The sequence below is a fragment of the Streptomyces sp. NPDC030143 genome (genome assembly GCF_055573695.1).
Genome location: NZ_JBVIAY010000024.1, coordinates 1 through 56,811, shown reverse-complemented (window position 1 = coordinate 56,811; position 56,811 = coordinate 1). Strand labels below are relative to the sequence as shown.

General features: G+C 71.6%; 51 protein-coding genes and 1 pseudogene (1 of these 52 only partly in view). 37 read left to right on the top strand and 15 right to left on the bottom strand.

Features of this window, described 5'->3' with window-relative positions; all coding sequences use genetic code 11:
* Positions 1–262, bottom strand: the beginning of a protein-coding gene (locus tag ACZ4YY_RS31055; RefSeq protein WP_468297908.1) for an acetylxylan esterase. The gene continues 794 nt to the left of window position 1, outside the view; 262 of the gene's 1,056 nt are visible here — the first part of the coding sequence; its start codon is at positions 260–262; its stop codon lies off the left edge, out of view.
* 226 nt (positions 263–488) lie between these two features.
* Between ACZ4YY_RS31055 and ACZ4YY_RS31050 the strand changes: the two genes are divergently transcribed.
* The 6 genes and pseudogenes from ACZ4YY_RS31050 to ACZ4YY_RS31025 form a co-directional block, all read left to right on the top strand.
* Entirely contained in the window at positions 489–1,481 is a 993-nt protein-coding gene (locus ACZ4YY_RS31050) for an ABC transporter permease (RefSeq protein ID WP_468297905.1), read from the top strand.
* Complete coding sequence (locus tag ACZ4YY_RS31045) at positions 1,478–2,392, top strand: carbohydrate ABC transporter permease (RefSeq protein ID WP_468297903.1); 915 nt, start codon at positions 1,478–1,480, stop codon at positions 2,390–2,392. Before ACZ4YY_RS31050 ends, ACZ4YY_RS31045 begins: the two co-directional genes overlap by 4 nt.
* Before the next feature lie 44 nt (positions 2,393–2,436).
* Positions 2,437–4,089, top strand: a complete 1,653-nt coding sequence (locus tag ACZ4YY_RS31040) for an ABC transporter substrate-binding protein (protein WP_468297900.1) — start codon at positions 2,437–2,439, stop codon at positions 4,087–4,089.
* Positions 4,086–5,597 (top strand): GH39 family glycosyl hydrolase, encoded by a 1,512-nt coding sequence (locus ACZ4YY_RS31035; protein WP_468297897.1) that lies wholly within the window; start codon positions 4,086–4,088, stop codon positions 5,595–5,597. Before ACZ4YY_RS31040 ends, ACZ4YY_RS31035 begins: the two co-directional genes overlap by 4 nt.
* Entirely contained in the window at positions 5,594–6,277 is a 684-nt protein-coding gene (locus ACZ4YY_RS31030) for a hypothetical protein (protein ID WP_468297894.1), read from the top strand. The genes ACZ4YY_RS31035 and ACZ4YY_RS31030 overlap by 4 nt, the downstream gene beginning before the upstream one ends.
* Positions 6,274–7,470 (top strand): annotated as a pseudogene (locus ACZ4YY_RS31025) (beta-galactosidase); the annotation flags it as partial. The gene ACZ4YY_RS31030 and the pseudogene ACZ4YY_RS31025, both read left to right, overlap by 4 nt.
* A 134-nt stretch (positions 7,471–7,604) precedes the next feature.
* Here ACZ4YY_RS31025 and ACZ4YY_RS31020 read toward each other — a convergent pair.
* Entirely contained in the window at positions 7,605–9,581 is a 1,977-nt protein-coding gene (locus ACZ4YY_RS31020; RefSeq protein WP_468297891.1) for an alpha-glucuronidase, read from the bottom strand.
* Positions 9,582–10,416: 835 nt separating this feature from the next.
* On the opposite strand from ACZ4YY_RS31020, the gene ngcE reads away from it, so the two are divergent.
* From ngcE to ACZ4YY_RS30975, 9 genes are all read left to right on the top strand, one after another.
* Positions 10,417–11,868, top strand: coding sequence for an N-acetylglucosamine/diacetylchitobiose ABC transporter substrate-binding protein (gene ngcE / locus ACZ4YY_RS31015; protein WP_468297888.1), 1,452 nt, complete (start codon positions 10,417–10,419; stop codon positions 11,866–11,868).
* Between the two features lie 28 nt (positions 11,869–11,896).
* On the top strand, positions 11,897–12,823 hold the full coding sequence (locus ACZ4YY_RS31010; RefSeq protein ID WP_468298004.1) for a carbohydrate ABC transporter permease: 927 nt from the start codon (positions 11,897–11,899) through the stop codon (positions 12,821–12,823).
* A 1-nt stretch (position 12,824) separates the two neighbouring features.
* Positions 12,825–13,754, top strand: a complete 930-nt coding sequence (locus ACZ4YY_RS31005) for a carbohydrate ABC transporter permease (RefSeq protein WP_468297885.1) — start codon at positions 12,825–12,827, stop codon at positions 13,752–13,754.
* 183 nt (positions 13,755–13,937) lie between these two features.
* Positions 13,938–15,137 (top strand): ROK family transcriptional regulator, encoded by a 1,200-nt coding sequence (locus ACZ4YY_RS31000; protein WP_468297882.1) that lies wholly within the window; start codon positions 13,938–13,940, stop codon positions 15,135–15,137.
* Positions 15,138–15,272: 135 nt separating this feature from the next.
* Positions 15,273–16,352 carry a sugar ABC transporter substrate-binding protein gene (locus tag ACZ4YY_RS30995; RefSeq protein WP_468297879.1) on the top strand — a complete coding sequence of 360 codons (1,080 nt, stop codon included), beginning with the start codon at positions 15,273–15,275 and terminating at the stop codon, positions 16,350–16,352.
* 272 nt (positions 16,353–16,624) lie between these two features.
* Positions 16,625–17,416, top strand: coding sequence for an ATP-binding cassette domain-containing protein (locus ACZ4YY_RS30990; protein ID WP_109001197.1), 792 nt, complete (start codon positions 16,625–16,627; stop codon positions 17,414–17,416).
* Positions 17,413–18,768 (top strand): sugar ABC transporter permease, encoded by a 1,356-nt coding sequence (locus tag ACZ4YY_RS30985; RefSeq protein WP_468297876.1) that lies wholly within the window; start codon positions 17,413–17,415, stop codon positions 18,766–18,768. Before ACZ4YY_RS30990 ends, ACZ4YY_RS30985 begins: the two co-directional genes overlap by 4 nt.
* Before the next feature lie 302 nt (positions 18,769–19,070).
* Positions 19,071–20,999 carry a 1-deoxy-D-xylulose-5-phosphate synthase gene (dxs, locus tag ACZ4YY_RS30980; protein WP_468297873.1) on the top strand — a complete coding sequence of 643 codons (1,929 nt, stop codon included), beginning with the start codon at positions 19,071–19,073 and terminating at the stop codon, positions 20,997–20,999.
* Between the two features lie 138 nt (positions 21,000–21,137).
* The gene (locus tag ACZ4YY_RS30975; protein WP_468297871.1) at positions 21,138–22,661 is read left to right on the top strand and encodes an amino acid permease; all 1,524 of its coding nucleotides are present in this window, start codon (positions 21,138–21,140) and stop codon (positions 22,659–22,661) included.
* Positions 22,662–22,673: 12 nt separating this feature from the next.
* On the opposite strand, the gene ACZ4YY_RS30970 is transcribed toward ACZ4YY_RS30975, so the two are convergent.
* On the bottom strand, positions 22,674–23,048 hold the full coding sequence (locus tag ACZ4YY_RS30970; protein WP_468297868.1) for an NTP pyrophosphohydrolase: 375 nt from the start codon (positions 23,046–23,048) through the stop codon (positions 22,674–22,676).
* Between the two features lie 266 nt (positions 23,049–23,314).
* Between ACZ4YY_RS30970 and ACZ4YY_RS30965 the strand changes: the two genes are divergently transcribed.
* Entirely contained in the window at positions 23,315–24,001 is a 687-nt protein-coding gene (locus ACZ4YY_RS30965; RefSeq protein WP_468297865.1) for a hyaluronoglucosaminidase, read from the top strand.
* Between the two features lie 11 nt (positions 24,002–24,012).
* Positions 24,013–24,174 carry a hypothetical protein gene (locus ACZ4YY_RS30960; protein WP_468297862.1) on the top strand — a complete coding sequence of 54 codons (162 nt, stop codon included), beginning with the start codon at positions 24,013–24,015 and terminating at the stop codon, positions 24,172–24,174.
* Positions 24,175–24,225: 51 nt separating this feature from the next.
* Here ACZ4YY_RS30960 and ACZ4YY_RS30955 read toward each other — a convergent pair whose 3' ends face one another.
* From ACZ4YY_RS30955 to ACZ4YY_RS30940, 4 genes are all read right to left on the bottom strand, one after another.
* The gene (locus ACZ4YY_RS30955) at positions 24,226–26,355 is read right to left on the bottom strand and encodes a 3-hydroxyacyl-CoA dehydrogenase NAD-binding domain-containing protein (protein ID WP_468297859.1); all 2,130 of its coding nucleotides are present in this window, start codon (positions 26,353–26,355) and stop codon (positions 24,226–24,228) included.
* Complete coding sequence (locus tag ACZ4YY_RS30950; protein WP_468297856.1) at positions 26,352–27,569, bottom strand: thiolase family protein; 1,218 nt, start codon at positions 27,567–27,569, stop codon at positions 26,352–26,354. The genes ACZ4YY_RS30955 and ACZ4YY_RS30950 overlap by 4 nt, the downstream gene beginning before the upstream one ends.
* Positions 27,570–27,687: 118 nt before the next feature.
* Entirely contained in the window at positions 27,688–28,716 is a 1,029-nt protein-coding gene (locus ACZ4YY_RS30945) for a LacI family DNA-binding transcriptional regulator (RefSeq protein WP_468297853.1), read from the bottom strand.
* Positions 28,713–31,175, bottom strand: coding sequence for a glycoside hydrolase family 2 protein (locus ACZ4YY_RS30940; protein ID WP_468297850.1), 2,463 nt, complete (start codon positions 31,173–31,175; stop codon positions 28,713–28,715). Before ACZ4YY_RS30940 ends, ACZ4YY_RS30945 begins: the two co-directional genes overlap by 4 nt.
* A gap of 164 nt (positions 31,176–31,339) precedes the next feature.
* On the opposite strand from ACZ4YY_RS30940, the gene ACZ4YY_RS30935 reads away from it, so the two are divergent.
* Genes ACZ4YY_RS30935 through ACZ4YY_RS30925 form a run of 3 tightly spaced genes read left to right on the top strand, consistent with a single transcriptional unit; the run spans position 31,340 to position 34,436 of the window.
* Positions 31,340–32,659 carry an ABC transporter substrate-binding protein gene (locus tag ACZ4YY_RS30935; RefSeq protein WP_468297847.1) on the top strand — a complete coding sequence of 440 codons (1,320 nt, stop codon included), beginning with the start codon at positions 31,340–31,342 and terminating at the stop codon, positions 32,657–32,659.
* Positions 32,659–33,609 carry a carbohydrate ABC transporter permease gene (locus ACZ4YY_RS30930; protein WP_468297844.1) on the top strand — a complete coding sequence of 317 codons (951 nt, stop codon included), beginning with the start codon at positions 32,659–32,661 and terminating at the stop codon, positions 33,607–33,609. Before ACZ4YY_RS30935 ends, ACZ4YY_RS30930 begins: the two co-directional genes overlap by 1 nt.
* Positions 33,606–34,436, top strand: coding sequence for a carbohydrate ABC transporter permease (locus ACZ4YY_RS30925; protein WP_468297841.1), 831 nt, complete (start codon positions 33,606–33,608; stop codon positions 34,434–34,436). Before ACZ4YY_RS30930 ends, ACZ4YY_RS30925 begins: the two co-directional genes overlap by 4 nt.
* Positions 34,437–34,461: 25 nt before the next feature.
* Here the strand turns inward: ACZ4YY_RS30925 and ACZ4YY_RS30920 are convergent, their stop codons facing one another.
* The 3 genes from ACZ4YY_RS30920 to ACZ4YY_RS30910 form a co-directional block, all read right to left on the bottom strand.
* The gene (locus ACZ4YY_RS30920) at positions 34,462–35,751 is read right to left on the bottom strand and encodes an HRDC domain-containing protein (protein ID WP_468297838.1); all 1,290 of its coding nucleotides are present in this window, start codon (positions 35,749–35,751) and stop codon (positions 34,462–34,464) included.
* A 157-nt stretch (positions 35,752–35,908) separates the two neighbouring features.
* Complete coding sequence (locus ACZ4YY_RS30915; protein WP_003993737.1) at positions 35,909–36,571, bottom strand: response regulator transcription factor; 663 nt, start codon at positions 36,569–36,571, stop codon at positions 35,909–35,911.
* A 279-nt stretch (positions 36,572–36,850) separates the two neighbouring features.
* The gene (locus ACZ4YY_RS30910) at positions 36,851–37,528 is read right to left on the bottom strand and encodes a DUF3000 domain-containing protein (protein ID WP_468297835.1); all 678 of its coding nucleotides are present in this window, start codon (positions 37,526–37,528) and stop codon (positions 36,851–36,853) included.
* A 96-nt stretch (positions 37,529–37,624) separates the two neighbouring features.
* Between ACZ4YY_RS30910 and hemE the strand changes: the two genes are divergently transcribed.
* Complete coding sequence (hemE, locus tag ACZ4YY_RS30905; protein WP_468297832.1) at positions 37,625–38,692, top strand: uroporphyrinogen decarboxylase; 1,068 nt, start codon at positions 37,625–37,627, stop codon at positions 38,690–38,692.
* A 136-nt stretch (positions 38,693–38,828) separates the two neighbouring features.
* Here hemE and ACZ4YY_RS30900 read toward each other — a convergent pair whose 3' ends face one another.
* Together ACZ4YY_RS30900 and ACZ4YY_RS30895 are read right to left on the bottom strand one after the other, a co-directional pair.
* Positions 38,829–39,047 carry an acyl-CoA carboxylase epsilon subunit gene (locus tag ACZ4YY_RS30900; RefSeq protein WP_468297829.1) on the bottom strand — a complete coding sequence of 73 codons (219 nt, stop codon included), beginning with the start codon at positions 39,045–39,047 and terminating at the stop codon, positions 38,829–38,831.
* On the bottom strand, positions 39,044–40,765 hold the full coding sequence (locus ACZ4YY_RS30895; protein ID WP_468297826.1) for an acyl-CoA carboxylase subunit beta: 1,722 nt from the start codon (positions 40,763–40,765) through the stop codon (positions 39,044–39,046). The genes ACZ4YY_RS30900 and ACZ4YY_RS30895 overlap by 4 nt, the downstream gene beginning before the upstream one ends.
* Positions 40,766–40,861: 96 nt before the next feature.
* Between ACZ4YY_RS30895 and ACZ4YY_RS30890 the strand changes: the two genes are divergently transcribed.
* Entirely contained in the window at positions 40,862–41,914 is a 1,053-nt protein-coding gene (locus ACZ4YY_RS30890) for an acyltransferase domain-containing protein (protein WP_468297823.1), read from the top strand.
* Here ACZ4YY_RS30890 and ACZ4YY_RS30885 read toward each other — a convergent pair.
* Positions 41,875–44,403 carry a multicopper oxidase domain-containing protein gene (locus ACZ4YY_RS30885; protein ID WP_468297820.1) on the bottom strand — a complete coding sequence of 843 codons (2,529 nt, stop codon included), beginning with the start codon at positions 44,401–44,403 and terminating at the stop codon, positions 41,875–41,877. The genes ACZ4YY_RS30890 and ACZ4YY_RS30885 overlap by 40 nt on opposite strands.
* A gap of 119 nt (positions 44,404–44,522) precedes the next feature.
* Between ACZ4YY_RS30885 and fabG the strand changes: the two genes are divergently transcribed.
* The 10 genes from fabG to ACZ4YY_RS30835 all read left to right on the top strand — a co-directional run bounded on the left by fabG (position 44,523) and on the right by ACZ4YY_RS30835 (position 51,734).
* Entirely contained in the window at positions 44,523–45,266 is a 744-nt protein-coding gene (gene fabG / locus ACZ4YY_RS30880; RefSeq protein WP_468297817.1) for a 3-oxoacyl-ACP reductase FabG, read from the top strand.
* A gap of 10 nt (positions 45,267–45,276) precedes the next feature.
* Positions 45,277–46,755 carry a peptide MFS transporter gene (locus ACZ4YY_RS30875; protein ID WP_468297815.1) on the top strand — a complete coding sequence of 493 codons (1,479 nt, stop codon included), beginning with the start codon at positions 45,277–45,279 and terminating at the stop codon, positions 46,753–46,755.
* A gap of 128 nt (positions 46,756–46,883) precedes the next feature.
* The gene (locus tag ACZ4YY_RS30870) at positions 46,884–47,204 is read left to right on the top strand and encodes a TcmI family type II polyketide cyclase (RefSeq protein ID WP_468297812.1); all 321 of its coding nucleotides are present in this window, start codon (positions 46,884–46,886) and stop codon (positions 47,202–47,204) included.
* 74 nt (positions 47,205–47,278) lie between these two features.
* Entirely contained in the window at positions 47,279–47,704 is a 426-nt protein-coding gene (locus ACZ4YY_RS30865) for a cupin domain-containing protein (protein ID WP_468297809.1), read from the top strand.
* Positions 47,701–48,966, top strand: coding sequence for a beta-ketoacyl-[acyl-carrier-protein] synthase family protein (locus ACZ4YY_RS30860; protein ID WP_468297807.1), 1,266 nt, complete (start codon positions 47,701–47,703; stop codon positions 48,964–48,966). The genes ACZ4YY_RS30865 and ACZ4YY_RS30860 overlap by 4 nt, the downstream gene beginning before the upstream one ends.
* Positions 48,963–50,174 (top strand): ketosynthase chain-length factor, encoded by a 1,212-nt coding sequence (locus ACZ4YY_RS30855; RefSeq protein WP_468297804.1) that lies wholly within the window; start codon positions 48,963–48,965, stop codon positions 50,172–50,174. The genes ACZ4YY_RS30860 and ACZ4YY_RS30855 overlap by 4 nt, the downstream gene beginning before the upstream one ends.
* A gap of 56 nt (positions 50,175–50,230) precedes the next feature.
* Positions 50,231–50,482 (top strand): acyl carrier protein, encoded by a 252-nt coding sequence (locus tag ACZ4YY_RS30850; RefSeq protein ID WP_468297800.1) that lies wholly within the window; start codon positions 50,231–50,233, stop codon positions 50,480–50,482.
* Between the two features lies 1 nt (position 50,483).
* Complete coding sequence (locus ACZ4YY_RS30845) at positions 50,484–50,954, top strand: SRPBCC family protein (RefSeq protein WP_468297797.1); 471 nt, start codon at positions 50,484–50,486, stop codon at positions 50,952–50,954.
* Positions 50,951–51,283, top strand: coding sequence for an antibiotic biosynthesis monooxygenase family protein (locus ACZ4YY_RS30840; RefSeq protein WP_468297794.1), 333 nt, complete (start codon positions 50,951–50,953; stop codon positions 51,281–51,283). The genes ACZ4YY_RS30845 and ACZ4YY_RS30840 overlap by 4 nt, the downstream gene beginning before the upstream one ends.
* A 16-nt stretch (positions 51,284–51,299) precedes the next feature.
* A complete protein-coding gene (locus tag ACZ4YY_RS30835) occupies positions 51,300–51,734 on the top strand; it encodes an SCP2 sterol-binding domain-containing protein (RefSeq protein WP_468297791.1) in 435 nt (144 codons plus the stop codon).
* A gap of 82 nt (positions 51,735–51,816) precedes the next feature.
* Here ACZ4YY_RS30835 and ACZ4YY_RS30830 read toward each other — a convergent pair whose 3' ends face one another.
* Both ACZ4YY_RS30830 and ACZ4YY_RS30825 read right to left on the bottom strand, forming a co-directional pair.
* Positions 51,817–52,557, bottom strand: coding sequence for a SchA/CurD-like domain-containing protein (locus tag ACZ4YY_RS30830; RefSeq protein WP_468297789.1), 741 nt, complete (start codon positions 52,555–52,557; stop codon positions 51,817–51,819).
* Positions 52,558–52,645: 88 nt separating this feature from the next.
* Entirely contained in the window at positions 52,646–53,092 is a 447-nt protein-coding gene (locus tag ACZ4YY_RS30825) for an anthrone oxygenase family protein (RefSeq protein WP_468297787.1), read from the bottom strand.
* Positions 53,093–53,295: 203 nt separating this feature from the next.
* On the opposite strand from ACZ4YY_RS30825, the gene ACZ4YY_RS30820 reads away from it, so the two are divergent.
* The 5 genes from ACZ4YY_RS30820 to ACZ4YY_RS30800 all read left to right on the top strand — a co-directional run bounded on the left by ACZ4YY_RS30820 (position 53,296) and on the right by ACZ4YY_RS30800 (position 56,353).
* The gene (locus tag ACZ4YY_RS30820) at positions 53,296–53,760 is read left to right on the top strand and encodes an anthrone oxygenase family protein (protein WP_468297784.1); all 465 of its coding nucleotides are present in this window, start codon (positions 53,296–53,298) and stop codon (positions 53,758–53,760) included.
* An 83-nt stretch (positions 53,761–53,843) separates the two neighbouring features.
* Complete coding sequence (locus ACZ4YY_RS30815) at positions 53,844–54,896, top strand: methyltransferase (RefSeq protein ID WP_468297781.1); 1,053 nt, start codon at positions 53,844–53,846, stop codon at positions 54,894–54,896.
* An 80-nt stretch (positions 54,897–54,976) separates the two neighbouring features.
* Entirely contained in the window at positions 54,977–55,726 is a 750-nt protein-coding gene (locus ACZ4YY_RS30810; protein ID WP_468297778.1) for an SDR family NAD(P)-dependent oxidoreductase, read from the top strand.
* A 1-nt stretch (position 55,727) separates the two neighbouring features.
* On the top strand, positions 55,728–56,039 hold the full coding sequence (locus ACZ4YY_RS30805) for an antibiotic biosynthesis monooxygenase family protein (protein ID WP_468297775.1): 312 nt from the start codon (positions 55,728–55,730) through the stop codon (positions 56,037–56,039).
* Positions 56,036–56,353: an antibiotic biosynthesis monooxygenase family protein gene (locus ACZ4YY_RS30800; protein WP_468297772.1), complete on the top strand. Its 318-nt coding sequence runs from the start codon at positions 56,036–56,038 to the stop codon at positions 56,351–56,353. The genes ACZ4YY_RS30805 and ACZ4YY_RS30800 overlap by 4 nt, the downstream gene beginning before the upstream one ends.
* The last annotated feature ends 458 nt before the right edge of the window (positions 56,354–56,811 follow it).

Sequence of the window (56,811 nt, the reverse complement as noted above, 5' to 3'; positions counted from 1 at the left end):
CGGGAGCGTGGGGGCCGGAGCCGTCCGGGTCGGCCGGTCGGCTGAACCAGGCGCGCACCGGCTCGCCGCCGAAGCCGCGGAAGGTCACGTCCCAGGTCCGCGTCAGACGCAGACCGGTGTCCACGGGCTCCACGCGGACCAAGGGGTCGAACGCGTCGGCCTCCTCGAGCGTGTCGTGCCAGAACGCGTCGAAGTCGACGGGCTCGTCGAGCACCGGACGGTACTGCTCCAGTTCGGTGGGCGGCAGGTCGAACGCGGGCACGGCGGGCACCTCGCAGGAGTCGGGCGGAACATGGAAACTTGCGGGCGTGGCGGGTGCGGACTCCGAGGTTCTACCCCACTCGTCGCGTGTCCAACGCCGCACATGCGTCTCGGCCGTCTCCCGCGCACCCCATTGACAGCGCTTTCTGAGTGCCTCTAAGTTGCCGCGAAGTTACCGGTAAGAGCTCGAAAGTTTCGGTTCCGCGTCCCCTACGGGAGGCCCGAGCATGAGCACCTCCACACCACCGGCACCACCCCCCGGCACCCAGAACCCCCGGGCCGTGCGGCGGGCACCCCGCCCGGCGCGGCCCGCCGCACGGCCCGGCCGTCGGCGAGCGCTGCGCCGGGACTGGCAGTTGTACTCGCTGGCCGTCCTGCCCCTGCTGTTCTTCCTCGTCTTCCGCTACCTGCCGATGATCGGCAACGTGATCGCCTTCCGCCGCTTCGAGCCCGGTGGGTCGATCCTCGGCGAGCAGTGGGTGGGCCTGCGCTATGTGGAGATGTTCCTGTCGGACCCCACCTTCTGGCAGGTCTTCCGCAACACCCTGTGGCTCGGCGCGCTCACCCTGGTGTTCTGCTTCCCGATCCCGATCGTGCTGGCGCTGCTGCTCAACGAGGTGCGCCGCACGGCGCTCAAACGGTTCGTGCAGTCGGTGTCGTACCTGCCGCACTTCCTGTCGATCGTGATCGTCGCCGGCATCACCCTGCAGATGCTCGCCACCGACGGACCCGTCAACCACGCCCTGGGCTGGTTCGGCCACGAGCCGGTCCGGTTCATCCAGGAACCCGAGTGGTTCCGCACGGTCTACGTGGGCTCGGAGATCTGGCAGACCGCCGGCTGGGGCACGATCCTCTACCTCGCCGCGCTCACCACGATCGACGACGACCTCTACGAGGCCGCCCGCATCGACGGCGCCAACCGCTGGCAGCAGATCCTGCACGTCACCCTGCCCGGCATCCGCCCCACCATGATCACGCTGTTGATCCTCAACATCGGGACGTTCCTGGCGGTCGGCTTCGAGAAGATCCTGCTGCTGTACAACCCGCTGACGTATCCGACCGCCGACGTGGTCTCCACGTACCTGTACCGCACCGGCGTCGAGTCCAACAGCTTCAGCTACGCCGCCGCGATCGGACTGTTCGAGGCGGTCATCGGGCTGGTGCTGATCACCTCCGCGAACCTGCTCTCGCGCCGCACCGTGGGGACGAGCCTGTGGTGAACCTCCCGTCCTCCCGGGCCCGGCGCCCGCGGACGTCCGTCGACCAGCCGACGCGCGGCTACCGCGTCTTCCAGGGCGTCAACGGCGTCGTCCTGACCGGCGTGGTCGTCGTGACCCTCTACCCCTTCGTCAACATCATCGCCCGCTCCTTCAGCGGGGAACGGCAGATCCGCGCCGGTGAGGTGACGCTGTGGCCCAAGGGCTTCGACCTCACCACCTACCGGATCGTGTTCACGGACGACACGTTCTGGCGCGGCTACGGCAACACGGTCTTCTACACCGTCGTGTCGACCGCCGTCGCCATGGTCCTGACGACCTGTTACGCCTACGTCCTGTCCAAGAAGCACCTCAAGGGACGCGGCGCGCTCGTCGGCGTCGCCGTGTTCACCATGTTCTTCTCCGGCGGTCTCATCCCCCAGTACGTGCTGATCACCAGCCTCGGCCTGAAGAACTCGGTGTGGGCGATCGCCCTGCCCAACGCGATCAGCGTCTTCAACCTGCTGGTCATGAAGGCGTTCTTCGAGAGCCTGCCCACCGAACTGGAGGAGGCCGCCGAGATCGACGGGCTGAGCACCTACGGCATCCTGGTGCGGATCGTGCTGCCGCTGTCCAAGGCGGTCATCGCCACGATGGTCCTCTTCTACTCGGTGTCCTTCTGGAACTCCTGGTTCCAGGCCTTCCTCTACATGGACCGGGCCGATCTGATGCCGGTCACCGTCTACCTGCGCAATCTCATCGCGGGCGCCACCGGCGCCACCAACGCCGGCGCCACCACCGAACAGGGCAGCCAGGTCGCGGCGAACATCCAGGCGGTCACGATCGTGCTGACCTCGCTGCCGATCCTGTGCGTGTACCCGTTCGTCCAGCGCTACTTCGTCTCGGGCGTGATGCTCGGCGCGGTCAAGGGCTGAGCGCCACCGAAGGCTCCAACGGCTTACGGAACAAAGGAGTGTCCGTGAAGAACCAAGGAAACCTGTCGCGGCGTCAGATTCTGGCCGCCGCCGGCTCCCTCGGCCTCGTCACCCTCACCGGCTGCGGCAGCGGCGACGACGGCGGGGACACCAAGGACCTGTCGAAGAAACAGAACGGCGCGATGAAGGAGTACCGCGTCGGACAGCAGTTCACGGCGAGCAAGGCGCTGAGCTTCTCCCTCCTGCACAACAACATGCCCAACTACCCGCTCGAGCGCGGCTGGCTGTTCTGGAAGGAGCTCACCCGGCGCACCGGCATCACCCTCGACCCCACCACCGTCCCCTCCAGCGACTACGACAAGAAGCGCAGCCTGCTCATCGGCGCCGGTGACGCCCCGCTGCTGATCCCCAAGACCTACCCCGGCCAGGAGACCCCGTTCGTCTCCTCCGGGTCGGTCCTCGCGGTCAGCGACTACGTGCACCTCATGCCGAACTTCCAGGACAAGGTCAGGAAGTGGGGCCTCCAGCCCGAGATCGACTCGCTGCGCCAGTCGGACGGCAAGTACTACCTGCTGCCCGGCCTGCACGAGAAGGTCAGGTCCGCCTACTCGCTGGCGCTGCGCACCGACGTCCTCGACCGCCTCGGCCTGAGACCGCCGAACACCTGGGACGAGGTCCACGACGTCCTCAGGGCGCTCAAGGCCGAGTACCCCGACCGCTACCCGTTCTCCGACCGCTGGAGCAACCCGCCCAACTCCGCCGGCGCCCTGCTCGGCTACCTCGGCCAGGCGTACGGCGTGCGGGCCGGCTGGTCGTACCTCAACACCACCTGGGACCAGCGCAAGGGCGCGTACGTCTTCACCGGTGCCACCGACGCCTACCGCCAGGTCCTGGAGTTCCTGCACGGACTCGTCTCCGAGAAGCTGCTGGACCCCGAGAGCTTCACCCAGACCGACGACGACGCGGTGAAGAAGCTGCTCGCGCAGAAGTCCTTCGTGATCAGCGCCAACCCCCAGGAGCTGGTGCAGAACTACCGCTACAACCTCCAGCGCCAGGTGCGGGGGGCCGCGATCGACATGGTGCCGGTCCCGCTCGGACCGGCCGGGCCGGTGGTGCTGGGCGGAGCCCGCCTGGAGAACGGCCTGATGATCTCCAGCAAGGCCCTCGAGAGCGACAGCTTCGTCGCCCTGATGCAGTTCGTGGACTGGCTGTGGTACTCCGACGAGGGTCAGCGGTTCTCCAAGTGGGGTGTGCGGGACGTCACCTACACCGACTCCGGCGGCCAGTACCGGGTCAAGGACGGCATCACTCTCATGGGCTCCGACCCGGACGCCCCCAAGGACCTCCAGAAGGACTACGGCTTCTCCAACGGCGTCTTCGCCTACGGGGGCAGCTGGGCCCTGGTCTCCTCCTCCTTCGGCCCCGACGAGAAGAGGTTCCAGGACGCGATGACCCGGCGCGGGCAGCTCCCCGTCGACCCCGCCCACCCCCTGCAGTCGGTGGAGCAGGAGCAGGCCACCCTGTGGGAGACCCCGCTGCGCGACCACGTCTTCCAGAACACCCTCCGGTTCGCCCTCGGCAAGCGCCCGCTGAGCGAATGGGACGACTACGTCGCCGAGCTGCGGGCGAAGAACATGGACCGGTTCATCGACCTGCACAACAAGGCGTACGAACGGTTCAAGAAGGAGCACGGGTGATCCGCGTCCCCGCGGAGCCGGCCGGCCGACTCTCCGACGCCTGGCGGACCTGCGTCGGCACCGGCCGGACCGAACTCGCCCTGCGCCGCGATTACCAGGACTCCCTCGCCCTCCTCCAGCGCGACATCGGCTTCCGCCACATCCGCGGCCACGGCCTGTTCAGCGACGGCATGGGCGTGTACCGCCCGTACGACCACGAGGGCACCCGTCGAATCCACCACTGCTTCACCTACGTCGACCAGGTCGTCGACGCCTACCTCGCGCACGGCATCCGCCCGTTCCTCGAACTCGGGTTCATGCCCGCCGAGCTGGCCTCGGGCGGGCAGACGGTCTTCTGGTGGCGCGGCAACGTCACCCCGCCCCGCTCGCACCGGGAGTGGGCCGACCTGGTCCGCGCCACCCTCACCCACCTCGTCGACCGCCACGGCCTCGACGAGGTGCGTACCTGGCCGATCGAGGTGTGGAACGAACCCAACCTGCCCGACTTCTGGCAGGGCGCCGACGAGAAGGCCTACCACCGGCTCTACGAGGTGACCGCGCACGCCGTGAAGGAGGTGGACGCCTCCCTCCAGGTCGGCGGCCCCGCGATCTCCCCGGGCGCCGACGACTGGCTCACCCGGTTCGTGGAGTTCACCGACCGCCACGACGTACCCGTCGACTTCGTCTCCCGGCACGCCTACACCTCCGGGCCCGCCCAGCACGTCCCCTTCGGCGTCCACCAGACCCTCGCCCCCGCCGACCGCCTCCTCGAGCAGTTCGCCACCCCGGGGCGCCGGCTGCGCGACACCCGCTACGCCGGACTCCCCGTACACATCACGGAGTTCAACTCCTCGTACCGGCCCGACAACCCCGTCCACGACACGGCCTTCCACGCCGCCTACCTGGCCCCGGTGGTCGTCGCGGGCGGCGACCACGCCGACTCCTTCTCCTACTGGACGTTCAGCGACATGTTCGAGGAGGCCGGCGTCCCCACCGCCCTCTTCCACGGCGGCTTCGGCCTGCTCACCCACCGGCAGGTGCGCAAACCCACCTACCACCTGTACGCGTTCATGGCGCGGATGGGCCCGCTGCTGCTGGCGCGCGGCGACGACCACCTCGTCACCCGCCACACCGACGGCCGGGTCACCGTCCTGGCCTGGGCGCCCGTCGACCCCACCGGCATCACACCCGGCCCCGACCGGCACGTACTGCGCCTGTCCGTCCCCGTCGCCGACCGCGGCGAGGCCTTCGTCCGCCGCTCCACCGTGGACGAGGAGCACGGCAACGCCCACACCGCCTGGCGGCGCATGGGCAGCCCGCGCTCACCGGGGCGCGGACAGCTCGACGTCCTGCACGACGCCGCCGAGCCCGCCCGCAGCCACACCCGGCTGCCGCTGACCGAGGGCCGCGCCGACCTGCGCCTGACCCTGACCCGCCACGAGGTGACCCTCGTCGAACTGACCCCGCTCACCGACGAGACCCCGCCCTGGTGGGACGAGCGGCGCCTGCTCGGCCGGGAGGCGGCATGAGCACCGCACGCACCGCCGACTTCGGCACCGGCGTCCTCTCCCGCGCCGCCGCCCTCCTGCACACCCTGCTCACCGTCGAGGCCCTGCTGCTCGCCACCGCCTCACCCGGCCTCGCCGGGCTGCTGCTCCTCGGCCCCGACCCCGCCAACCTGCCCCTCGCCGCCGTCTGCCTGCTGCCGCTCGGCCCGGCCGCCTCCGCCGCCGTCCACGCCCTGCACCACCGCAGCCGCGACCTGACCGACCTGCACCCGGCCCGCGCGTACCTGCGCGGCCTGCGCCTCAACACCCGGCCCGCGCTGACGCTTTGGGCACCGCTGCTGGCCTGGCTGACCGTGATCGCGTTCACCCTCACCCACTTCTCCGTCACCGGCCTGCCCGGCTGGTGGGCCGCCCTGCTCGGCGTGATCGCGGTGACCTGCCTCCTGTGGGCCGCGCACGCCCTCGTCCTCACCTCGCTCTTCGAATTCCGCGCCCGCGACACCGCCCGTCTCGCCGCCTACTTCCTGGTCCGGCACGCCCGCGCCACCCTCGCCGCCGCCTCCCTGCTGGTGCTGACCGCGGCGTCGACGGCCCTGCTGACCGAGGCGCTGCCCGCCCTGCTCGCCGCCCCGCTGCTGCTCTCCCTGCTGCACGCCGCCCGCCCGGTGATCGCCGAGACCGAGGAGGACTTCACCGTATGAGCCACCACATCCCCTGCGGTGGCGACCACAACCCCGAGCAGTGGCCGGAGGAGGACCGGGACGACGACCACCGCCTGTTCACCCGGGCCGGCATCGACACCCTCACCGTCGGGGTCTTCTCCCGGCCCCTCACTTAACCCGCCGAGGAGAGCCACGACTTCACCGTCCTGGACCGCGTCGTCGACCGCACCGCCGCCGAGGGGCGCCGGGTCTGCCTGGCCACCGGCACGGCAGCCCTGCCGCCCTGGCCGGCCCGGAAGTACCCCGAGGTCAACCGCACCGACTTCGAGGGCCGCCGGCACCGCTACGGCCGGCGCCACAACTTCTGCCCCAGCTCCCCGGTCTGCCGCCGCCTCGCCACCGCGCTGGCCGGCCGGCTCGCCGAACGGTACGCCGGACACCCGGCGCTGCTCGCCTGACACGTCAACAGCGAGTACGGCGGCGCCTGCCACTGCGCGCTGTGCGCCGAGGCCTTCCGGGGCCGGCTGCGCGAGCGGCACGGCACCCTCGAGGCCCTGACGACGCCTGGTGGACCACCTTCCGGTCGCACCGCTGCACCGACTGGGCGCAGATCGAGCCGCCGAGCGCCCTCACCAAGCACTGGCGCGGCCCCGACCACACGGCCTTCCAGGGCCTCACCCGCGACTACCAGCGGTTCATGACCGACGCGCCGCTCGGCTGCTTCACCGCCGAGAAGGAGGCCGTCCGCGCCCACGACCCCGACACCCCGGTCACCACCAACCTCATGGGCCTGTACCGCCCGCTCGACCACCACCGCCGGGCGCCCCACCTCGACTTCGCCTCCTGGGACAGCTACCCGCCCCTCGACGCCCGTGGCCGACCCGCGCCGCGCTCGGCCACGAGCTGATGCGCGGGCTGAAGGACAGGACGGAGCCCCGTTCTGACTGATGGAGCAGACCCCGTCCACCACCGCCTGCCGCGACGTCAACCCGCTGCGCCGCCCCGGCGAACTGCGGCTCTCCACCTGGCAGGCGATCGCCCACGGCGCCGACGCCGCCCTCTGCTTCCAGACGCGCGCCTCACGCGGCGCCTGCGAGAAGTACCACGGCGCCGCCATCGGCCACGCCGGCCGCGACGACACCCGCGTCTTCCGGGAGGCCGCCGCCGTCGGCGCCGAACCGGCCGACGTCGGGGCCGTCTCCCTCGGCGCCCGCACCCCCGCGCGCACCGCCCCCTCTTCGACACGCCGCCGAACCGGTGCGTCCGACCCCCCCCACGCCACGGCCACCGACCTCCTCACCGGCAAGCGCGTCGACCGGGGCGAGCCCTTCACCCTCGACCCGCTGGGCGTGGCCGTCCCGCGCCTTCAGTAGACGGTCCGCCCGTGCGCGTCGGGCACCCCCGACTTGCGCAGGAAGTAGCTGTTGACCTGGTCGCGCCACTCCCGCGCCCCCCGGAGCTGCTCCTCGTAACGCTCCGCGACCCGAGCGTGGCGCGCCGGGTCGACGACGTCCACGAGCGAGGCCCACACCTCCCGTGCCTCCTCCACCTCCGCCGCACCCTCGAAGTGCGTGTCGTAGATGTGCTGGATCACGGTCTTCCCGCTGTGCAGGACGTGCCCGTACGGCACGTGGTGGAAGAACAGCAGCAGCTCGTCGGGGCAGGTCCGCGGCGACTCGTAGACCTGCGCCCACGGTTCGGCGTACTGCCCCGCGTAGCCCGTTCCGCTCGCCACGCTCCGGTCCACGCCGATCCCGTCCCGGTCGGCGAAGTGGTACGTCCCCCACGGGCTGTACTCGTAGCCGTCCACGCTCGGCCCGTAGTGGTGTCCCGGCTGCACCATGAAGCCCACCCCCAGCGGCGCCGTGTACTTCTCGTACGTACGCCAGGAGCCGTGCAGCAGCGAACGCACCCCGGTGACCAGCCGCCGTGGCGCGGAGGGGAAGGTGAGGGCGATCCACTCGTCGAGAACCCGGTGCGGGTCGTCGTCCGGCCGCCAGGCGAGCCGCCCGAAGGTGTACAGGTTCGCCTGGGCCAGCGGGTGGCCCGTCCAGAACGGGTCGTCGCCCACGTTGGACACCGCCACCAGCCCGCCCCGCGCCACCTCTCCCACCGACGGGCCCGCTGCGCCCCGGGGCCGGAACCGCAGCACCTCGCTCCACATCGGCCCCAGCCAGCACACGTGCCGCTGCTGACCGGTGTACTCCTGCGTCGCCTGCACCTCCACCGCCAGCCGGGTGCGGGGCATCGCCCCGAGCACCGGCGAGACCGGCTCGCGCACCTGGAAGTCCATCGGCCCGTGCTTGACCTGGAGCACCGCGTTGTCGGCGAACTCCCCGTCCAGCGGGGCGAAGTGGTCGTGGGCGGCCCTGGCCCGGTCGGTCGAGCGGTCCCGCCAGTCCTGCCGGTGGTCGTAGACGAACGCCCGCCAGTGGACCGTGCCGCCGTGCGGGGCGAGCGCCGCGGCGAGCGTGTTCGCCCCCTCCGCGTGCGAGCGGCCGTAGGCGAACGGCCCGGGCCGGCCCTCCGAGTCCGCCTTCACCACGAACCCGCCGAAGTCCGGTATCACCGCGTACACCCGGTCCGCCGCCTCCGCCCACCACCTGCGCACGCCCTCGTCCAGGGGGTCCGCCGTGGTCAGCCCGCCGAGGACGACCGGCGCGGCGAACGTGACGGACAGGTGCGTGCGGACGCCGTAGGGCCGCAACGCGTCGGCGACGGCGGCGACCTCGCCGATCCGGTCGGTCAGCAGCCGCGCCTCCGTCTCGTGCACGTTGACGTTGTTGACGGCCACGGCGTTGATCCCGCACGCCGCGAGCAGCCGTCCGTAGGCCCGCACGCGCTCCATCTCGCCGCGGGCCCGCCCCTCGCGCCAGAACAGCGACCCGCCGGCGTAACCGCGCTCCACCTGCCCCATGACCGGGTGCACGTCCACGTTGTCCCAGTGGTCGAGCATCCGCAGCGCCACCGCCGGCCGGTGCACCTCGCGCCGCCGCTCGCCGTGGAAGGCGTCCTCGCCGAGTCGCACGACGTGGAAGAGGCCGTGCAGCAGCCCGTGCGGGTTTGCCGCGCCGACGGTCGTCGTCCCGTCGCGGCGCGCGAGGACGAACCCCTCGTCGCCGAGGTCCTCCTCCCGCGTCACCTCCAGCACGAGGTCGGCCGCCTCCCGCACCACCGCCCCGCCGAACCGTCCGCAGGCCTCGGTCACCTCCGCGCGCACCGTCTCCACCAGCGGGCCCGCCCCGCGGACCGCCACCCGCCGGCTGCCGAGCGGACGGAAGGCGGCGGCCGGCAGCCAGGCGGGATCGACACCCTCGGGCAGGACGGGCACGGGCAGCGTCACGGAGTCTCCCGGGTGAGCAACTCGACTTCGACGGACGGCACTCGGTCGTGGACCAGCAGGCGGTTCCTGGCGAACGTACCCGGTGATCCCACGGTGAACGCCCGGGTCCGCCGCTCACCGGGGGAAGGCTTCCCCCGCGCGCCGGTCCCCGATCCTCCGGCCGGCGCCGTCGGAAGACCCCGGGGAGCCCCGGCCGGTCGGTGCGCGGCCGCGGGCGGCGGGGCTCGGCGGGGGCGGGACGCCCCGCACGGGCCCGGAGCACGGGCAGCTCGGCCTCGAAGGCCGCGGCGTCCGTCGCGCACGTGTCGTCGAACGGCGGCCCCCGGTGTTCGGCCGCAGGGCGACGACGGCCGGCCGTGACGCCGCCCCCGGTGTTCGGCCGCAGGGCGACGACGGCCGGCCGTGACGCCTTGCCCCCGGTGTTCCGGCCGCAGGCCGAAAGACGGTCGCCGTGACGACCGCCCGAACCCGCCGGACCGTTGCCCGCGTGCGCACCCTGACCGCGCCGGACAACGCCTCCCCGCCGCCGCGCGGCAATCGGCGGGCGGCCGGGGGACGGGGAGCGTCAAGGGCGGTGAATTGCGCCGAGCGAGGCCCATGTGACGCGTTTTCACGCCGGAAGTCCGCGGGGAACTCGCGGTGATCTCGTATTCTCGCCAGGTCTCGACTCGGACAATCCCGTGGCGAACCCTGTATTCGACCTTGCCCCCTTGTCGAGAAGTGGACTATACCTGTCGGCGATTCACGCGACCCGTACGACCCTGCTTGACCTGACCGTGGTGCCGGGGAGGATTCCGGAGCACCGCCCAGTCCTGGAGAAGGCGAGTACCTGAGCATGGGATCCACCTCCGACAACAACGGCTCCGCGGGTGTCGGCCGCCGCGATCTGATCAAACGCTCCGCAGCACTCGGCCTGACCGCGCTCCCCGCGGCGGGATTTCTGTCCGCCTGCGCCAGCAGCGGAGGCGGAGACGGCCAGGACAAGGCCGAGAGCGGTGAGAAAACCGCGAAGAACCCGCTCGGCGTCAACGACTCCGTCCCGATGGAATTCGTCCTGTTCGACGGCGGATTCGGCAAGGAGTACGCCGAGGACGCGGTGAAGGTCTACGAGAGGAACTTCCCCGAGGCCACGGTGGAGTTCTCGGCCACCCAGAAGATCCAATCGACGCTCCAGCCCCGATTCAACCAGGGCACCCCGCCCGACCTCATCGACAACTCCGGCGCCGAACAGATGGACATGGGCGTCCTCGTCGGCAAGGACCAGCTCGCCGACCTCACCCCGCTGCTGGACGCCCCCTCCTACGACGACCCGGCCAGGAAGGTCCGCGACACCCTGCGCCCCGGCATCGTCGAGATGGGCCAGTTCGACGGCGACCCGGTCTGGGTCCTGTACTACGCCTACACCGTCTACGGCGTCTGGTACTCCCGCAAGGCCCTGGACTCGCTCGACGCCGCGTATCCCGAGACCTGGGACGAGATGCTCGCCGTCTGCGAGAAGGCCAGGAAGAAGGGCATCGCGGGCTGGACGTACGCGGGCAAGTACCCGTACTACCTCCCCTTCTCCCTCTACCCCATGATCGGCAAGGTCGGCGGGCGCGAAGTCCTCGACGCCATCGACAACCTGGAGCCGAACGCCTGGAAACACCCGGCGGTGAAGACGTGTTTCGAGGCCTACTACGAGCTCTACAAGAAGGGCTACGTCCTGCGGGGCACCCCGGGCCTGGACCACATCCAGTCACAGACCGCGTGGGCCCGGGGCAAGGCCCTGTTCCTCCCCAACGGCAGCTGGGTGGAGAACGAGTCGGCGAACGTCATCCCGGAGGACTTCGGCCTCGCCGTCTCGGCGCCCACCGGCATCGACGCCTCCGACAAGCTGCCGTTCGGCACCCTCTGGGCCAGCGGCGGCGAGCCGTTCGTCGTGCCGGCCAAGGCGAAGAACGCCGCCGGGGGCATGGAGCAGCTGCGCATCATGCTCGGCGAGGCGTCCTCGAGGAACTTCACCGCCAAGGTGAAGTCGCTGACCGCGTACGACGGCGCCACCGACGGCATCACCCTGACCCCCGGCCTCGAGTCGGGTGTCGCCGCGCTGGAGAAGGCCGGCGAGAACGTGCTGAACCCCCGGCTCCAGGACTGGTACGTGCAGTTGCAGAAGGAGAAGATCGGCGTGTCCGGGCTCGGCGAGATGATGGCCGGACGCCTCACCCCGGCAGAAGCCGTCAAGAAGATCCAGGGATTCGCCGACGAGGCCGCCAAGGACACGTCGATCAAACACTACAAGCACCAGTGACCGGCGTTCCCACGGCACCGGAGTGACGATGCAGCACGGCAAGTACCGGTTCATCGCGGGGTTCCTGGCACCGCCCCTCGGACTCTACGTCCTCTTCGTGGTCTGGCCGTTCGTCCAGTCCGTCTACTACTCGTTCACCGACTGGACCGGCCTGAGTCCCGAATTCGAGATGGTCGGCCTCGACAATTACCGCAGGATGCTGGACGACGAGATCTTCTGGAAGTCCTTGCAGCACAGTCTTGCATTCGCGGTCCTGCTGCCCGTGGTGACGATCGGGCTGGCGTTGTTCCTCGCCTTCATGATCAATGCCGGTGGGCGCGGACGGAAGGGCGGACCGGTGGTTTCCGGCGTCCGGGGCTCCTCCTTCTACAAGATCGTGTATTTCTTCCCGCAGGTGTTGTCCGTCGCGATCGTCGCGTTGTTGTTCGCCTTCGCCTTCAACCCCGACAGCGGCGCCGTCAACTCCCTGCTGCGCGGCATCGGTGCGGACGGCGTCCAGCCGTTGTGGCTCGGCGATCCGGACCTCGCGCTGTGGTGCGTGATGGCGGTGCTCGTGTGGTCCACGGTCGGCTTCTTCGTGGTGCTGTTCTCCGCCGGGATGGCCACCGTCCCGGTGGACCTCTACGAGGCCGCGCTGCTCGACGGCGCGGGCCGGGCCACCACGTTCTTCCGCGTCACCCTGCCGCTGCTGTGGGACACCGTGCAGTCCGGCTGGGTCTATCTCGGCATCCTCGCGCTCGGCGCCGAGTCGTTCGCGGTCGTCCAGATCATGACGACCGGCCCCGGCGGTCCCGACTACTCGACCACCGTCATGGTCCTGTACGTCTACCAGAAGGCGTTCCGTGACGGTCAGGCCGCCTACGCCACCACCATCGGCGTCGCCCTGCTCGTCGTGACGCTGGCCTTCGCCGCGGTCGTCATGCGACTCGGGCGGCGCGAGCGGCTGGAGTACTGACATGACGACGACCCAGGACCCCGCGCTCCCGCCGGCCGAGCCCGGCGCGCCCGTCACGAAGACCGCGGCACCGCCCGCGGGCGGGCAGCAGTCGTCGAGGAGAACCGAGGGAGGCGTCCTGAACGCCTTCTCGCACGGCATCCTCGTCCTCTGGGCGGTGATGGTGGTGCTGCCGCTGGTGTGGGCGGTGATGACCTCCTTCAAGGACGACCGCTCCATCTTCGGCTCGCCCTGGTCGCTGCCGGAGCGGCTGCGCTTCGACAACTGGGCCCGGGCCTGGACCGAGGCCGAGATGGGCGACTACTTCCTGAACATCGTGCTGGTGGTGGGCGGTTCGCTCGTCGGCACGCTCGTCCTCGGGTCGATGGCGGCCTACGTCCTCGCCCGCTTCGACTTCCCGGGCAACCGCTTCGTCTACTACCTGTTCGTCGGCGGCATGAGCTTCCCGATCATGCTCGCGCTGGTCCCGCTGTTCTACGTCGTGAACACCATGGGGCTGCTGAACACGATCCACGGCCTGATCCTCGTCTACATCGCGTACTCGCTGCCGTTCACCGTGTTCTTCCTGACGGCGTTCTTCCGCACGCTGCCCACCTCGGTCGCCGAGGCGGCGTTCGTCGACGGGGCCTCGCACAGCCGGACGTTCTTCCAGATCATGCTGCCCATGGCCAGGCCCGGCCTGATCAGCGTGGGCATCTTCAACTTCCTCGGCCAGTGGAACCAGTACATGCTGCCCACGGTCCTCAACACCGACCCCGACCAGCGGGTCCTCACCCAGGGGCTCGTCCAGCTCGCCGTCAGCCAGGGGTACAGGGGAGACTGGTCGGGTCTGTTCGCGGGCCTGGTCATGGCCATGCTGCCGGTTCTGGCGGCGTACATCGTCTTCCAGCGGCAGGTGGTGCAGGGCCTGACCGCCGGGGCGCTGAAGTAGCGCTGCGCAGCCGTCCGACCGCGCGCCGTTCCCGCCTGCGGGAGCGGCGCGCGGTGCTGTGTGCAACCCCGTGGAAACTGTTCAACCTCTTGACGGGAGGCAACCCGAACAGCTCAGCTTAGAGTTCACTAGTTGGACATAGACGGGGCCTCATCGCAGCGGTCCCGCGCGCAGGAGGTCGTCGTGGAGACTCCGGGGTCGCAGTCGTCACTGCACCGAGCCAACCTCGAACGGGTCGTACGGGCCGTACGCCTGGCCGGGTCCCTCACGCAGGCGGAGATCGCCCGGACGACCGGTCTGTCGGCGGCGACCGTCTCCAATATCGTTCGCGAGCTGAAGGATGGCGGGACCGTCGAGGTCACCCCCACCTCGGCCGGCGGACGCAGGGCCCGCAGCGTCTCGCTGAGCGGGGACGCGGGCATCGTCATCGGGGTCGACTTCGGCCACACCCACCTCCGGGTGGCCATCGGCAACCTCGCCCACCAGGTGCTGGCGGAGGAGTCCGAGCCACTGGACGTGGACGCCTCCTCGACCCAGGGCTTCGACCGGGCCGAACACCTGGTCAGCCGTCTGATCGAGGCCACCGGTGTGGACCGTTCGAAGATCGCCGGAGTGGGTCTGGGCGTCCCCGGCCCGATCGACGTCGAGTCCGGCACGCTCGGCTCGTCGGCCATCCTGCCCGGCTGGATCGGGACCAGGCCCGCCGAGGAGCTGCGCGGGCGGCTCGGCGTGCCCGTCCACGTGGACAACGACGCCAACCTCGGCGCCCTCGGCGAGATGGTCTGGGGCAGTGGCAGGGGCGTACGTGATCTTGCTTACATCAAGGTCGCGAGCGGTGTCGGCGCCGGTCTGGTGATCGAGGGGAAAATCTACCGAGGCCCCGGCGGGACGGCAGGAGAAATCGGACATATTACACTTGATGAATCCGGCCCCGTCTGCCGCTGCGGAAACCGGGGCTGCCTGGAGACCTTCGCGGCCGCGCGCTACGTGCTGCCGCTCCTCCAGTCCAGCCACGGCACGGACCTGACGATGGAAGGCGTCGTGCGGCTGGCGCGGGACGGAGACCCGGGCTGTCGTCGGGTGATCGCCGACGTCGGCCGCCACATCGGCAGTGGAGTCGCCAATCTCTGCAACCTGCTGAACCCGAGCCGGGTGGTCCTCGGCGGTGATCTCGCCGAGGCCGGTGAGCTGGTGCTCGGGCCGATCAGAGAGTCCGTCGGCCGCTATGCGATCCCGAGTGCGGCTCGGCAGTTGTCCGTTCTCCCCGGGGCGCTCGGAGGTCGTGCGGAGGTGCTCGGAGCACTCGCTCTCGCACTCAGCGAGATGGGTGATTCGACACTTTTGGACGGCACCCTGGCGACCATGGCGCCCGCCTTCACTTAGAGAACGAATGACGCCGTTGCCATCTCGTTAAGTATTTACTTCTTGACGTCGCACGTGTGGCCGAGTTGACTTCCAGCCACCTCGGCCGCAGCGTTGCGGCCCTGTCAGGGAGGCACACCCCAAATGAACGCAACGATGCGTAGAGTCGTGATCGGCGCCACCGCCGTCTCCATGGCGCTGTCGATTGCCGCGTGCGGCAAGGCGGGCGACGACGACTCCGGCAGCAGCGGCTCCGACGACAAGTCGATCGGCCTGCTGCTCCCCGACAGCGTCACGGCGCGCTACGAGAAGTTCGACAAGCCGCTGTTCGAGGCCAAGGTCAAGGAGCTCTGCTCCGACTGCGACGTCCAGTACGCGAACGCCGCCGCCGATCCGGCCAAGCAGGCCCAGCAGGTCAGCAGCATGGTCACCAAGGGCGTCAAGGTCATCGTGATCTCCGCCCAGGACTCCGCCGCGATCAAGTCCTCCATCCAGTCCGCGGTGAACAAGGGCGTCAAGGTCGTCGCGTACGACCGCCTCGCGCAGGGCCCGGTCAGCGCCTACGTCTCCTTCGACAACGTCAAGGTCGGCGAGCTCCAGGGCCAGGCCCTGATCGACGCCCTCGGCGCCAAGGCGACCCCCGCGTCGAAGGTCGTCATGATCAACGGTGACGACGCCGACCCGAACGCCGCGCAGTTCAAGGAAGGTGCCCACAAGGCCCTCGACGGCAAGGTGACCATCGCCTACGAGCAGTCCGGCCTGTGGAAGGACACCGTCGCCGCGCAGAAGATGTCCGCCGCGATCACCCAGCTGGGCGCGAAGAACATCGCGGGCGTCTACGCCGCCAACGACGGCATGGCCGGTGGCATCGCCAACACCCTCAAGGGCGCCAAGATCAGCGGCATCCCGCTGACCGGGCAGGACGCCGAGCTCGCGGCCATCCAGCGCATCGTCGCCGGCACCCAGTCCGCCACCGTCTACAAGGCGTTCAAGCCGGAGGCCGACGCCGCCGCCCAGCTCGCGGTCAACCTGCTGGAGGGCAAGGACATCAAGTCCCTCGCCACCCAGACCCTGACCAGCGGCTCCGGCGACAAGGTGCCCTCCCAGCTGCTGACCCCGGTGTCGGTCACCAAGGCCAACATCAAGGACACGGTCCTCAAGGACAAGGTGTACACGGTCCAGGAGATCTGCACCCCCGAGTACGCCGCCGCCTGCAAGGCCGCCGGCCTGCAGTAGTCGCGCGCACACCGTGCACCCGGCTCGAGTCCCGCCACGGGACTCGGGCCCCTGACCGCGAAGCGGTCCCGCGAGACCCCGCCGACGCCTGCCCCACCTTCACACCCCGCTGCCGGGGCGGGCGTCGGACGGAGCCGTCGCCCACCGCGACGGACTCGCCCGTGTTCACCTTGTAAACCCCGTGCGCACCGCCGCCGTCCGGCCGCGTTCGCGCACACCCTTCCGCGCCTGTCCCACAGCGCGGCATCCCCGCCGGTCAGGCGGCGAAGGAGATGGTTCACGTGTCCGCTACGCCCGTGCTGGCGTTGCGCGGAGTCTCCAAGCGATTCGGTGCGGTCCAGGCACTCACCGATGTCGAGCTGGAGGTCCACGCCGGAGAAGTCGTCGCCCTGGTCGGCGACAACGGCGCAGGGAAGTCGACCCTGGTCAAGACGATCGCCGGTGTCCACCCGATCGACGAGGGCGTCATCGAGTGGGAGGGCAGGCCGGTCAGCATCACCAAGCCGCACGACGCCCAGGGACTCGGCGTCGCGACGGTCTACCAGGACCTCGCGCTGTGCGACAACCTCGACGTGGTCGGCAACCTCTACCTCGGGCGCGAGCTGCTGCACCGGGGCGTCATCGACGAGGTGACGATGGAGAAGAACGCCCGCGAGCTGCTGTCCACGCTCTCCATCCGCATCCCGAGCGTGCGCATCCCGATCGCGAGCCTCTCCGGCGGTCAGCGCCAGGTCGTCGCCATCGCCCGCGCCCTGATCGGCGACCCCAAGGTCGTCATCCTCGACGAGCCCACCGCGGCCCTCGGCGTCGAGCAGACCGCGCAGGTCCTCGACCTGGTGGAGCGGCTGCGCGAGCGCGACCTCGGCGTCATCCTCATCAGCCACAACATGGCCGACGTCAAGGCGGTCGCGGACACCGTGGCCGTCCTGCGCCTGGGCAAGAACAACGGCTCCTTCCCCGTGAAGGACACCAGCCACGAAGAGATCATCGCCGCGATCACGGGTGCCACGGACAACGCCGTCACCCGTCGTGCGGGGCGTCGCACCGCGGAGGCGGCAAAGTGAGCGACACGTCCAAGACCGTGAAGAGCGACAAGAGCGCGGCCGGGAAGGTCGACAAGACCGAGGGTGTGGTGGAGGAGCAGGCCACCGTCGCTCCCGCCGACGACCCCACGGCCGCCCCGGTCCCCGTCCTCGACCCGCGCCTGCTGGTGCGCGAAGAGGGACTCAAGGGCTACGTCACCGAGTTCAAGCGCAAGATCAAGGGCGGTGAGCTGGGCTCGCTGCCGGTGTTCATCGGCCTCATCGTCATCTGGACGATCTTCCAGCTCCAGAACGACCGCTTCCTGAGCGCCGACAACCTCTCGAACATCAGCTACTACCTGTCGGCCACCGGCATGCTCGCCATCGGCCTGGTGTTCGTGCTGCTGCTCGGCGAGATCGACCTGTCCGTCGGGTCCGTCAGCGGTCTGGCGTCGACCCTGTTCGCCGTGTTCGTGGTGGACCACACCATGAACCCGTGGCTCTCGCTGACCCTGGCGGTCATCACCGGCATCGCCATCGGCGCACTGCACGGATGGTTCTTCGCCAAGATCGGCGTACCGGCGTTCGTCGTCACCCTGGCCGGCTTCCTCGGCTGGAACGGTCTCATGCTGTGGCTGCTGGGCTCCAGCGGCACCATCAACATCCCGTCGGACTCCGGCCCGGTCCACCTGCTCGGCCAGAACTCCTTCTTCATGGACCAGGCCATCATCGGGGCGTACCTGCTGGCCGGCCTGGGCGTCGTGCTGACCCTCGTCGGCAACTTCGGCGAGCAACGCCGCCGCCGGTCCGCGGGCGTGCCGTTCCGGCCGACCAGCGAGATCCTGCTGCGGGTCGGTGCGCTGGCCGTCGTGTCCTTCGCCGCCGCGGTGGTGCTGAACAACTCCGCCGGCGTCTCCAACGCGCTGGTGATCTTCCTCGCCGCGCTGGTGATCGTCGACTTCGTGCTCCGTCGTACGACGTACGGCCGCAAGGTGTTCGCGGTCGGCGGCGGCATCGAGGCGGCCCGCCGTGCCGGTATCAACGTGCCGATGATCCGCATCACCGTGTTCGCCATCTCCGGTGGCTTCGCGGCGGTCGGCGGTATGTTCTTCGCCGGTCAGACCGCGAGCGCCACGCTCAGCGCCGGTGGCGGCAACACCCTCATGCTCGCCATCGCGGCGGCCGTCATCGGCGGTACGAGCCTCTTCGGCGGCCGGGGCACCGTGTGGTCCGCCCTCCTCGGCATGCTCGTCATCCAGTCGATCCAGACCGGCCTGGACCTGCTGAACATGAACACCTCGATCCAGTACATGATCACCGGTGGTGTCCTGCTCGGCGCGGTCGTCATCGACTCCGTCTCCCGCAAGAGCCAGAAGGCCGCCGGCCGCGGATAAGAGTTCGAACGAAAGGGGCGCCCGGCTCGCGGCGCGGTGCGTTCGCGGGTGAGGCACCGTCGTGGCGCGTCCCGCCCACGCGGCCGAGCCGCACGTCGAGACGGCCCCGCGCCCCTCGGGCGTCCCCGCTGTGCCCGGTACCGGACAGGTGCCGGGCACAGCCGTGTCATAGGTGACCGCCATCCTGGGTACGGCCGATCCGTGACGTACGACGCACGGGCCGGGCACTGGGCGCCGGGGCGGAACATTAGACTCGACTGGCCCGGCAACAGCTCGATCAGCTCTACTGCAAGGAGGCACGGGTGCCGCTGCTGACCCGCATCAGGGGACCGCGCGATCTGGACCGGCTCAGCCTGGAGGAGCTCGGCCGGCTGGCAGGGGAGATCCGGACCTTCCTGGTCGACGCCGTCTCCAAGACCGGCGGCCACCTCGGCCCCAACCTCGGCGTGGTCGAGCTCACCATCGCCCTGCACCGGGTCTTCGAGTCCCCCAAGGACAAGATCCTGTGGGACACGGGCCACCAGTCCTACGTGCACAAGCTGCTCACCGGCCGGCAGGACTTCTCCAAGCTCAAGATGAAGGGCGGCCTGTCCGGGTACCCCTCGCAGGCCGAGTCCGAGCACGACGTCATCGAGAACAGCCACGCCTCCACGGTGCTGGGCTGGGCCGACGGCATCGCCAAGGCCAACGAGCTCCTCGAACGCGACAGCCACGTCGTCGCCGTCATCGGCGACGGCGCGCTGACCGGCGGCATGGCCTGGGAGGCGCTCAACAACATCGCCGAGGCCAAGGACCGCCCGCTCGTCATCGTCGTCAACGACAACGAGCGCTCCTACGCGCCGACCATCGGCGGCCTCGCCAACCACCTCGCCACGCTGCGCACGACCGACGGCTACGAGCGTTTCCTCGCCCGCACCAAGGAGATCCTCGACCGCACGCCGGTCGTCGGCAAGCCGCTCTTCGACACCCTGCACGGCGCCAAGAAGGGCCTGAAGGACTTCATCGCCCCGCAGGGCATGTTCGAGGACCTCGGCCTGAAGTACGTCGGCCCCATCGACGGACACGACATCGAGGCCCTGGAGTCCGCGCTGGCCCGCGCCAAGCGCTTCGGCGGGCCCGTCATCGTGCACTGCCTCACCGAGAAGGGCCGCGGCTACCAGCCCGCCCTCCAGGACGAGGCCGACCGCTTCCACGCCGTCGGCAAGATCCACCCCGACACCGGACTGCCGATCTCCTCCTCCGGCGCCGACTGGACCTCCGTCTTCGGTGACGAGATGGTCCGGCTCGGCGAGGAGCGCGAGGACGTCGTCGCCATCACCGCCGCCATGCTCCAGCCGGTGGGCCTCGACAAGTTCGCCAAGCGGTTCCCCGATCGGGTGTACGACGTCGGCATCGCCGAGCAGCACGGCGCGGTGTCCGCGGCCGGACTCGCCCACGCGGGCGTACACCCCGTCTTCGCCGTGTACGCCACCTTCCTCAACCGCGCCTTCGACCAGGTCCTGATGGATGTGGCCCTGCACCGGTGCGGGGTGACGTTCGTGCTGGACCGGGCCGGCGTCACCGGCACCGACGGCGCCTCCCACAACGGCATGTGGGACATGTCGATCCTCCAGGTCGTACCGGGCCTCAGGCTGGCCGCCCCGCGCGACGCCGACCAGGTCCGCGCGCAGCTGCGCGAGGCCGTCGCGGTCGACGACGCACCGACCGTCGTCCGCTTCTCCAAGGGCGCCGTCGGCCCCGCCGTACCCGCCGTGGGACGGGTCGGCGGCATGGACGTGCTGCGCGAGCCCGGCACTGACCGGCCCGACGTGCTGCTGGTCTCGGTGGGCGCGCTGGCGCCCATGTGCCTGGAGATCGCCGACCTGCTCGACCGGCAGGGCATCACGACGACCGTCGTCGACCCGCGCTGGGTCAAGCCCGTCGACGAGGCCATGGCCCCGCTCGCCGAGCGGCACCGCGTCGTCGTCACCGTCGAGGACAACTCGCGGGTCGGCGGCGTCGGGTCGGCGATCGCGCAGGCCCTGCGCGACGCGGGCGTCGACGTCCCGCTGCGCGACTTCGGCATCCCGCCGCGCTTCCTCGACCACGCCTCCCGCGCCGAGGTGATGGCCGAGATCGGCCTGACCGCCCCCGACATCGCCCGGCAGGTCACCGGCCTGGTGTCCAGGCTCGACGGCAGGTACGGCGGCGCGGCGGCCGAGGCCGACCCGGTGGAGACCGCCCGCGACTGACATGCCCGAACGGGCCGGTTGTGCCACCGTGAAGAGTGGCGCGACCGGCCCGTTCGCGTGAAGACGCCCGCGCCGGGGCATACGCACTACGCCCCCTCTCGATCATGTCGAGGACGACACAGCGTGGGAGGTAAGCCCGTGAGCAACACCCTCTTCCGGACGAAAAAGGTCGAGCAGTCCATCCTCGACACCGAGGAGCCAGAGCACGCGCTCAAGAAGTCCTTGTCCGCGCTGGACCTGACCGTCTTCGGCGTCGGCGTCATCATCGGCACCGGCATCTTCGTCCTCACCGGCACGGTGGCCAAGAACAACGCCGGCCCCGCCGTCGCCCTGGCCTTCGTCGTCGCCGGCGTCGTCTGCGCGCTCGCCGCGCTCTGTTACGCCGAGTTCGCCTCGACCGTCCCGGTCGCCGGATCGGCGTACACCTTCTCCTACGCCTCCCTCGGGGAACTGCCCGCCTGGATCATCGGCTGGGACCTGGTGCTGGAGTTCGCGCTGGGCACGGCGGTGGTGGCCGTCGGCTGGTCCGGCTACGTCGCCTCCCTGATGGACAACGCGGGCTGGCATCTGCCGGACGCGCTCGGCACCCGGGACGGGGCCGACGGCTTCGGCTTCGACATCCTCGCCGCCGCGCTCGTCCTGGTGCTCACCGTCATCCTCGTCCTCGGCACGAAGCTCTCCGCGCGGGTGACCTCGCTCGTGGTCGCGATCAAGGTGACCGTCGTGCTCACCGTGATCATCGCGGGCGCCTTCCTCATCAAGGGCGACAACTACGACCCGTTCGTCCCGAAGGCGCAGCCGGTGCCGGCGGGCGACAGCCTGCAGTCGCCGCTCATCCAGCTGATGTTCGGCTGGGCGCCGTCCAACTTCGGCGTGATGGGCATCTTCACCGCCGCCTCCGTCGTCTTCTTCGCCTTCATCGGCTTCGACGTCGTGGCCACCGCCGCCGAGGAGACCAGGAACCCGCAGCGGGACATGCCCCGCGGCATCATCGGGTCCCTGGTGATCTGCACCACCCTGTACGTCGCCGTGTCCATCGTGGTGACCGGCATGCAGCACTACAGCGACCTGTCCATCACCGCGCCGCTCGCCGACGCCTTCAAGGCGACCGGGCACCCGTGGTTCGCGGGCTTCATCAGCTTCGGCGCCGCCGTCGGCCTGACGACGGTCTGCATGATCCTGCTCCTCGGCCAGACCCGTGTCTTCTTCGCGATGAGCCGCGACGGCCTGCTGCCCCGGTTCTTCTCGCAGGTCCACCCCCGGTTCAAGACCCCGCACCGGCCGACCATCCTGCTCGGTGTGCTCATCGCGATCCTCGCCGGCTTCACCCCGCTGAGCGAACTCGCCGAGCTGGTGAACATCGGCACGCTGTTCGCTTTCGTGGTCGTCGCGATCGGCGTGATCATCCTGCGCCGGACCCGTCCCGACCTGCACCGGGCCTTCCGCACCCCCTGGGTGCCGGTGATCCCGATCCTGTCGGTGGCCGCGTCGCTGTGGCTGATGATCAACCTGCCCGCCGAGACATGGCTGCGGTTCGCCGTCTGGATGGCGGTCGGCATCGTCGTCTACTTCGCGTACGGACGCTCCCACAGCCGCCTGGGACGCGGCGCGAGGGCCACGGCCGAGCGGGGGACCGGGCCCAACGCCGGCGACGGCCGGTGACGCGCGGCGGGGTCAGCGCCGTACGGTGCGCGGCCCCGCCACCTCCGCGCCCAGCTCCGTCACCCGACGCCGCAGCTCCCGGTCGGCCGTGACGACCAGCCGGGGGCGGTCACCCGCCCGGGCGACCAGCTCGACGATGTGATCGTCCCCGCTGCCCGGCGCCGCCTCGACCCGCACACCGGGGACTCCCTCGACCCCGCGCGCGGCCCCCTCGACGACCAGCACGATCTCCGTGTCCCCGGCATGCCCCGGCACCCCGTCCGCCGCAAGCCGGTCCCGCAGCCGCTCCGCTGCTCCCCGTCGGTCCCGCCACCACCCGTCGGGCACCGACCCGACGACGTTCGCGCCGTCGACGATCACGAGCGGAGTGCTGTTGCCCTCGTCCATGCGGCCCAGGGTCCCACGCGCCGGACGGGGCGCGCGGGGCGCGTCCGGGGAGCGCCCCCCGCCGGACCGCCGACGTGCCGCCCACCCGGACGGCCCCGGCCGGGAAGGTGCATTGTGTTCGCCCCTCGAAAAGTGATCACATGTTCCCCGTACGACAGTTCGATCACTCGGTCGGAGTATCCCGGCGGGACCGATCTCCGTCCGATCACTCCGGTCGGACCACTCCGGCCGGATCCCCCCGGCCCCTCAGAGAGAGCGAGCAACGCATGGCAGTGGGACGAAGAGTGTTCCTCGGGGCCTTCACCGCGGGGGCCGTCACCGTCGCGGCCGGTTCGGAGGCGGCCGCGGCAGGCGAGGCCACCGACTACGCCGCTCCGGCCAACTTCTGGAGCACCTCGACGACCGCGTACACCGTGGCCATCAACTGCGCGGCCACCTCGGGTACGGCCTCGGCGCTGAACGTGACGTCGAAGAACCCCGCCACCTCGGCGATGAACCTGGCCGGCGCGGAGCTCGCGCGCGGCACCCTGAAGATCTCCCACAACGGATACGCCGACGGCTCGGACACCGACGCCTCCGGCCTCTCGATCGACCTCAGGACGGCGGGCACCGCGGCCCAGGGCATCTTCGTCACCGCGAGCCCGGAGCCCACCAAGGGCGCCCTCATCGTGCTGCGCAACAACCCGGGGCTGGACGACTTCGTCGTCAAGGGCTCGGGCCGCACCGGCATCGGCGTCTCGCGGGGCGACAAGCCCCTCGCCCAGCTCCACGTGGTCCAGCGGTCCGACGCCCCGGCCGCGCTGCTCCTCGAGGGTGCGTGCCGGCTCGCGGACGTCGAGACCGAGCCGACCAACGAGCCCGCCGACCGCGGCGGCGGCTCCCTCTTCGCCAAGGACGGCGCCCTCTACTGGAAGGGCGCCGGCGGCGAGCCCCGACTCGTCGCTCCGGCGTAGGGGAGGACGACGTGGAACTGACCCCCGAACAGCTCGTCGCCGAGTTCCAGGACGCCGTCATGGAGCTGTACTTCGCCCGTAAGCGCATGGTCGCCCTGGAGGCGGAGAACGCCGAGCTGAGGGCGCGGCTCGAAGCGGCGGAGCAGAAGGCCGACGCCGGAACCGCCACATGAGAGGAGGGCCTCCGCCGAACGGCGGAGGCCCTCCTCAGGCACCTGCGATCGTCACGCCGGAACGGACGCCACGCCCGGTGCCAGGAACTTCTTGCCGTTCACCCGCTCGCTGACGCCCTCGCGGTCCAGGTACGGCGTGATGCCGCCCAGGTGGAAGGGCCAGCCGGCGCCGGTGATCAGGCAGAGGTCGATGTCCTGGGCCTCGGCGACGACGCCCTCGTCGAGCATCAGCCCGATCTCCTGCGCCACCGCCTCCAGGACACGCGCCCGCACCTGCTCCTCGGTCAGGACGCTGTCGCCCTGCTTCAGCAGCGCGGCGACCTCCGGGTCCAGCTCGGGCTTGCCGCTGTCGTAGACGTAGAAGCCGCGCTTGCCCGCCTCGACGACCGCCTTGAGGTTCGGGGAGACCGTGAAGCGGTCCGGGAAGGCCCGGTTGAGGGTCTCCGAGACGTGCAGGCCGATCGCCGGGCCGACGAGCTCCAGCAGGACCAGCGGGGACATCGGCAGGCCGAGCGGCTCGACGCCCTTCTCCGCGACCTCGACCGGGGTGCCCTCGTCGATGACGTTCTGCACCTCGCCCATGAAGCGGGTCAGGATGCGGTTCACGACGAACGCCGGGGCGTCCTTGACCAGGACCGCCGTCTTCTTCAGCTTCTTGGCGACGGCGAACGCCGTGGCCAGCGAGGCGTCGTCGGTCTTCTCGCCGCGGACGATCTCCAGCAGCGGCAGCACGGCGACCGGGTTGAAGAAGTGGAAGCCCACGACCCGCTCGGGGTGCTGGAGCTTCGACGCCATCTCCGACACCGACAGCGAGGAGGTGTTGGTGGCGAGGATCGCGTGCGCCGGGGCGACCGCCTCGACCTCGGCGAACACCTGCTGCTTGACGCCGATCTCCTCGAACACGGCCTCGATGATGAAGTCCGCGTCCGCGAAGCCCTCGGCCTTGTCCAGGACACCGGTCACCAGCGCCTTCAGGCGGTTGGCCTTGTCCTGGTTGATCCGGCCCTTGCCGAGCAGCTTGTCGATCTCGGCGTGGACGTAGCCCACACCCTTGTCGACGCGCTCCTGGTCGATGTCGGTCAGCACGACCGGCACCTCCAGGCGGCGCAGGAAGAGCAGGGCGAGCTGCGAGGCCATCAGGCCCGCGCCGACCACGCCGACCTTGGTGACGGGGCGCGCCAGCGACTTGTCCGGAGCGCCCGCCGGGCGCTTGCCGCGCTTCTGGACGAGGTTGAACGCGTAGATGCCCGCGCGCAGCTCGCCACCCATGATCAGGTCGGCGAGGGCCGTGTCCTCGGCGTCGTAGCCCTGCTGGAGGTCGCCGTTCCTGGCGGCGGCGATGATGTCCAGGGCGCGGTAGGCGGCCGGAGCGGCCCCGTGCACCTTGCTGTCCGCGAGGGAACGGCCCCTGGCGACGGCCTGGTCCCAGGCCTCGCCGCGGTCGATCGCCGGGCGCTCGACGACGATCTCGCCCTTGAGGACGGACGCCGTCCACAGCAGCGACTGCTCGAGGAAGTCCGCACCCTCGAAGAGCGCGTCGGCGATCCCGAGCTCGTAGACCTGCCGGCCCTTGAGCTGCTTGTTCTGGTTGAGGCTGTTCTCGATGATCACCGAGACGGCCTTCTCCGCGCCGATCAGGTTCGGCAGCAGCGTGCAGCCGCCCCAGCCGGGGACCAGGCCGAGGAAGACCTCGGGGAGGGAGAACGCCGGCAGGGCCGCGGACACCGTGCGGTAGGTGCAGTGCAGACCGACCTCGACGCCACCGCCCATCGCGGCGCCGTTGTAGTACGCGAAGGTCGGCACGCCGAGGCCCGCGAGGCGCTTGAAGACCTCGTGGCCGCCCTTGCCGATGGCGAGCGCGTGGTCGTACTCCTTCAGCAGTTCGACGCCCTTGAGGTCGGCGCCGACGGCGAAGATGAACGGCTTGCCGGTGACACCGGCGCCGACGATCTCACCGGCCGCGGCCTCCGCCTCGACCTGGTCGATGGCGGTGTTGAGGTTCGCCAGCGACTGCGGGCCGAAGGTGGTCGGCTTGGTGTGGTCGAAGCCGTTGTCCAGCGTGATCAGGGCGAAGCGCCCGGCGCCGAAGGGCAGGTCCAGGTGACGTACGTGCGCCTGGGTGACGACCTCGTCCGGGAACAGCTCGGCCGCACCCTTCAGCAGCTCAGCGGTGGTGCTCACTTGTCCCCCTCGAAGTGCGGGTTCTCCCAGATGACCGTCGCGCCCATGCCGAAGCCGACGCACATGGTGGTCAGGCCGTAGCGGACGGTCGGCTGCTCCTCGAACTGGCGGGCCAGCTGCGTCATCAGACGGACACCGGAGGAGGCCAGCGGGTGGCCGAAGGCGATGGCGCCGCCGTACTGGTTGACGCGCTCGTCGTCGTCGGCGATGCCGTAGTGGTCGAGGAAGGCCAGGACCTGGACGGCGAAGGCCTCGTTGATCTCGAACAGGCCGATGTCGGAGATGGACAGGCCCGCCTGGGCCAGGGCCTTCTCCGTGGCCGGGATCGGGCCGTAGCCCATGACCTCCGGCTCCACGCCGGCGAAGGCGTAGGAGACCAGGCGCATCTTGACCGGCAGGCCGTTCTCGCGGGCGAAGTCCTCGGACGCGATGAGGGAGGCCGTGGCGCCGTCGTTGAGACCGGCCGCGTTGCCGGCGGTGACCCGGCCGTGCACGCGGAAGGGGGTCTTCAGACCGGAGAGGTTCTCCAGGGTGGTGCCGGGGCGCATCGGCTCGTCGGCGGTGACCAGGCCCCAGCCCGTCTCACCGGCCTCCGGGTTGGTGCGGCGCACCGAGATCGGCACCAGGTCGGCCTGGATCTTGCCGTTGGCGTACGCCTTGGCGGCCTTCTCCTGGGAGCGCACGGCGTACTCGTCCGCGCGCAGCTTGGTGATCTGCGGATAGCGGTCGTGCAGGTTCTCGGCGGTCATGCCCATGAACAGGGCGGACTCGTCGACCAGCTTCTCGCTGACGAACCGCGGGTTCGGGTCGACGCCCTCGCCCATCGGGTGGCGGCCCATGTGCTCCACACCGCCGGCGACGGCGATGTCGTAGGCGCCGAAGGCGACGGAGCCGGCGACCGTGGTGACGGCGGTCAGGGCACCGGCGCACATGCGGTCGATGGAGTAGCCGGGGACCGACTGGGGGAGACCGGCGAGGATCCCGGCAGTGCGGCCGATGGTCAGGCCCTGGTCACCGATCTGCGTGGTCGCGGCGATGGCGACCTCGTCGATCTTCTTCGGGTCGAGCCCGGGGTTGCGGCGCAGCAGCTCCCGGATCGCCTTCACGACGAGGTCGTCGGCGCGGGTCTCGTGGTAGATGCCCTTCGGGCCCGCCTTGCCGAACGGGGTACGGACGCCGTCTACGAAGACGACGTCCCTGACGGTACGAGGCACGATGGCTCTCCTCCAGGGTGCGGGATGGCACTGCTGCGATGCGCTGAGCGCGCGCTCAGAACCCATGCTACTTATCGGTAACGTAGCTGCCCAGTCCCGGAGGGCCAAGCGGTGAAGGTCACATCGCCGGCGGTGCCGTCGAGCCGCGGGGCGTGAGGACCGGCGTGGGCACCGGATGCGACCCCGGGTCCTGCCCGGTGAGCACCCCGAACAGCGTCCGGGCCGCCTCCGCGCCGAACCCGTGCACGTCGTGGCTCATGGCCGACAACGGCGGATGGGTGAGCCGGCACAGCTGCGAGTCGTCCCAGGCCAGCAGCGACACGTCACGCGGCACGGCCAGCCCCATCTCCGCCGCCACCGACAGACCGGCCACCGCCATGATGTCGTTGTCGTAGACGATCGCCGTCGGCCGGTCGGGCGGGGCGGCGGTCAGCATCGAGCGGGTGGCCCGGGCGCCGGCCTCCCCGGAGTAGTCGGTGGCGACCTGCCAGGCCCCGGCCAGCCCCACCGCACGGGCCGCCTCGTCGAAGGCGGCCGTCCGGATGACGGTGTGCCCGAGGGCCGCCGCCCCGCCCACCCGGGCGATCCTCCGGTGCCCGAGCGCCGCGAGATAGCGCACGGCCTGGGTCACGGCCGTCGCGTCATCGGTCCACACCGACGTCAGGCTCCCGGTCAGCGAGGGGTGCCCGACGGCGACCACCGGCATCCCGAGCCGCTCGACCGCCGCCACCCGGGGGTCGTCCGCCCGGAAGTCCACCAGGATCGACGCACCGACCTGGCGGCCCCGCCACCACGACTCCTGGACGCCGACCTCTTCCTCGGGGCTGCGCACCAGCCGCAGCAGCAGGGAGCAGGAGTGTTCGGTCAGCACGCTCTCCACCCCGGAGACGAACTCCATGTAGAACGGCTCCAGACCCAACATCCGCGCCGGCCGGCAGATCGCGAGCCCCACCACGTCCACCCGCGAACTCGACAGCGACCGCGCGGTCAGGTTCGGTTCCCAGCCCAGCTCCCGCGCCGCCGCGAAGATGCGGTCCCGGGTCGCCGCCGCCAGTCCCGGCTTGTGGTTGAAGGCGAGCGAGACGGCCCCCTTGGACACGCCGGCGCGCGCGGCGACGTCCCGGATGGTGACGCGGGGTGCGGTCATGCCGAGCGCTCCGCGCAGAACAGGGCCGCACGGGCGGCGCCGGCGTCCGGTGACCCCCAGCCCCGGACGCCGATGGTCACCCGTTCGCCGGGCAGCAGCGTCACCAGCCCCCGGTCGGCCCGCGCCCGCGGATCGAGCCGGTCGGCCTGAAGCAGCAGATCCCGCACCAGGGTGCGGGCGCTCACCTCGATCCCGCCCGGTACGACGGACACCTCGAACTCCGGCCTCGGCCAGGGCACCTCACGGTCGGGCACCGGGAAGTACAGCGCCCGCAGTCCTCCTCCGCCCCCGGCTCCCCAGCCGCCCTCGGCCCCCTCTGCGCTCCCGGCCTCGCCCGAGCGGGAGGGGTCCGGGTGCGCGGGGGGCGCCCCAACGTCGGCCACCAGGAACTCCTTCGGCCCGGCCGGCACCAGCTCCGCCGGCACCGGCACCTCGGTCACCGTCCGCGCCCGCGCCAGGAGTGCCACGTCCGCCGTCGCGACCACGTCCCCCGACACCGACATCCGCCGCAGCCCCAGTGTGCCCGTCCACCGTGCGGCGCTCTGGTTGACGGCCGCCAGCACCAGCCCGCCCCCGTGCGCCCGAAGGGTGAGCAGCCGGTCCGCGTACAGCCGCCGCAGCTCGTGGTAGAGCGGCTTCTCCCGTCCGTCACCGTCGATCGCCGCCCAGGAGGTCACCGGCCAGCAGTCGTTGAGCTGCCACAGGACGGTGCCCGCGCACACCGGCCAGTGCGAACGCCAGTGCTCGATCCCGGCGGCCACCGCACGGACCTGGTTGACCTGGGTGAGGTAGTGCCAGCGGTCGAAGTCCTGCTCGGGGAAGGCGAAATGCCGCTCCAGCCCGCGCCGGAGCTTGCCGTTGCCGTCGTCGGCCTTCTGGTGGTGCAGCATGCCGGGGGAGTCCGCCGCGAGCCGCTCACCGGGCAGCGCCCGCCGCAGCGTGGCGTACGCGGGCGGCGCCTGCCAGCCGAACTCGGCCACGAACCGCGGCACATGGGCGCGGTAGCGGCCGTAGTCCTCCCGGTTCCACACCTCCCACGAGTGGTGCGTGCCGTGCGCCGGATCGTTCGGATGGTGCCGCCACGACCCCGACCAGGGGCTGCCCGCCGTGTACGGCCGGGTCGGATCCAGCTCGGCCACCACCCGGGGCAGCACCCCCAGGTAGTACCCCTCGCCCCACGAGTCCCCGCCGAGCCGCTCCTGCCACCCCCAGTCCCTGAAGCCCCACAGGTTCTCGTTGTTGCCGTTCCACAGCACGAGCGACGGATGCGGCATCAGCCGTACGACGTTCTCCCGCGCCTCCGCCTCCACCTCGCCCCGCAGCGGCTGCTCCTCGGGGTAGGCCGCGCACGCGAACGGGAAGTCCTGCCACACCAGCAGGCCCAGCTCGTCGCAGGCGTCGTAGAAGTCCTCGCTCTCGTAGATCCCGCCGCCCCACACCCGCACGAGGTCCACCCCGGCCCCGGCCGCCTGCGCGAGACGCTCCCGGTAGCGCTCCCGGGTGATCCGGGAGGGGAACACGTCGTCCGGGATCCAGTTCACGCCCCGGGCGAAGAGCCGTTCGCCGTTGACGACCAGGGTGAACCCGGTGCCGTGCGCGTCGGCGGAGGTGTCCAGCTCGACACTGCGGAAACCGACGCGCCGCCGCCACACGTCGAGCGGGGCGCTGTCGTGCTGCAGGGTCACCTCCACGTCGTACAACGGCTGTTCGCCGTAGCCCCGGGGCCACCACAGCGCGGCCTGCGGCACCTCCACCCGGACGACGCCGCTCGTGCCCTCGACCGTGCCGTGCGCGCTCACCTCGCCCACCCGGGCCCGCAGGGTGAGCGCCGCCTCCACCCGGGTCCGTTCCACCTCGATGTGCAACTCCACGACCCCGGTGCCCTGTTCGACGGTGACGAGCGGGCGCACCCGGGCGATCCGGGCCGTCGACCAGCGCTCCAGCCGCACCGGGCGCCAGATACCGGCGGTCACCAGGGTCGGCCCCCAGTCCCAGCCGAAGGAGCAGGCCATCTTGCGGACGTACTGGTACGGCTCGGCGTACGCGGCCGGCCGCTCGCCGAGCCGCCCGCGCACGGCCTCGGCCTCGGCGTAGGCGGAGCGGAACCGCACGGTCAGGGGCCCGCTCGTCCCGGTCACGTCGAAGCGGTAGGAGCGGTGCATGTTCCGGACCCGGCCGAGGAGTTGATCCCCCGCGAGGATCTCGGCGGCCGTGTCGAGCCCGTCGAAGACCAGGTCGGTCTGCTCGTGCCCGGAGCCCACCCGCGGCAGCCGCGTCTCGTACGTCCACTCGCGCCGCCCCACCCACGCGACGTCGTGCTCGTGGCGACCGAGGAAGGGATCCGGGATCACCCCGGCCGCGAGCAGGTCGGTGTGCACACAGCCCGGCACCGCGGCCGGCAGCTCCCCTCCCTCGTGCCGCAGGACCCAGCCGTCGGTGAGCGGTGTCGCCTCCAGCATGCGCACTCCCTAAACCGGTCAACCATCGCGTCGAGCCAGGCTTGTCCATCCTTGGCCGGATGGGGACTTTACCGGTTGAGAAAGCGCTGTCAGAGTGCCGAACCAGCCAACCCGTACGTGCCGCACCACCCCGCAAGTGCTCGTCCGTCCCGAGAACGGAGCTGATGCACGTGAACCGCCGTACACTCCTCGCCCTGGCCACCGGCGCCGCCCTGCTGCTCCCCGGCTGCACCGGCACCGCGAGCTCCTCCAAGGGAGCCGACGCACAGGCGCCGGACGACCCCTCCAAGGTCAGCGGATCCATCACGGTCCTGACCGTGCGCACCGACCTGGTGCAGGACGGCACGATGAAGAAGTACGCCGCCGAGTTCAACAAGACGTACCCCAAGGTGAAGGTCGAGTTCCAGGCGCTCACCAACTACGAGTCCGAGATCAAGATCCGGATGAACACGGAGGACTACGGCGACGTCCTGCTGATCCCGGCCGTCATCGAGAAGAACGACTACCCCAAGTTCTTCGCGTCCCTCGGCACCGTGGCCGAACGCGGCAAGAAGTACCGCTTCACCGACTACACCACCGTCGACGGCAAGGTGTACGGCCAGAGCCCCAACGGCGTGATGCCCGGCTTCCTCTACAACAAGAGAGTCTGGAAGGAGGCCGGCGTCACCGACTGGCCCGCCACGCCGGCCGAGTTCCTCGCCGACCTCAAGGCGATCAAGGCGAAGACGGACGCCATCCCCTACTACACCAACTTCGCCGCCCAGTGGCCCCTGAGCTCCTGGACCGGCGTCAACGGCTCGGTCCACTGCGACCCGCAGGCCACCACGAAGCTCGCCGAGGGCGACCCCTGGGCGCCGGGCGCCGACCTGCGCGTCGGCGACACGCTGCTGTACGACATCGTCCGGCAGGGCCTCGCCGAGAAGGACCCGACGACCAGCAACTGGGAGGAGTCCAAGCCCCGGACGGCCAAGGGCGAGATCGCCACGCAGTGGCTCGGCACCTGGGCGATCGTCCAGTTCCAGGACGCGGCGAAGAAGGCCGGCGTGAACCCGGACGACATCGGCTTCATGCCCTTCCCGGCCCGGACGGGCGGAAAGCACTGCTCGACCATCGGCCCCGACTACCACCAGGCCGTCAACATCCACTCGAAGAACAAGGCCGCGGCCCGCGCCTGGCTCGACTGGTTCACCGACAAGTCCGGCTACGACCGGGACAACCTGGCCATCTCCCCGCTCAAGGACGCGCCGATGCCCGACGTGCTGAAGCCGTACGAGGAGGCGGGCGTGAAGCTGATCGAGCTGGACGACTCGGCGGGCGCCGAGGTCAAGCGGATCGACAACGAGTCCGAGGTCGGCATCAACAAGCCCGAGTACCGGCAGGACCTCGTCGATCTCGCGCGCGGGGCGAAGAAGGGCAGCCTCGACGACTTCCTGGCCGGCCTCGGCAGGAAGTGGGCCGGCGCGCAGAAGAACGCGGGCTCCTGATGACGGACACCACCGAGAAGGCGGACGTCGGGGCCGGAGCACCGGCCCCGGCGTCCGCCGCCCCCCGGCGGGCCCCGCGACGCACCCGCACCTGGCGGCTGGTCACGCCCTGGCTGTTCCTCCTCGTGCCCCTCGCCCTGCTCGTCACCTTCACCTACGCGCCGATCGCCAACATGATCGCGTACAGCGTCACCGACTGGGACGGCGTGAGCCCCGAGCTGCACTACACGGGCGCCGAGAACTACGTGGAGATCTTCACCCGCGAGGAGCTCTTCCAGGTGTTCTTCGTGAGCGGCTACTACCTGGCCGCCTCCGCCGTCCAGATCGTCGCCGCCCTGTACTTCGCCACGGTGCTCAGCTTCAAGGTGCGCTTCCGGAACTTCTTCAAGGGCGTGATCTTCTTCCCGTCCCTCATCAACGGCGTGGCGATCGGCTTCGTCTTCCTCTACTTCTTCCAGGACGGCGGCACCCTCGACACGGTCCTCGGCGTCTTCGGGTACCACCCCGACCACGCCTGGCTGGGCACACCGGTCTCCGCGAACACCTCCCTGGCGGGGGTGTCGGTCTGGCGCCACCTCGGAATGAACTTCGTCCTGTTCCTCGGTGCGATCCAGTCCATCCCGGGGGAGCTGTACGAGGCCTCCGCCCTGGACGGCGCGAACCGCTGGCGGCAGTTCCGCCACATCATCCTGCCGGGCATCAAGCCGGTGCTGACCCTGACCGTGATCCTGTCGGTCTCCGGTTCCCTCTCGGCCTTCGAGATCCCGTACATCATGACCGGCGGGGCGACCGGCACCGAGACGTTCGTGATCCAGACCGTGAAGCTGGCCTTCCAGTTCAACAAGACGGGGCTCGCCTCGGCGGCGGCCGTGGTCCTGCTGCTGATCATCCTGGCGGTGACCTGGGTGCAGCGCCGCCTCGTCCCCGACGACAGGGTGGACCTCGTATGACACGCCGCGCCGTTGCCCGCACCCTCGTGTACCTGTCGCTTCTCCTCGTGGCGGTCGTCGTCCTGCTCCCGCTCGGAGTCGTCCTCCTGACGTCCCTCAAGAGCGAGAACGAGACGGCGAGCGACGGCGGGGCCCTCTCGCTGCCGCGCAACCCGCTCAACTTCGACAACTACGTGACCGCGTTCCAGGACGGCGGGATGCTCACCGCCTTCGGCAACACCGCCTTCATCCTGCTGATCTCCGTCGGCGGTACGGTCCTCATCGGCTCGATGACCGCCTACGCGATCGACCGCTTCACCTTCCGCTTCCGGAAACTGGTCGTCGCGCTGTTCCTGGTCGCGGCGCTGGTCCCCGGGGTGACCACCCAGGTCGCCACCTTCCAGATCGTCCACAGCGTGGGCCTGTTCGACACCCGCTGGGCGCCGATCGCGCTCTACCTGGGCACGGACATCGTGTCGATCTACATCTTCCTGCAGTTCATCCGCTCGATCCCCGTCTCCCTGGACGAGGCGGCCCGCCTGGACGGCGCCAACGCGTTCACCGTCTACCGCCGGATCATCTTCCCGCTGCTGAAGCCGGCGATCGCCACGGTCGTGATCGTGAAGGGGATCGCCGTCTACAACGACTTCTACACGCCCTTCCTCTACATGCCCTCGCAGGATCTTGGCGTGATCTCGACGTCCCTGTTCCGCTTCAAGGGCCCCTACGCCGCCCACTGGGAGACGATCTCGGCAGGAGCGGTGCTGGTGATCCTGCCGACCCTGATCGTCTTCCTGGCCCTGCAGAAGTACATCTACAACGGGTTCATGCAAGGCGCGTCCAGGTGAGGGGCCCCCGGGGGCGGAGCACCCCCTAGGCGTCCTTGCCGGACAGCGCCTCTACCAGCACCGGCACGACCTGCTCCACCTGCCAGGGACGGGCGCCCAGCCCCACCAGCACGGCCGCGACGGACTCCCCGTCGAACGGGTTGGGCGGCTCCCAGCACACCCGCCGGACCGTGTCCGGGGCGATGAGGTTCTCCTGGGGCATGCCGAGCCGCTCGGCCAGCGCCGACACCGCGGCCCGCGCGGCGGACAGCCGCGCGGCCGCCACCGGATCCTTGTCGGCCCACGCCCGCGGCGGCGGCGGGCCGGTGACCGGCTGCCCCGGCAGGGGGAGCTGCGCCTCGGCCAGTGCCTTCGCCCGGTCGACGGCCGCCTGCCACTGTTCCAGCTGACGCCGGCCCATCCGGTGCCCGAAGCCGTTCAGCGCGGCGAGCGCGTGCACGTTGGCCGGGACGGCGAGCGCGGCCTCCACGATGGCCGCGTCCGACAGCACCTTGCCCGGCGACACGTCCCGCCGCTGGGCGATCCGGTCCCGGGTCTGCCACAGCTCGCGCACCACGCCGAGCTGCCGGCGCCGGCGCACCTTGTGCATGCCGGACGTGCGGCGCCAGGGGTCCTTGCGGGGCTCGGGCGGCGGGGCGGACGCGATCGCGTCGAACTCCTGGTACGCCCACTCCAGCTTGCCCTGCCGGTCCAGCTCCTTCTCCAGCGCGTCGCGCAGGTCGACGAGGAGTTCGACGTCGAGGGCGGCGTAGCGCAGCCAGGGCTCGGGCAGCGGCCGCGTCGACCAGTCGACGGCGGAGTGGCCCTTCTCCAGGACGAAGCCCAGGACACCCTCCACCATCGCGCCGAGGCCGACCCGCGGGAAACCGGCGAGCCGTCCGGCCAGCTCGGTGTCGAACAGCCGCGTCGGCACCATGCCTATCTCCCGCAGGCAGGGCAGGTCCTGGGTGGCGGCGTGCAGCACCCACTCGACGCCGGACAGCGCCTCGCCCAGGGCGGAGAGGTCGGGGCAGGCGACGGGGTCGATCAGGGCGGTGCCGGCGCCCTCGCGGCGCAGCTGCACCAGGTAGGCGCGCTGACCGTAGCGGTAGCCGGAGGCCCGCTCGGCGTCCACGGCGACGGGGCCGGAGCCGGCGGCGAACGCGGCGATCGTCTCGGCGAGGCGGGCCTCGTCGGCGATCACCTCGGGAATGCCCTCGCGCGGTTCGAGAAGAGGTGTCGGCGCCTCGGAAGCCGTGGATCCGTCGTCTTCCGGAGGGGCGCCCCCGGTGGTTCGCAGTGAACTGGCTGCTGCGGTTTCTTGGGCGTCGGTCACCTGTCAAGGGTATCCGTGTATTGACGTCGCCCGCCGACGGAACGTTCCGTCGACGGGCGTCACAGCGTCGTGAACCGGTCAGGTGGGGGCGGGACGGCGGCGGAGGGGTGGCGCGGCGGGTCGTGGGCGGGGTGTTCGGCTCTCGGGTGGGGGGTGGTCAGTGGATGATGCCGGTCCGCAGGGCGACGGCGACCATGCCGGCGCGGTCGCCGGTGCCGAGCTTGCGGGCGATGCGGGCGAGGTGGCTCTTGACGGTCAGTGCGGACAGGCCCATCGAGACGCCGATGGCCTTGTTCGACTGGCCCTCGGCGACCAGCCGCAGTACCTCCACCTCGCGGCCGGACAGCTCGCGGTAGCCGCCCGGGTGGCTCGGGGCACCCGGGGGGCGGCGGTGCAGGCGGGCGGCGGCCGCGCCGATGGGGGCGGCACCGGGCCGGGTGGGGAGCCCGACGTTGGTGCGGGTGCCGGTGACGACGTAACCCTTGACGCCGCCGGCGAGTGCGTTGCGTACGGCGCCGATGTCGTCGGCGGCGGAGAGGGCGAGGCCGTTGGGCCAGCCCGCGGCGCGGGTCTCGGACAGCAGGGTGAGACCGGAGCCGTCGGGTAGGTGGACGTCGGCGACGCAGATGTCGCGGGGGTTGCCGATGCGGGGACGAGCCTCCGCGATGGACGAGGCCTCGATGACATCGCGCACACCGAGCGCCCACAGATGGCGGGTGACGGTGGAGCGGACGCGTGGGTCGGCCACGACCACCATGGCGGTGGGCTTGTTCGGGCGGTAGGCGACCAGGCTTGCGGGCTGCTCGAGGAGAACGGACACCAGGCCTCCTGGGTTGCGGGACGGGGCCGGCTCGCGGGGTCGAAGCCGGGACGAACCGTGCTTTCAAGGTCACAGTCGTCTTCGGCACCGAACCCGGCGTTCTTTAGAAAATGATCACGATCTAGTGAGTAACAATACGTGCAATTCGGACACGCTATCGATCATCCGAAGATCGAGTCGGTTTGAGTCAGTGTCCAACGAGATCGAAAGTGGCCGTATCGACAAAGAGATGGTCAATGTGAGCGCGTCGAGGCATGGGAAAGGGAGGAGCGGGGAACATCAGCGCGACTGCGGACCCCGGCGCTGCGGGAGCGTCACCACCGACGCGTCGCCCGGACCGGCCGGCGGCAGTCCCGCCACCTGGGCCAGCAGATCGCACCAGGCCGCCAGGTGCGCGCCCGCGTCCGGGGCACCGCCGAGGCCCTCCCGGGGCGTCCACGAGGCGCGGATCTCGATCTGCGAGGTGGCCGGCCGCTCCGACAGCCCGCCGAAGTAGTGCGACCCCGCGCGCGTTACGGTCCCGCTCGGCTCACCGTAGGTCAGCCCGCGCGCCTGAAGCGCACCCGTCAGCCAGGACCAGCACACGTCCGGCAGCAGCGGGTCCACCGCCATCTCGGGCTCCAGCTCCGCCCGCACCAGGGTCACCAGCCGGAACGTGCCGCGCCAGGCGTCGTGCCCGGCCGGGTCGTGCAGCAGCACCAGCCGGCCGTCGGCCAGGTCCTGGTCGCCGTCGACGACCGTGGCCTCCAGCGCGTACGCGAACGGGGCGAGCCGCCGCGGGGCCGGTGTCGGCTCCACCTCGATCTGCGGCCGCAGCCGGGCCGCCCGCAGCGCTTCGACCGCGGCCCGGAAGGGCAACGGCAACGACCCGCCGTCCTGCCGGTCCCCCTCCCCGGTGTCCTTCTCGTCGTCCATTCCGCCCGTGCCGTCCGACAGTCGTCCCTGAGCCGCAGCCATGCGGGGAAGATTAAGGGGAATCGGGCCTGCGCGCAGGGCAAGACACCCGCCGGGGCGCCACCGGGTGGCCCCGCGGGCCGTGCGAGACTTGCCGTCGTGAGCGTGAACGAGAGCCCCGCGGGCCGGCAGCCGACAGCGACGTACGACAGCCCCTTCCTGAAGGCGTGCAGGCGTGAACCCGTACCGCACACGCCCGTGTGGTTCATGCGGCAGGCCGGACGCTCGCTGCCGGAGTACCGCAAGGTCCGCGAGGGCATCCCGATGCTCGAGTCCTGCATGCGGCCCGAACTGGTCACCGAGATCACCCTCCAGCCGGTGCGCCGGCACGGCGTGGACGCGGCGATCTTCTTCAGCGACATCGTCGTCCCGCTCAAGGCCATCGGTATCGACCTCGACATCAAGCCCGGCGTGGGCCCGGTCGTCGAGCGTCCGATCCGCACCCGCGCCGACCTCGCCCGGCTCCGTGACCTCACGCCCGAGGACGTCTCCTATGTCACCGAGGCCATCGGCCTGCTGACGCGCGAACTGGGCTCCACGCCCCTCATCGGCTTCGCCGGCGCGCCGTTCACCCTCGCGAGCTACCTCGTCGAGGGCGGCCCGTCCCGCACGTACGAGAACGCCAAGGCGATGATGTACGGCGACCCGCAGTTGTGGGCCGACCTCCTCGACCGCCTCGCGGAGATCACCGCCGGCTTCCTCACGGTGCAGATCGAGGCGGGCGCCTCCGCCGTGCAGCTCTTCGACTCCTGGGCCGGCGCCCTCGCCCCGGCCGACTACCGCCGCTCGGTGATGCCCGCCTCCGCGAAGGTCTTCGACGCCGTCGCCGGGTACGGCGTCCCGCGCATCCACTTCGGCGTCGGCACCGGCGAGCTGCTGACACTGATGGGTGAGGCCGGCGCGGACGTCGTCGGCGTCGACTGGCGCGTCCCGCTCGACGAGGCCGCCCGCCGCGTCGGCCCCGGCAAGGCGCTCCAGGGCAACCTCGACCCGACGGTCCTGTTCGCCAACCGGGAGGCCGTCGAGACGAAGACCCGCGAGGTGCTGGACGCGGCCGCCGCCCTGGAGGGCCACGTCTTCAACCTCGGCCACGGCGTCATGCCCTCCACCGACCCGGACGCCCTCACCCGCCTGGTGGAGTACGTCCACACGCAGACGGCCCGCTGACCCTCGGAGCCCGGCACGCCCTCTCGCCGCACCGGCCGAAAGCCCGAGCAGGTCTCCGGTACGAGCGCTTCCGTCCGGCACACCGAGAGCACGCACCGGACACCGCGGGCACCGCACAGGACTTTCGCGACACCCCCTAGACGTCCCGCCAGGCCGGAGGGCGGCGGGCGGTCCAGGAGGGGTCCGGGACCGTGAGCGGGGCGGCCGGGCGCGACCAGGGGGCCGGCCGCGGGGACGGCGGACCTGCGGCCCGCGCGGCGTCCCGCGCGGCCAGCGCGCGCAGGACCAGGACCACGACGGCGAGTTCCTCCGCGGTCGGAGCACCGCGGACGACCCCCACGGCGGGGCCGCTCACTGGGGCTGGTTCCCGTGCTTGCGAGCCGGCAGCGGCGCGTGCTTCGCGCGGAGCATCGCCAGCGCTCCGATCAGCCGGGCCCGCGTCTCGGCCGGATCGATCACACTGTCGACGAGTCCGCGCTCGGCCGCGTAGTAGGGGTGCATCAGCTCGGCGCGGTACTCCTCGACCAGCCGGGCACGGGTCGCCTCCGGATCGGCGGCCGCCGCGATCTCGCGGCGGAAGACGACGTTCGCCGCCCCCTCCGCCCCCATCACCGCGATCTCGTTGCCCGGCCAGGCCAGGGAGAGGTCGGTGCCGATGGAACGCGAGTCCATCACGATGTACGCGCCGCCGTAGGCCTTGCGCAGGATCAGCTGGACGCGCGGCACGGTGGCGTTGCAGTAGGCGTACAGGAGCTTCGCGCCGTGCCGGATGATGCCGCCGTGCTCCTGGTCGACGCCGGGCAGGAAGCCGGGGACGTCGACGAGGGTGACGAGCGGGATGTTGAACGCGTCGCAGGTCTGGACGAAGCGCGCGGCCTTCTCGGAGGCGTGGATGTCCAGCACCCCCGCGAAGGACGCGGGCTGGTTGGCGACGATGCCCACCGCCTGCCCGTCCAGCCGCGCCAGCGCGCACACGACGTTGGCCGCCCAGCCCTCCTGGACCTCGAAGAAGTCGCCGTCGTCGACGACCTCGCCGATCACCGCCCGCATGTCGTACGCGCGCCCGGGGTCCGCCGGGACCAGGTCGAGCAGCGCCTCGTTGCGGCGGTCGGGCGGGTCGGACGTGGGCAGCGGCGGGGGCACCTCACGGTTGTTGGACGGCAGCAACGACAGCAGGTGGCGCACGTCCTCCAAGCACGCGGGTTCGTCGTCGTAGGCGAAGTGGGCCACGCCGGAGAGCGAGGCGTGGGTGTCGGCGCCGCCCAGCACCTCATGTGTGACGACCTCGCCGGTGACCGCCTGGACGACGTCGGGTCCGGTGATGAACATCTGCGCGGTGCCGCGCACCATGAACACGAAGTCGGTCAGCGCCGGCGAGTAGGCGGCACCACCGGCGCACGGCCCGAGGACCACACTGATCTGCGGCACCACCCCCGAGTTGCGCACGTTGCGGGTGAAGATGCCGCCGTAGCCGGCGAGAGCGGTGACCCCTTCCTGGATCCGCGCCCCCGCGCCGTCGCACAGGCCGACGATCGGCGCGCCCGCGCTCTCGGCCAGGTCCATCAGTTTGTGGATCTTCTGCGCGTGGGCCTCGCCGAGGGCTCCGCCGAAGATGCGGAAGTCGTGGGCGTACGCGAACACCGTGCGGCCGTCGACCCGCCCCCAGCCCGTGATGACGCCGTCGGTGTGGGGCCGGCGCTCCTCGAGGCCGAAGCCGGTGGCGCGGTGCCGGCGCAGCTCCTCGGTCTCGGTGAACGTGCCCTCGTCGAAGAGGAGTGCGAGCCGTTCGCGAGCCGTCAGCTTTCCCTTCGCGTGCTGGGCCTCGGTCGCCCGCTCGGAGGGGCCGCGCCGCACGGCCGCGTGCAGCGCTGCGAGCTCCGCGACGCGGTCGCGCAGATGACCGTCCCGGGGGGCCGCGGCGCCGTCCGGGACGGGGACGGCGGCGCGGTCGGGGAGGGGGACGGTGGTGTCGTCGGGGACGGGGACGGTGGTGCCGTCCCGGACGGCGGTGGCGGTGCCCGCCGGGGTGCGGGTGGTCACCGACGCCGGGGACGTTTCGTCGACAACGCTCATGGACGGCAGCGTGCGCCCGGCCGCTCAAGGCGGACTCGACGGCTTCTGCGAGAGCCGGTGGAGGGCGGCTCGATCCGGCCGGTCCAGCCTGTCGCCATGACTCCCCTTCAGCGCCGCTCCGTCGTCCTGATGTTCCCGGGGACCGGAGCGCAACACCAGCAGATGGCGGCCGGGCTCTACCGGAACGAACCCGTCTTCACCGAAGCCGTCGACTCCGTCCTGGACCGGCTCGGCGCGGACGGCGAGGCGGCCAGGGCCGACTGGCTCGCCGAGCGGCCCGCCGTCGCGATGGAGTCCGATGTCCGTTCCGCACCGCTGCTGTTCGCCGTGGACTACGCGATGGGGCGGCTGGTGGAGAGCTGGGGGGTGCGCCCGGCGGCCTATGTCGGGCACAGCATGGGCGAGTTCGCCGCCGCCGTGCTCGCGGGGGTGTTCCGGCTCGACGACGCCGTCCGGCTGCTGTGGGAGCGGGTCCGGTTGCAGCGGACGACACCGGTGGGCGGGATGCTCGCCGTCGCGGCGGCACCCGGCGAACTGGCCGGCTGTCTGACGGACGGTGTCGTGGTGGGCGCGGTGAACGCGCCCCGGCACACGGTGCTCTCCGGTCCGGAGGCGGCCCTCGGGGCCGTGGCACGGCGACTGACGGCGGACGGCCGGACCTTCCGGCGGCTCGCCACCCGCACCCCGTACCACAGCCCGGCGCTGGCACCGCTGGTGGCCCAGACCGAGGTGCTGCTGCGCGGCATGCGTCTCGCGCCGCCCCGCACGCCGCTGTACTCCGCCTACACCACCCGGCCGTTGAGCGCGCGCGAGGCGGTCGACGTCGGTTTCTGGGCCGGACAGCCGACCGCCCCGGTGCTGTTCTGGAGGACGCTGGAGCGGGTGTTCGCCGACGGCGACCGGCTGCTCGTCGAGACGGGACCGGCGCAGAGCCTCGCGGTCCTCGCCCGCGGCCACGAGTCCGTGCGCTCGGGCCGCAGCGCCGTGCTCGCCACGCTGCCTCCCCGGGCGAGGGGACCCGAGGAGGACCGGCGCGCGGTGCGCGCGGCGCGCGAGCGGCTGTCGGCGTGGACGCGAGGCCCGGCGGACGGCGAGACGCCGGGGACGGATCACTCCGGCAGGTTGCCGGTGGAGCTGCCCGCCTCGTAGGGGGTTCGCACGCCGTCGTAGGCCAGGTGCAGGACCATGCCGTCGCGGGCGTGGTCGAGGTTGTGGCAGTGATCCATCCACAGCCCCGGGTTGTCGGCGCGGAACGCGACCTCGAACCGCTCGCCGGGAGCGACGTTCAGTGTGTCGGTCCACCAGGGGCTGCCGGTCGTCTCTCGCCCGTTGCGGGACAGGACCAGCATGCGGTGGCCGTGCAGGTGCATGGGATGGTCGTCGAGGCTGCGGTTGACGAAGGTGACGCGGACCCGGTCGCCGTCCCGGACGAGCAGGGCGGGGATGTGGGGGTGGACGGCGTTGTTGACGGTCCACAGCACCATGGGCCGGCCGTCGTAGAAGCCGAAGCTGTTGCCGAGGACCAGGTGGAAGTCCCGGTCGTAGCGGGTGCCGGGGCCGATGTCGGCGGCGGCGGTGCCGGCCGTGGGCGAGCCGTAGTCCAAGGGGTCGAACAGCGGGCCCGTGGCGGCGGGCGGCGGCTGAGCCGTACCGGTGGGGTCGAGCAGCAGGGACGCCGTCTCGGGCCGGCCCGCTCCGTAGGCGCCGTCCTCGCCGCAGCCCTCGAAGCCGTGGCTGGCGGAGGAGGCGTTGGCGTCGCCGACGACGGTCAGGTGCACCGGTCCGTCCGGCTGGCGGAACGTCACGTCGTAGCGGCCCCCGCCCGCGACGCGCAGCCGGGCGCCGCGCAGTTCGGTGGGCCCCGACACCTCGTTGCCGTCGATCGCCGCGACCCGGAAGGCGGTTCCGGCCAGCGAGTACGTGCGCGGGCAGTTGTCGGCGTTGACGAGCCGGAGCCGGACCGGGGTGCCGGCCGGGACCCTCTCGTGCCGCAGCCGGGTGTCGTCGCCGAACGCGGTGCGCAGCAGGCCGCCGGCCCCGTTGCGCCCGCTGAGCGCGCCCCCGCCGCCGCGCGGCGGACCGGTTCGGCCCGCGGCGCCCTCGACGCTCCACGCGTGCGCGACGACCGTACGGTCCACGCCCGCCGGGCGCCCCGTCGGCTCCTCCACGATCAGCGCGCCGAAGAGGCCGCGCGCCACCGCCGTGCTGGACTGCTGATGCGCGTGGTACCAGAAGGTGCCCGCGCGCGGCGCCCGGAACCGGTACACATGGCGCTCCCCGGGGCGCACGGCGTTCTGGGTGACACCGGCCACGCCGTCCTCGGCGGCGGGCACGTCGACGCCGTGCCAGTGCACGGTGACCCCGGCGCGGACGTTCGTGTTGACCAGGACGACCTCGACCAACTCGCCCCGGCGAACGCGCAGTTCGGGGCCGGGCAGCTGTCCGTCGAAGGCGAGGGCGGCCACCTTCTCGCCCGACGCGAGGCGCAGCGTGCGCTCGGCGGCGGTGAGCGTGAAGCGCCGGTCGGGCGTGCCCGTCCGGGGGCCGGTGAGGCCGGTCAGGTCACGTGCCGGGACCTGACCGGGCCCCGGGCCGCCGCCGGTGTCGTACGCGTGCTCGTGGTGGGCCTGGCCCAGGTGCCCCGGCAGCCGGCTCCGCTCGGCGGCGACGGACCAGCACCCGGCGCACAGCACCCCGAGGGCGGTCACCGTGGCCGTCGAGCGCAGCAGGCGCCGCGCCCGTGTCGGCCGCCGCCAGCCGGGCCGCCCCACGGTCGCGCGCCACCGCTGCTGCCACAGCACGAGCCCGGCGGCGGCCAGCAGGAGCAGGACCAGTTCCAGCACGAAGAGCCCGGCGTACGGCGGGGCCGGAGGGTGCAGGGTGAGCGCGGCCCCGGCGAGCGCGGCCAGGTAGCAGACCCGCACGGGCACCACCAGCCGGCCGTCCGCGGCGACCGCCCGCAATTCGTCGGGAACGCCCTGCTCGGTGACGGGAGCCACCTGGTCGTCGGGGGCCGCCCGCCCGGTGGGTGACGCTTGCCCGGCGGTGGCTGCTTGCCCGGTGGGGGTCGCCCCTTGCCCGGTGGGGGTCTCCGGCCCGGCGGGAACCTCCTGCCGTCCCGGACGCGCCCACGGGCCGCCCTCGCCGTCGGCGCTGCTCACGGTCCGCAGGTCGCCCTCGCCGTCGGCGCTGCCCACGGTCCGCAGGCCGTCCGCGCCGCCCGAGGCCCGGGCGGGGGCCGGCCGCGGTCGGCTTCCCGCGGCCACCGGGACGGGTGAGGGCCGATGCGGGGCCGCTGCCGGCGTCGGCACCTGCGTGCGGGACAGGCGCCGGTACGCCGGTACCGACACGGCGGCGACCGCCGCCCCCGCCACGGCCATGGGCACGGCCGCGAAGAGGAGGAAGTCGGCGGCGGCCGGCCCGCCCGCCGTGACCGCGAGGGCGACGGCCAGCGCCACCCGTAGCACCAGCACCAGCAGGCAGACGGACAGGAGGGCCAGACCCAGGCGGGTCCGGCGGCGCAGGGAACGGACCGTCGGGCGGGTCGCCAGGCGACGGGCACCGCGGGCCGCGAACCCCCAGAAGACGGCCGCCAGCACGGCCCACAGCAGATTCTGTTCGAAGAGGATCTCCACCATGCGCGCAGCGTGCCGTGTCCCCTTCGAGCCTGCCTTGAGCCCGGTGGCCGATGCTTTCGACGCTTTCGACGGCTGTGGCGGCGGGCCCGGCCGAACCTGCACACGGGAAGGGGCACGGTATGGCCGAGAGGCGTTGCGCGCTGGTGACCGGCGGCTCACGAGGCATCGGACGCGCGATCGCGGTACGACTCGCACAGGAGGGCTACGACATCGGGTTCTGCTCCCGCTCCGCCGACGAGGCGGCTCTGGAGACCACCCGGCTCGTCGCCGAGACCGGGGCGGCGGTCCACCACGTCGTCTGCGACGTCACCGACGCCGAGGCGGTGCGCAGATTCACCGGCGAGACCGAGGAGAAGCTCGGTCTGCCGCCGTACGCGGTGGTCAACTCCGCCGGTGTGCTGCGCGACCGTCCGATGGCGCTGATGGCGGAGGAGGACTGGCACTCGGTGGTCGGCACGAGCCTGGACGGCGCCTTCCACCTGTGCCGTGCCGTGCTGCGCGGCCTGATCACCCGCAGGGCCGGCGCCGTGGTGAACGTCTCCTCGGTGATCGGCGTGTACGGCAACCCCGGCCAGGCCAACTACGCGACGGCCAAGGCGGGGCTGAACGGCCTGACCCGCGCCCTCGCCAAGGAGGTCGCCCCCTACGGGGTGCGGGTCAACGCCGTGGCGCCGGGCTTCATCGAGACCGACATGCTCGACGGCATGACGGACAAGGCCCGTCAGGCCGCCCTCGGGAAGGTCGCCATGGGCCGCTTCGGCAGTGCCGAGTCCGTCGCCGGACTGGTCGCGTTCCTGCTCTCCGACGCCGCCGACTACATCACCGGCCAGGTGGTGCAGATCGACGGCGGGATCTCGCTGTGAGGGGGCGGACGTGACCGCGCACGGCACCACCACCCGGGGCCCGGCCGCGGACGGCGCCACCCGGCCCGTGCGGGCGCTGTTCCGCGAGCGCTGGTTCAGCACCCTGTTCATGACCGACATGTGGGAGCGGTTCAGCTTCTACGGCATGCAGGCGCTGCTCTTCCTCTACGCCACCGCGCCGGCCGCCGAGGGCGGACTCGGGCTGTCGGACGGCATGGCCGGCGCGCTCTTCGGGCTGTACATCTCGGCGTCGTTCCTGGCGGCCATGCCGGGCGGCTGGCTCGGCGACCGGGTGCTCGGCACCCACCGGGCCATGCTGAGCGGCGCCCTCGTCATCGCGGCCGGGCACGCCTGTATGGCCGTACCCGCCCGCACCACCTTCTACCTGGGGCTGCTGCTGGTCGCCTGCGGGACGGGGCTGCTCAAACCCAACCTCCCCGTGATGTTCGACCAGATGAACCCGGGGGCGGGCAGCGCGCAACGGCAGGCGGCCTTCTCCGTGTTCTACATGAGCGTCCAGGTCAGCGCGCTCATCGGCCCGCTGGTCACCGGCGCCCTCGGCGAGCGGGTCGACTGGCACCTGGGCTTCGGCGCGGCGGCGGTCGGCATGGTCCTCGGCGTCCTGCAGTACCTGCACGGGGCGCCCACGCTGCGCGGGGCACGGACGGGGCCCGCCCATCCGCTGCCGCCCGCCGCGCTGCGCCGGCTGGTGCGCGGCGCCTGGGCGGCGCTGGCCGGCGTGATCCTGCTGGTCACCGCGGTCGTGGCGGCCGGCGGACTGCCGCTGCGCCCCGTGCTGGCGCTGTGCGGACTGGCCTCGCTGGTGCTGCCCGTCTGGTACTTCCGGCGGCTGCTGCGCGGGGCCGAGCTGGACGAGGCCGAGCGCGAGCGGGTCCGCGGCTACCGCAAGATCTTCGTGCCGTCGGTGCTCTTCTGGGCGATGTACGGCCAACTCGGCTCGGTGTTCAGCCTGTTCGCCCGCGAGCACACCGACCGGGAGATCGCCGGATTCACCGTGCCGGCGAGCTGGTTCCAGTCCGCGCACCCGCTGTTCCTGCTGCTGCTCGCACCGCTCTTCGCCTGGCTGTGGCTGCGGTTGGCGGCGGGCACGGCCCTGGTGCGCAAGTTCGCGGCCGGACTGCTGTGCGCGGCCGGTGGCTTCGCCGTCCTCGCGGTCGGCGCCTGGTTCGCGGAGGACGGCGACCTGCGCGTCTCCGCGCTCTGGCTGCTGGCCGCCTTCCTCTGCATGACCTGCGGCGAGCTGGTGTTCGGGCCCGTCGGGCTGAGCACGACGGCGGAGAGCGCTCCGCAGGGGCACGGCAGCCGGATGATGGGCCTGTTCTACCTGGGCGCCGCGCTCGGCGCCGGGGCGGGCGGCCAGCTCTCGCACCTCGTGGGGGTCCTGCCGCTGTGGGCGTACCTGGTCGGCTTCGCCGCCACGGCCACCGTCACCGCGGTGCTGCTCTTCCGCAGAACGGCTCAAATCTGACGTCGAGTTGCCCTGGACGAGGCCTCAAGTCGTCCCGTCCAGCATCAAAAGCGGCAGGTCCGACCGCTTACGGACCCGCCTGACGCCCCACGGACCCACCGCTGCGGGCGCTACCCGAAGGAGTCCCCATGGCGCATCGCACGCTCATCGTCGCGCGGATGCAGCACGACGACGCCGACAAGGTCGCCGCGCTCTTCGCCGAGTCGGACGCGACCGAGCTGCCCCACATGATCGGCGTCCAACGGCGCACGCTCTTCCGCTTCCAGGGCCTGTACTTCCACCTGGTGGAGGCCGAGCAGCCCATCCGCGACAGCCTCTACCGGGCCCGCAGCCACCCGCTCTACGAGGACATCAACACCCGGCTCCAGGAGTTCATGACGCCGTACTCCCCGACCTGGCGTGAACCCAAGGACTCGATGGCCGAGCCCTTCTACACCTGGACCGCGTGAGACCGAGCCGTCCGCCGACCCCCGGCCCGCCCTCCCCACGCGGTCCGGGACACACGTCCCCACCTGGAGCACTTATGCAGACCACCGACCTCATCAAGGTCGCCGTCGACGACGTACCACCCAACCGCAAGCGCGGTGGTGACCTGCGTGTCCTGCTCAGCCCGAAGACCTGCGGGGCCACCTCGGGGTTCATGGGCGTCGGCACGCTGGAGCCCGGCGAGTTCGTCTCCGAGCACTACCACCCCTACTCCGAGGAGTTCTTCCACGTCATCCGCGGCCGGCTGTTGCTGCGCGTCGACGGCCGGGAGCTGGAGCTGGAGCCCGGCGAGTCCTTCATGGTCCCCATCGGGGTGCGGCACCGTATCGAGAACCCGGGCACCGAGCAGGCGTTCGTCGCCTTCTTCCTCAGCCCGCTCGCCCCGCGCCCCGAGCTCGGGCACGTCGACTGCGAGCCGCTGCCCGGCGAGGGCACGCTGCCCGAAGTGGGGGGTGCCTCGTGACCGGACGCGCGGTGATCACCGGCATCGGTGTCGTCGCCCCCGGACAGCCGGGCCGTGAGGCGTTCTGGGAGATGATCGTCAAGGGCCGCACGGCCACCCGGCGCATCACGCTCTTCGACCCGACACCGTTCCGCAGCCGGATCGGCGCGGAATGCGACTTCGACCCCGAGCGGTCCGGACTGTCGTACCAGGAGATCCGGCGCACCGACCGGGCGGGCCAGTTCGCGCTGGTCGCCACCCGGGAGGCGCTGGCCGACAGCGGGCTCGACACCGACGCCGAGAACCCGCACCGGATCGGCGTGAGCGTCGGCAACGGTGTCGGCAACGCCATCTCCATGGAGCAGGAGTACCGCACGGTCAGCGACAACGGCCGGCAGTGGCTGGTCGACCAGGGCTACATGAAGCCGCACCTGTACTCGTACGTGATGTCCAGCTCACTGGCGACAGAGGTGGCGTGGGCGGCCGGGGCCGAGGGCCCGGCGACCGTGGTCAGCTCGGGGTGCTGCGCGGGCATCGACGCCGTCGGGTACGCCGTCGACCTGATCCGCGAGGGCTCGGCGGACGTCATGGTCGCCGGCGCCACGGACGCGCCGATCTACCCGATCACCGTGTCCTGCTTCGACACCCTGCGCGCCTCCTCCACCAGCAACGACGATCCGGAGCACGCCTGCCGTCCGTTCGACAGGCGGCGCAACGGGCTGGTGCTGGGGGAGGGGTCCGCGGTCTTCGTGATCGAGGAGCTGGAGCACGCCCGGCGCCGGGGCGCCCGGATCTACTGCGAGGTGGCGGGCTACGCGGCGCGTGCCAACGGCTACCACATGACCGGTCTGCGTCCCGACGGGCGCGAGATGGGCGAGGCGATCACCGCGGCGCTCGACGAGGCCCGGATCAATCCCGACGAGATCGACTACGCCAACGCCCACGGCAGCGGCACCAAGCAGAACGACCGGCACGAGACCGCCGCCTACAAGCGCAGCCTGGGCGAGCACGCCTACCGCATCCCCGTCAGCTCGATCAAGTCGATGGTCGGGCACTCGCTGGGCTCGATCGGCTCGATCGAGATCGCGGCCAGCGCCCTGGCCATCGACCGGGGCGCGGTACCGCCCACCGCCAACTACGAGGAGCGCGACCCCGAGTGCGACCTGGACTACGTGCCGGGCATCGCGCGGGAGGCGGAGCTCGACGTCGTCCTCAGCGTCGGCAGCGGCTTCGGCGGGTTCCAGAGCGCCGTGGTCCTCACCTCCCCGAGGAGGATCGGGTGAGCGCTCCCGTCATCACCGGACTGGGCGTGGTCGCGCCCAACGGACAGGACCGCGAGACCTGGTGGCGGGCCACCCTCGACGGCAGGTCCGGCCTCGGCCGCATCAGCCGCTTCGACCCGGACCGCTACCCGGTGCGGGTCGCGGGCGAGGCCGTCGGCTTCGACCCGGCCGAGCACGCGCCGCAGCGCCTGGTCAGCGAGACCGACGCCATGACGCAGTACGCCTTCGCCGCGACCAACGAGGCGCTGGCCGACGCCGCCGTGGTGCCCGAGGACTTCGCCGACCTGGACATGGCGGTCATCACCGCCAACTCCTCGGGCGGCGTCGAGTTCGGCCAGCGCGAGCTGCAGAAGCTGTACCGCGAGGGCCCGCAGGCCGTGGGCGCGTACATGTCCATCGCGTGGTTCTACGCGGCGACGACCGGGCAGTTGTCCATCCGGCACGGGATGCGCGGCCCTTGCGGGGTGCTCTGCTCGGAGCAGGCCGGCGGGCTGGACGCGCTGGCCCAGGCCCGGCGGGTGCTCGACAAGGGCACCCGGCTGGTGCTGTCGGGCGGCACCGACGCCTCGCTGTCCCCCTACGGGCTGGTCTGCCAGCTCTCCAACGGACGGCTCAGCGAGGAGCACCGGCCCGAGCGGGCATACGTGCCCTTCGACCCCGAGGCGCGCGGCTACGTACCCGGCGAGGGCGGCGCGATCTTCGTGGTGGAGAGCCGCGAGGAGGCCCGCGCCCGGGAGGGCGTCCGGATCTACGCCGAGGTCGCCGGCTACGCCGCCACCTTCGATCCGCGCCCCGGCTCCGGCCGTCCCCCCGGACTGCGCAGGGCCGTCGAACTCGCCCTCGCCGACGCCTCGTCGACGCCCCGGGAGATCGACGTGGTGTTCGCCGACGGTTACGGCGTCCCCGAGCTGGACCGGCAGGAGGCCGAGGCCCTCACCGAGGTGTTCGGCCCGCGGGCGGTCCCGGTGACCGTCCCCAAGACCATGACCGGCCGGCTCTACGCGGGCGGCGCGGCGCTCGACGTGGCCGCCGCGGTGCTCGCGCTGCGCGACCAGGTGATCCCGCCGTCGGTCAACGTCCGTCCCGACCCCGAGCACCGGCTCGACCTGGTCGTCGACCGGCCCCGCGAGGCCCGGCTGCGCACCGCGCTGGTGCTCAGCCGCGGCTACGGCGGCTTCAACGCGGCCGTGGTGCTGCGGACCGCCTGACGCCCCGCTCCACTCTCCGCACGACGTCACCCATCACCCGTAACCAGGAGGAACCCATGCCTGCCACCATGACCTTCGACGACCTCAAGGCGGTCATGAGCCGGTGCACCGGCGACGCCGAGGAGCTCACCCCGGACAACCTCGGTACCGCCTTCACCGACATCGGCTACGACTCGCTCGCCGTCCTGGAGATAGCCAGCCAGGTCCAGCGCGAGTACAACCTGCAGATACCGGACGAGGCCATCGAGAACATGAACTCGCCCCAGGACGTCATCGACTACGTCAACACCAGCCTCTCGGCGGTCTGACATGGCGCTCACCGACAACACCGTCGTCATCGACGCGCCCATGGAGCTGGTGTGGGAGATGACGAACGACGTCGAGTCCTGGCCCCGCCTGTTCTCCGAGTACTCCGCGGCCGAGATCCTCGGCCGCGACGGTGCCACCGTGCGCTTCCGGCTCACGCTGCACCCGGACGAGAACGGGGCGGTCTGGAGCTGGGTCTCCGAGCGCACGCCCGACCCCGTGACCCGGACCGTGCGGGCGCGGCGGATCGAGACCGGCCCCTTCGAGCACATGGACATCTTCTGGACCTACACCCAGACCGACGCCGGCGTGGAGATGCGCTGGCGCCAGGAGTTCGCGGTCCGCGCCGGACTGCCGTTCGGCGACCCGGAGATGACCGAGCGGCTGAACACCAACACCCGCCGGGAGATGGCCAGGATCAAGAAACTGGTGGAGGAGGCCGCCGCGGCGCGCCGGACGGCGGTCCGGCCGTGACGGCGGCGCCGGCCGGGCTGCGGGTCCTGCTGCGGATCCGCATCGCCCCGGGGCACGAGGCCGCGTTCGAGGAGCTGTGGCGCCGACACGCCCAGACCGTGCGCCGGTTCCCGGACAACCACGGCCAGCAGCTGCTGCGCGACACCGCCGAGCCCGGCGGCTACACCGTCCTGACGGACTGGACGGACGAGCCGTCCTTCCGGGCCTTCGAGCGCAGCGACGAGCAGCAGGCGTACCTCAAGGCGCTCTGGCCGCTGCGCGAGAGCGGCGACATGCGGCTGCTCGAACCGCTCCACGCACTGTCACCGGCCGCGACGGCCGAAGCCTAGGTTCCGGGAGGAACGGATGAGTGTGCAGCAGGAACAGGTGACCGAACTGATCGAGCTGGTGGAGTCCGTGCCGGCCAAGGAGCTGGAGGCGGCGGTGGCCGTGCGCGAGGGCGGCCTCGACGGCGCCCTGACGCTGATCTTCGAGCTGCTGGTGTCGGAGTTCAACCCCGAGAAGGCCAAGGGGCAGGGAGGCGTCTTCCAGTTCGACATCGCCTCCGGCGAGGGGCCGAAGCTCCACTACGTGCAGGTCGAGGACGGCACCTGCCGGACCGACAAGGGCCGGCACGACAGCCCCGACATCACCATCGGGATCAAGTTCCCCGACATGCTGGCCATGGGCGTCGGCAAGCTCCCCGGCGCGAAGGCCTTCCTGACGGGCAAGCTGAAGCTGCGCGGCAGCCCCCTGATGGGCACCAAGCTCGGCGAGTGGTTCGACCACCCCGAGGTCTGACGCGGCACCGCCGCCCGCGCTCGACACCAGAACCGCCGCCGGGCCACTGGCCCGGCGGCGGCTTCGCGCTGCGCGGTGGACGTCAGTCGACTCCCAGGACGGACATGTGCGCGATGGACAGCATGGCCTGCTCGTGCACGAGGGCCAGATACGCGTCCGGGTGCGCGGGCCGGGAGGTGTCCAGCAGGTAGGGCTCCAGCCAGGTCTCGGCCTCCGCGCTGAAGCAGCGGTCGGTCAGATAGCCGACGACGTCGTACGGGTGGCCGTCGTACTGGACGACCCGCACCAGGGAGTCGTCGTGCAGGAAGAGCGCCGTGCGCACGATCGTCGGGTGCTCCGGCGACAGCAGCAGCGTCGCCCGGCGGTTGGCGGTGGCGCGCGTCGCGGCCAGTTCGGCGCCGGCGCCCCGGCGCAGCGGATAGCGCAGGGCGACCGTGCCGACGGCGGGCCGCTCGTCGGGGCTGTGCTGCTCCAGCACGGTCATGAAGCTGCGGTGGAAGTGCCGCCGGAACCCCTCCGGCGTCTCGGTGTCCCGAGACTCGGCGAGGTAGGGCAGGATCGCCCGCTCGGCCTCGTGCACCCCTTTCTGCACCGACATGTGCCGGGCGATCCGGTCGGCCGAGACGCCGTCGTGGTGGATCACCCTGACCAGGGTGTCGCCCTGGACGAAGAGGCCGGTGCCGAGCAGCATCCCGACGGTCTCGCCGGAGGCGTCCTTGATGACGGGCGAGTCGACCCGGGTGAAGTTGCGCGGGGCGAAGACCTCCGTGAGCTCGTCCTCGTGGCCGGGGCGGACCCGGTAGGTGATGGCGTTCAGGGGCATGGGATCTCTCCTCCTCGTCGACGCTCCCTGCGGACGCGTCGACGGCCTTCGTGGAACGGGTAGCGGAACACCGCTAGCCCGGGTGGGGTCAGGAAGCGGCGAGCGCGGCCACGGTCACCGTGACCAGGGCCAGCGCGGCGAGTGCCGTGCGCAGCCGGTGCCAGGCGCGCCACAGCGGCCGAGGGTCCTGCCACGGACCCTCGGCGGCGAGCCCGGCCAGCGAGCGGTTGATCGGCACGTTGCCGAGGTGCGAGACCGCCTGCACGCCGATGAGCAGCACCGACGCCGTCGGGAACAGCGCCCGGCCGGGCCCTTCGGCGAGCACGGCGAGGGCGAACCCGCTGAGGGTCACGACATTGACCAGGATCGGCATCATCGGGTGGTAGCCCTTGCCCAGCAGGGCGTGCGCGCGGAGGTATTCGGCGCGGCCCATGGCCGACATGGCGGGCGCCACACTGACCAGAACCGCCACGAAGATGCCCGTCACGGTTCCCGTTCCGATCAGCACGACCCCGGTCAGTACTTCCTTGAGCATCACGACTCCCGGTCCGTGGTGGATGTACCGGTCACCCTGGCCCCACCTGCTCGATTCACTGTGGAGGGGTGCTCGACGGCCCCGGCCGCGCGCCCCGTTCCGGCCCGTCGAGCCGTCTTCGAGTCCCCTTCGACCTGGCCCTCCGAGAGTCGGGGCAGCGGTCCGCCGTATCGGGCGGCGGCCAGGTCGGGAGGGTGACTGTGGTGGATCCCGTGCAGGTACTGATGCCCGCGGCGCTGCTCGCCGGCGGTCTCGCGGCCGGCGGTCTCGCGATCTCCGTGCTCGCGGCCCCGCTGTTCACCACGCTGCCGACCGGGATGTACGTCCCGGTGCACAAGGGCCTCGTCACCCGCTTCGACCCGTTCATGCCGGTGTCGTTGGTGAGTTGCCTGCTGTGCGACATCGCCCTGGTGGCCACGGCCCCCGGCACCGCCGTACGGCTGCTCGCGGCCCTCGGGGCGCTGCTGCTGGCCTCGGCCATGACCGTCTCGCTCACCAAGAACGTGCCGATCAACCGCTGGCTGTCGACGCTCGACCCGCTCCACCTGCCCGCAGACTTCGACCGCCGCGACCCGCGGGATCGCTGGATCCGCTGGAACCGGGTGCGGGGCGCGTTCGCCGTCGCGGCGCTGCTGGCGAACGTCAGCGCCGCGGCCGTGCTCATCTGACGCCCCGTCGACCCCGCCCGGCCGCCCGCCCCGCAACCGAACGTCCTCACGTCACGACCGCCCTAGGAGAAGGTGTGGACACCATGACCGCAGTGGTCGGCCCGGCGATGACCGCCGCGCTGCCGCCTCACGTACGGCTCCTGCTGCTGACCGACGGCAAACGGATATCCCGGGTGCTGCACGTCGTCGCCGAGCTCGGGATCGCCGACGAACTGGCCGGCGGCCCGCTCGCCGTGGCGCAGCTCGCCGAGCGGACCGGCACCCACGCCGACTCGCTGGGGCGCGTACTGCGCGTCGCCGCGGCCTTCGGCGTCTTCGCCGAACAGCCCGACGGGCGCTACGCGCTCACCGACATGGGCGAGGTGCTGCGCGCCGACGTGCCCGGCAGCCAGCGCGACATGGTGCTCTACAACGGCGACGAGATGCTGTGGCGTTCCTACGGGGCGCTGATGCACACCGTGCGCACCGGGCAGCCCGCCTTCGAGGCCGCCTACGGGCACGGCTTCTTCGAGCACCTGGAGCAGGACCCGCAGGCGGGCGCGCTGTTCGACCGGGCGATGACCGGGATGAGCCGGGCCACCACCCGGATGCTGCTCGACAGCCACGACTTCGGCCGCTTCGCCCGGATCGCCGACGTCGGGGGCGGGCGCGGCTACTTCCTCTCCGAGCTGCTGCGGCGCCACCCCGAGGTGCGCGGCACGCTCGTCGACCGCCCGACCGTGGTCGCCGAGGCGCACAAACTGCTCGACGAGGCCGGTGTCGCGGACCGCGCCGAGGTGGTCCCCGGCGACTTCTTCGCGGAACTCCCCACCGGCCATGACGCCTACGTGCTCAAGGCCGTCCTGCACGACTGGGACGACGAGCGGGCCGTCGCGATCCTCGGCCGGATCCGCGAAGCCCTCGCCGGAAACCCCGACGGCCGGCTGCTGATCTGCGAGTTCCTGGTCGGCCCGGCCAACGAGTGGGACCGCGGCAAGCTCCTTGACCTGGACATGCTCATCCGGTTCGGCGGGCGGGAGCGCGGCGAGGCCCAGTGGCGGGCGCTGCTGGCCGAGGCGGGCTTCGAGTGGGTGAACGAGCCGGTTCCCGGACGTTGGGCGGTCCTGGAGTGCCGTCCCGTCCCGCCCGCCCGGTGAACAGCACACACGGACCGACGAACCGTACGGACCCGTACGACTCGACCGCGGCCACGGTCGCGAGGGAACGGAGGACGACAATGGAACTTCGACTGGTGGGCAAGAACGCACTGGTCACCGGCGGCAGCCGGGGCATCGGGCGGGCCGTCGTGCTGGCGCTCGCCAAGGCGGGCGCCTCGGTGGTGACCTGCTACCGGCAGGAGGGCGAGGCCGCGGAGAGCCTGGCCCGTGAGCTGAAGGAGATCGGCGGCGAGCACGCCCTGGTGCGCGCCGACGTCGGCACGGCCGAGGGCGTCGAGACCCTCCTCACGGAGGTCCGCGAGCGCTTCGAGACGCTGGACATCCTGGTCAACAACGCCGGTGTGATCAGCCAGGTGCCCTTCGCCCAGCTGCCGTTCGAGGAGTGGGAGCGGGTGATCAGCACCAACCTCACCGGCCCGTTCATGGTGATCAGCAAGGCGCTCCCGCTGCTGCGCGAGGGCTCGTCGGTCATCAACGTCGGCTCGCGCGGGGCCATGGCCGGCATTCCGCTGCGCGGCCACTACACCGCCTCCAAGGCGGGCCTGGTCGGTCTGACCCGTACGCTGTGCAAGGAACTCGGCGGCAAGGGCATCCGGTTCAACGTCGTGGCCCCGGGCGTCATCGACACCACCGACCCCGACGAGCTGACCGACGAGCAGCGCGCCGCCTACGACGAGCGCTACCTGCGGATGATGGCCCTCGGCCGGTTCGGACGCCCGGAGGAGATCGCGGGCGCCGTGCTGTTCCTGGCGAGCGACCTGTCCACGTACGTCACCGGCGAGACGCTGCACGTCGACGGGGGTGTCTGAGGTGGCGGCACAGGCCGGGGCCTTCCGGGTGCTGCTGACCGTCCAGGTCAGGCCGGGCCTCGAGGCCGACTTCGAGAAGGTGTGGGCCGAGGGCAGCAAGGAGGTCACCGCCCAGCGCGCCAACCTGGGCCACACCCTGGCGCGCAGCGCCCAGGAGGCGTCCGTCTACTACGTGGTGAGCGACTGGACCGACCGGGACTCCTTCCTGGCCTTCGAGAGCAGCGCCGAACACGTCCGGCACCGCGAGAAGCTGCACCCGTACCGCACCGGCGGCTCGCTGGCGATGATGCACCTGGTGGAGGTCGCCGGATGACCGGAGTGCCGGGCCGGGTGCGGATCCTGCTGTACCTGCGGGCCACGCAGGAGCAGGTGCCCGCCGTGGAGGAGGCGTACCACCGGATCAGCAAGGACCTGGCGGGCACACCCGGCCTGCTGGGCAACGAGCTGCTGCGCGACATCACCGACGACGGCGCGTACGCGGTGCTCAGCGAGTGGGAGAGCATGGCCGCCTTCCGCGACTGGGAGGCCGGCGCCGGCCACCGCGGGACGACCTCACCGCTGCGGCCCTATCAGGACGCCGCCCGGACCAGCCCGTTCGCCCTGTTCGCGGTGGAGGCGGGGTACTGACGCGCCACCGACCGTTCCCGCACCGTGCCGTGAGGAGCACCGCTCCTCACGGCACGGTCGTCTGTGCGGTCCTCCGCGCGCGTCTGTGGGGTTCTCCGCGCGCGCGTCTGTGGGGTTCTCCGCGCGCGCGTCTGCTCGGGCAGCGAGCGGCGTGGGTGTCGGCGTCGGGCTCGGGCGGCGGGCAGCGTGCGCGTCGGCGCCGAGCGGCGAGGGGGGGGGAGCACGGGCGGCCGGGGGCGGTGGCAGGAGCGCGGGCGGCCGGGGGCGAGGGTGGGAGCGCGGGCGGCCGCGGGCGGTGGCGGGAGCGCGGGCGGCCGGGGGCGAGGGCGGGGCGGCCGGGGGCGAGGGCGGCCGGGGGCGGGGACGGAAAGCGGGGGGGGGGGGGGGGGGGGGGGGGGGGGGGGGGTGGGGGAGGGGGGGGGGGGGGGAGGGGGTGGGGGGGGGGGGGGAAGGGGCTG

What these genes read in the sequence shown, in the direction of transcription:
- ACZ4YY_RS31050 (WP_468297905.1), top strand. Translation starts at nt 489, where the DNA reads ATGAGCACCTCCACACCACCGGCACCACCCCCCGGCACCCAGAACCCC.
- ACZ4YY_RS31030 (WP_468297894.1), top strand. Translation starts at nt 5,594, where the DNA reads ATGAGCACCGCACGCACCGCCGACTTCGGCACCGGCGTCCTCTCCCGC.
- ngcE (WP_468297888.1), top strand. Translation starts at nt 10,417, where the DNA reads ATGGGATCCACCTCCGACAACAACGGCTCCGCGGGTGTCGGCCGCCGC.
- ACZ4YY_RS31010 (WP_468298004.1), top strand. Translation starts at nt 11,897, where the DNA reads ATGCAGCACGGCAAGTACCGGTTCATCGCGGGGTTCCTGGCACCGCCC.
- ACZ4YY_RS31005 (WP_468297885.1), top strand. Translation starts at nt 12,825, where the DNA reads ATGACGACGACCCAGGACCCCGCGCTCCCGCCGGCCGAGCCCGGCGCG.
- ACZ4YY_RS30995 (WP_468297879.1), top strand. Translation starts at nt 15,273, where the DNA reads ATGCGTAGAGTCGTGATCGGCGCCACCGCCGTCTCCATGGCGCTGTCG.
- ACZ4YY_RS30990 (WP_109001197.1), top strand. Translation starts at nt 16,625, where the DNA reads ATGGTTCACGTGTCCGCTACGCCCGTGCTGGCGTTGCGCGGAGTCTCC.
- ACZ4YY_RS30970 (WP_468297868.1), bottom strand. Translation starts at nt 23,048, where the DNA reads ATGGACGAGGGCAACAGCACTCCGCTCGTGATCGTCGACGGCGCGAAC.
- ACZ4YY_RS30965 (WP_468297865.1), top strand. Translation starts at nt 23,315, where the DNA reads ATGGCAGTGGGACGAAGAGTGTTCCTCGGGGCCTTCACCGCGGGGGCC.
- ACZ4YY_RS30945 (WP_468297853.1), bottom strand. Translation starts at nt 28,716, where the DNA reads ATGACCGCACCCCGCGTCACCATCCGGGACGTCGCCGCGCGCGCCGGC.
- ACZ4YY_RS30940 (WP_468297850.1), bottom strand. Translation starts at nt 31,175, where the DNA reads ATGCTGGAGGCGACACCGCTCACCGACGGCTGGGTCCTGCGGCACGAG.
- ACZ4YY_RS30935 (WP_468297847.1), top strand. Translation starts at nt 31,340, where the DNA reads ATGCACGTGAACCGCCGTACACTCCTCGCCCTGGCCACCGGCGCCGCC.
- ACZ4YY_RS30930 (WP_468297844.1), top strand. Translation starts at nt 32,659, where the DNA reads ATGACGGACACCACCGAGAAGGCGGACGTCGGGGCCGGAGCACCGGCC.
- ACZ4YY_RS30925 (WP_468297841.1), top strand. Translation starts at nt 33,606, where the DNA reads ATGACACGCCGCGCCGTTGCCCGCACCCTCGTGTACCTGTCGCTTCTC.
- ACZ4YY_RS30910 (WP_468297835.1), bottom strand. Translation starts at nt 37,528, where the DNA reads ATGGCTGCGGCTCAGGGACGACTGTCGGACGGCACGGGCGGAATGGAC.
- ACZ4YY_RS30895 (WP_468297826.1), bottom strand. Translation starts at nt 40,765, where the DNA reads ATGAGCGTTGTCGACGAAACGTCCCCGGCGTCGGTGACCACCCGCACC.
- ACZ4YY_RS30890 (WP_468297823.1), top strand. Translation starts at nt 40,862, where the DNA reads ATGACTCCCCTTCAGCGCCGCTCCGTCGTCCTGATGTTCCCGGGGACC.
- ACZ4YY_RS30885 (WP_468297820.1), bottom strand. Translation starts at nt 44,403, where the DNA reads ATGGTGGAGATCCTCTTCGAACAGAATCTGCTGTGGGCCGTGCTGGCG.
- fabG (WP_468297817.1), top strand. Translation starts at nt 44,523, where the DNA reads ATGGCCGAGAGGCGTTGCGCGCTGGTGACCGGCGGCTCACGAGGCATC.
- ACZ4YY_RS30870 (WP_468297812.1), top strand. Translation starts at nt 46,884, where the DNA reads ATGGCGCATCGCACGCTCATCGTCGCGCGGATGCAGCACGACGACGCC.
- ACZ4YY_RS30865 (WP_468297809.1), top strand. Translation starts at nt 47,279, where the DNA reads ATGCAGACCACCGACCTCATCAAGGTCGCCGTCGACGACGTACCACCC.
- ACZ4YY_RS30850 (WP_468297800.1), top strand. Translation starts at nt 50,231, where the DNA reads ATGCCTGCCACCATGACCTTCGACGACCTCAAGGCGGTCATGAGCCGG.
- ACZ4YY_RS30845 (WP_468297797.1), top strand. Translation starts at nt 50,484, where the DNA reads ATGGCGCTCACCGACAACACCGTCGTCATCGACGCGCCCATGGAGCTG.
- ACZ4YY_RS30835 (WP_468297791.1), top strand. Translation starts at nt 51,300, where the DNA reads ATGAGTGTGCAGCAGGAACAGGTGACCGAACTGATCGAGCTGGTGGAG.
- ACZ4YY_RS30830 (WP_468297789.1), bottom strand. Translation starts at nt 52,557, where the DNA reads ATGCCCCTGAACGCCATCACCTACCGGGTCCGCCCCGGCCACGAGGAC.
- ACZ4YY_RS30825 (WP_468297787.1), bottom strand. Translation starts at nt 53,092, where the DNA reads ATGCTCAAGGAAGTACTGACCGGGGTCGTGCTGATCGGAACGGGAACC.
- ACZ4YY_RS30815 (WP_468297781.1), top strand. Translation starts at nt 53,844, where the DNA reads ATGACCGCAGTGGTCGGCCCGGCGATGACCGCCGCGCTGCCGCCTCAC.
- ACZ4YY_RS30810 (WP_468297778.1), top strand. Translation starts at nt 54,977, where the DNA reads ATGGAACTTCGACTGGTGGGCAAGAACGCACTGGTCACCGGCGGCAGC.
- ACZ4YY_RS30800 (WP_468297772.1), top strand. Translation starts at nt 56,036, where the DNA reads ATGACCGGAGTGCCGGGCCGGGTGCGGATCCTGCTGTACCTGCGGGCC.